Annotated in this window: 46 protein-coding genes, 3 tRNA genes and 1 pseudogene (2 of these 50 cut by a window edge); 32 read left to right on the top strand and 18 right to left on the bottom strand. The window is 67.2% G+C overall.

The genetic code is table 11. From position 1 onward, the window contains the following. A protein-coding gene (locus AB9O74_RS05150) for a sensor histidine kinase (protein ID WP_369348661.1) crosses the window boundary here: on the bottom strand, positions 1–565 show its beginning. Its footprint begins 854 nt before the window's first position; only the first 565 of its 1419 coding nucleotides appear in the window; it begins with the start codon at positions 563–565; the stop codon falls past the left edge of the window. Continuing rightward, entirely contained in the window at positions 562–1290 is a 729-nt protein-coding gene (locus AB9O74_RS05145) for a response regulator (protein ID WP_176989933.1), read from the bottom strand. The genes AB9O74_RS05150 and AB9O74_RS05145 overlap by 4 nt, the downstream gene beginning before the upstream one ends. Before the next feature lie 172 nt (positions 1291–1462). On the opposite strand from AB9O74_RS05145, the gene AB9O74_RS05140 reads away from it, so the two are divergent. From AB9O74_RS05140 to AB9O74_RS05130, 3 genes are read left to right on the top strand one after another with little or no spacing between them, the layout of a single operon-like run. Then, positions 1463–2731, top strand: a complete 1269-nt coding sequence (locus tag AB9O74_RS05140) for an efflux RND transporter periplasmic adaptor subunit (protein ID WP_369348660.1) — start codon at positions 1463–1465, stop codon at positions 2729–2731. Beyond that, complete coding sequence (locus tag AB9O74_RS05135) at positions 2728–4695, top strand: MacB family efflux pump subunit (RefSeq protein WP_346478528.1); 1968 nt, start codon at positions 2728–2730, stop codon at positions 4693–4695. Before AB9O74_RS05140 ends, AB9O74_RS05135 begins: the two co-directional genes overlap by 4 nt. Continuing rightward, the gene (locus AB9O74_RS05130) at positions 4692–6131 is read left to right on the top strand and encodes an efflux transporter outer membrane subunit (RefSeq protein WP_369348659.1); all 1440 of its coding nucleotides are present in this window, start codon (positions 4692–4694) and stop codon (positions 6129–6131) included. Before AB9O74_RS05135 ends, AB9O74_RS05130 begins: the two co-directional genes overlap by 4 nt. 109 nt (positions 6132–6240) lie before the next feature. On the opposite strand, the gene rlmB is transcribed toward AB9O74_RS05130, so the two are convergent. The 3 genes from rlmB to rnr form a co-directional block, all read right to left on the bottom strand. After that, positions 6241–6987, bottom strand: coding sequence for a 23S rRNA (guanosine(2251)-2'-O)-methyltransferase RlmB (gene rlmB, locus AB9O74_RS05125; RefSeq protein WP_176989936.1), 747 nt, complete (start codon positions 6985–6987; stop codon positions 6241–6243). A 111-nt stretch (positions 6988–7098) separates the two neighbouring features. Continuing rightward, the gene (locus tag AB9O74_RS05120; RefSeq protein WP_369348658.1) at positions 7099–7575 is read right to left on the bottom strand and encodes a GFA family protein; all 477 of its coding nucleotides are present in this window, start codon (positions 7573–7575) and stop codon (positions 7099–7101) included. Positions 7576–7724: 149 nt separating this feature from the next. Further along, the gene (rnr, locus tag AB9O74_RS05115; RefSeq protein WP_369348657.1) at positions 7725–10193 is read right to left on the bottom strand and encodes a ribonuclease R; all 2469 of its coding nucleotides are present in this window, start codon (positions 10191–10193) and stop codon (positions 7725–7727) included. A 127-nt stretch (positions 10194–10320) separates the two neighbouring features. Between rnr and AB9O74_RS05110 the strand changes: the two genes are divergently transcribed. The 3 genes from AB9O74_RS05110 to AB9O74_RS05100 all read left to right on the top strand — a co-directional run bounded on the left by AB9O74_RS05110 (position 10321) and on the right by AB9O74_RS05100 (position 10933). Continuing rightward, a tRNA-Leu gene (locus AB9O74_RS05110) sits at positions 10321–10407 on the top strand. Between the two features lie 180 nt (positions 10408–10587). Then, a tRNA-Leu gene (locus tag AB9O74_RS05105) sits at positions 10588–10674 on the top strand. Positions 10675–10846: 172 nt separating this feature from the next. Next, positions 10847–10933, top strand: a tRNA-Leu gene (locus AB9O74_RS05100). A gap of 155 nt (positions 10934–11088) precedes the next feature. Here the strand turns inward: AB9O74_RS05100 and AB9O74_RS05095 are convergent. The 4 genes from AB9O74_RS05095 to AB9O74_RS05080 are packed head-to-tail and all read right to left on the bottom strand — an operon-like array spanning position 11089 to position 15794. Next, complete coding sequence (locus tag AB9O74_RS05095; protein ID WP_176989939.1) at positions 11089–12660, bottom strand: DHA2 family efflux MFS transporter permease subunit; 1572 nt, start codon at positions 12658–12660, stop codon at positions 11089–11091. Between the two features lie 7 nt (positions 12661–12667). Next, a complete protein-coding gene (gene emrA / locus AB9O74_RS05090) occupies positions 12668–13849 on the bottom strand; it encodes a multidrug efflux MFS transporter periplasmic adaptor subunit EmrA (RefSeq protein ID WP_346478525.1) in 1182 nt (393 codons plus the stop codon). A gap of 11 nt (positions 13850–13860) precedes the next feature. Continuing rightward, positions 13861–15345 (bottom strand): efflux transporter outer membrane subunit, encoded by a 1485-nt coding sequence (locus AB9O74_RS05085; RefSeq protein WP_369348656.1) that lies wholly within the window; start codon positions 15343–15345, stop codon positions 13861–13863. 5 nt (positions 15346–15350) lie between these two features. Continuing rightward, positions 15351–15794, bottom strand: coding sequence for a MarR family winged helix-turn-helix transcriptional regulator (locus AB9O74_RS05080; RefSeq protein WP_019184373.1), 444 nt, complete (start codon positions 15792–15794; stop codon positions 15351–15353). Between the two features lie 143 nt (positions 15795–15937). Between AB9O74_RS05080 and AB9O74_RS05075 the strand changes: the two genes are divergently transcribed. Together AB9O74_RS05075 and parC are read left to right on the top strand one after the other, a co-directional pair. Continuing rightward, positions 15938–16816: a helix-turn-helix domain-containing protein gene (locus AB9O74_RS05075; RefSeq protein WP_179459359.1), complete on the top strand. Its 879-nt coding sequence runs from the start codon at positions 15938–15940 to the stop codon at positions 16814–16816. Between the two features lie 58 nt (positions 16817–16874). Further along, positions 16875–19118: a DNA topoisomerase IV subunit A gene (gene parC, locus AB9O74_RS05070; protein WP_346490236.1), complete on the top strand. Its 2244-nt coding sequence runs from the start codon at positions 16875–16877 to the stop codon at positions 19116–19118. 153 nt (positions 19119–19271) lie between these two features. Here parC and bfr read toward each other — a convergent pair whose 3' ends face one another. From bfr to asnB, 3 genes are all read right to left on the bottom strand, one after another. Beyond that, positions 19272–19760 (bottom strand): bacterioferritin, encoded by a 489-nt coding sequence (gene bfr, locus AB9O74_RS05065; RefSeq protein WP_176989944.1) that lies wholly within the window; start codon positions 19758–19760, stop codon positions 19272–19274. Positions 19761–19827: 67 nt separating this feature from the next. Further along, positions 19828–21216 (bottom strand): cation:proton antiporter, encoded by a 1389-nt coding sequence (locus tag AB9O74_RS05060; RefSeq protein WP_369348655.1) that lies wholly within the window; start codon positions 21214–21216, stop codon positions 19828–19830. An 88-nt stretch (positions 21217–21304) separates the two neighbouring features. Further along, the gene (gene asnB / locus AB9O74_RS05055; protein WP_369348654.1) at positions 21305–22996 is read right to left on the bottom strand and encodes an asparagine synthase B; all 1692 of its coding nucleotides are present in this window, start codon (positions 22994–22996) and stop codon (positions 21305–21307) included. Positions 22997–23364: 368 nt separating this feature from the next. Between asnB and AB9O74_RS05050 the strand changes: the two genes are divergently transcribed. Further along, a complete protein-coding gene (locus AB9O74_RS05050) occupies positions 23365–24243 on the top strand; it encodes a tetratricopeptide repeat protein (protein WP_369348653.1) in 879 nt (292 codons plus the stop codon). Between the two features lie 81 nt (positions 24244–24324). Next, positions 24325–25008: a pentapeptide repeat-containing protein gene (locus AB9O74_RS05045; RefSeq protein ID WP_176989948.1), complete on the top strand. Its 684-nt coding sequence runs from the start codon at positions 24325–24327 to the stop codon at positions 25006–25008. A 128-nt stretch (positions 25009–25136) separates the two neighbouring features. On the opposite strand, the gene dapE is transcribed toward AB9O74_RS05045, so the two are convergent. The 5 genes from dapE to map are packed head-to-tail and all read right to left on the bottom strand — an operon-like array spanning position 25137 to position 31123. Then, positions 25137–26264 (bottom strand): succinyl-diaminopimelate desuccinylase, encoded by a 1128-nt coding sequence (dapE, locus tag AB9O74_RS05040; protein ID WP_369348652.1) that lies wholly within the window; start codon positions 26262–26264, stop codon positions 25137–25139. Next, positions 26261–26623, bottom strand: coding sequence for a Spx/MgsR family RNA polymerase-binding regulatory protein (locus AB9O74_RS05035; RefSeq protein WP_346479441.1), 363 nt, complete (start codon positions 26621–26623; stop codon positions 26261–26263). The genes dapE and AB9O74_RS05035 overlap by 4 nt, the downstream gene beginning before the upstream one ends. An 8-nt stretch (positions 26624–26631) precedes the next feature. Further along, positions 26632–27708: a 2,3,4,5-tetrahydropyridine-2,6-dicarboxylate N-succinyltransferase gene (dapD, locus tag AB9O74_RS05030; protein ID WP_070473271.1), complete on the bottom strand. Its 1077-nt coding sequence runs from the start codon at positions 27706–27708 to the stop codon at positions 26632–26634. Next, positions 27708–30347 (bottom strand): [protein-PII] uridylyltransferase, encoded by a 2640-nt coding sequence (locus AB9O74_RS05025; RefSeq protein ID WP_369348651.1) that lies wholly within the window; start codon positions 30345–30347, stop codon positions 27708–27710. The genes dapD and AB9O74_RS05025 overlap by 1 nt, the downstream gene beginning before the upstream one ends. Before the next feature lie 2 nt (positions 30348–30349). Then, positions 30350–31123: a type I methionyl aminopeptidase gene (gene map / locus AB9O74_RS05020; RefSeq protein WP_206677554.1), complete on the bottom strand. Its 774-nt coding sequence runs from the start codon at positions 31121–31123 to the stop codon at positions 30350–30352. 272 nt (positions 31124–31395) lie between these two features. Here map and AB9O74_RS05015 point away from each other — a divergent pair, with 272 nt between their 5' ends. From AB9O74_RS05015 to tsf, 8 genes are all read left to right on the top strand, one after another. Beyond that, positions 31396–31920: a spore coat U domain-containing protein gene (locus AB9O74_RS05015; RefSeq protein WP_354274118.1), complete on the top strand. Its 525-nt coding sequence runs from the start codon at positions 31396–31398 to the stop codon at positions 31918–31920. 8 nt (positions 31921–31928) lie between these two features. Continuing rightward, entirely contained in the window at positions 31929–32675 is a 747-nt protein-coding gene (locus AB9O74_RS05010; RefSeq protein WP_369348650.1) for a molecular chaperone, read from the top strand. A gap of 7 nt (positions 32676–32682) precedes the next feature. Next, positions 32683–35037 (top strand): fimbria/pilus outer membrane usher protein, encoded by a 2355-nt coding sequence (locus AB9O74_RS05005; RefSeq protein WP_369348649.1) that lies wholly within the window; start codon positions 32683–32685, stop codon positions 35035–35037. Further along, complete coding sequence (locus AB9O74_RS05000) at positions 35034–36083, top strand: spore coat protein U domain-containing protein (protein ID WP_369348648.1); 1050 nt, start codon at positions 35034–35036, stop codon at positions 36081–36083. Before AB9O74_RS05005 ends, AB9O74_RS05000 begins: the two co-directional genes overlap by 4 nt. 68 nt (positions 36084–36151) lie before the next feature. Then, a complete protein-coding gene (locus AB9O74_RS04995; protein WP_369348647.1) occupies positions 36152–36427 on the top strand; it encodes a hypothetical protein in 276 nt (91 codons plus the stop codon). Then, complete coding sequence (locus tag AB9O74_RS04990; RefSeq protein WP_369348646.1) at positions 36427–37137, top strand: molecular chaperone; 711 nt, start codon at positions 36427–36429, stop codon at positions 37135–37137. Before AB9O74_RS04995 ends, AB9O74_RS04990 begins: the two co-directional genes overlap by 1 nt. A gap of 214 nt (positions 37138–37351) precedes the next feature. Next, on the top strand, positions 37352–38212 hold the full coding sequence (gene rpsB / locus AB9O74_RS04985) for a 30S ribosomal protein S2 (RefSeq protein WP_346479449.1): 861 nt from the start codon (positions 37352–37354) through the stop codon (positions 38210–38212). Positions 38213–38338: 126 nt separating this feature from the next. After that, entirely contained in the window at positions 38339–39217 is an 879-nt protein-coding gene (gene tsf / locus AB9O74_RS04980; protein WP_176989960.1) for a translation elongation factor Ts, read from the top strand. Between the two features lie 96 nt (positions 39218–39313). On the opposite strand, the gene AB9O74_RS04975 is transcribed toward tsf, so the two are convergent. Beyond that, the gene (locus tag AB9O74_RS04975; RefSeq protein WP_369348645.1) at positions 39314–40009 is read right to left on the bottom strand and encodes an AIM24 family protein; all 696 of its coding nucleotides are present in this window, start codon (positions 40007–40009) and stop codon (positions 39314–39316) included. A gap of 303 nt (positions 40010–40312) precedes the next feature. Between AB9O74_RS04975 and AB9O74_RS04970 the strand changes: the two genes are divergently transcribed. From AB9O74_RS04970 to dnaE, 14 genes and pseudogenes are all read left to right on the top strand, one after another. Beyond that, positions 40313–41812, top strand: coding sequence for a GGDEF domain-containing protein (locus AB9O74_RS04970; protein ID WP_369348644.1), 1500 nt, complete (start codon positions 40313–40315; stop codon positions 41810–41812). Positions 41813–41945: 133 nt separating this feature from the next. Then, positions 41946–42674, top strand: a complete 729-nt coding sequence (gene pyrH, locus AB9O74_RS04965; protein WP_019184398.1) for a UMP kinase — start codon at positions 41946–41948, stop codon at positions 42672–42674. 99 nt (positions 42675–42773) lie between these two features. Beyond that, complete coding sequence (gene frr / locus AB9O74_RS04960) at positions 42774–43331, top strand: ribosome recycling factor (RefSeq protein ID WP_123728764.1); 558 nt, start codon at positions 42774–42776, stop codon at positions 43329–43331. Between the two features lie 41 nt (positions 43332–43372). After that, positions 43373–44107: a polyprenyl diphosphate synthase gene (gene uppS, locus AB9O74_RS04955; protein WP_176990131.1), complete on the top strand. Its 735-nt coding sequence runs from the start codon at positions 43373–43375 to the stop codon at positions 44105–44107. Further along, the gene (locus tag AB9O74_RS04950) at positions 44104–44928 is read left to right on the top strand and encodes a phosphatidate cytidylyltransferase (protein WP_176989963.1); all 825 of its coding nucleotides are present in this window, start codon (positions 44104–44106) and stop codon (positions 44926–44928) included. Before uppS ends, AB9O74_RS04950 begins: the two co-directional genes overlap by 4 nt. A gap of 2 nt (positions 44929–44930) precedes the next feature. Beyond that, positions 44931–46121 carry a 1-deoxy-D-xylulose-5-phosphate reductoisomerase gene (locus tag AB9O74_RS04945; protein WP_369348643.1) on the top strand — a complete coding sequence of 397 codons (1191 nt, stop codon included), beginning with the start codon at positions 44931–44933 and terminating at the stop codon, positions 46119–46121. A 34-nt stretch (positions 46122–46155) separates the two neighbouring features. After that, positions 46156–47514, top strand: a complete 1359-nt coding sequence (rseP, locus tag AB9O74_RS04940) for an RIP metalloprotease RseP (protein ID WP_369348642.1) — start codon at positions 46156–46158, stop codon at positions 47512–47514. Positions 47515–47587: 73 nt separating this feature from the next. Further along, positions 47588–49954, top strand: a complete 2367-nt coding sequence (gene bamA / locus AB9O74_RS04935; RefSeq protein ID WP_176989966.1) for an outer membrane protein assembly factor BamA — start codon at positions 47588–47590, stop codon at positions 49952–49954. 401 nt (positions 49955–50355) lie between these two features. Further along, positions 50356–51378 (top strand): UDP-3-O-(3-hydroxymyristoyl)glucosamine N-acyltransferase, encoded by a 1023-nt coding sequence (lpxD, locus tag AB9O74_RS04930; protein WP_121041474.1) that lies wholly within the window; start codon positions 50356–50358, stop codon positions 51376–51378. Then, positions 51375–51830 (top strand): 3-hydroxyacyl-ACP dehydratase FabZ, encoded by a 456-nt coding sequence (fabZ, locus tag AB9O74_RS04925; RefSeq protein WP_019184406.1) that lies wholly within the window; start codon positions 51375–51377, stop codon positions 51828–51830. Before lpxD ends, fabZ begins: the two co-directional genes overlap by 4 nt. Positions 51831–51849: 19 nt before the next feature. Continuing rightward, a complete protein-coding gene (lpxA, locus tag AB9O74_RS04920; RefSeq protein WP_176989967.1) occupies positions 51850–52641 on the top strand; it encodes an acyl-ACP--UDP-N-acetylglucosamine O-acyltransferase in 792 nt (263 codons plus the stop codon). A gap of 104 nt (positions 52642–52745) precedes the next feature. After that, a pseudogene (gene lpxB, locus AB9O74_RS04915) lies at positions 52746–53918 on the top strand (lipid-A-disaccharide synthase); the annotation flags it as partial. Further along, complete coding sequence (locus tag AB9O74_RS04910; protein WP_176989969.1) at positions 53915–54577, top strand: ribonuclease HII; 663 nt, start codon at positions 53915–53917, stop codon at positions 54575–54577. The pseudogene lpxB and the gene AB9O74_RS04910, both read left to right, overlap by 4 nt. 162 nt (positions 54578–54739) lie before the next feature. Continuing rightward, positions 54740–57671: the 5' portion of a DNA polymerase III subunit alpha gene (dnaE, locus tag AB9O74_RS04905; protein WP_369348641.1), read on the top strand. 650 nt of this gene lie beyond the right edge of the window; the window shows 2932 of its 3582 coding nt (coding positions 1–2932); the start codon lies at positions 54740–54742; its stop codon lies beyond the right edge, outside the window.

Genomic DNA, 57671 nt, shown 5'->3' with positions numbered 1-57671 from the left:
TCAGGAACAGCGGGTCCACGGCGAGCACGCCGTTGTGCGCGACCGCCGGGGAATCCAGCGCCAGCCGCAGGGGCGTGCCGTCGGTCAGCTGCAGGGTCACCACGCGGCACTTGGGCGGAATGAACGCCGGGTCGCGCTCGCGCGGCGGGTGCCGCATCTTGTCCTTGTCGCGCGGGGGGCGCGGCAGCAGTTCCGGCAGCCGCGGCAGGCAGGAGCGGAACGAGGTGAAGGCGACCTGGCTGCTCGCCACCGGACCGGGCCGGTCATCAAGGATCTCCATCAACGCCGCATCGGGCCGGCCGATGCGCGCGCCTTCCGGCAGTTGCCGCACACTCGGCCCGCCACTGGTGAGCAGGCGCTGGCGCAGCTCCGGATTGCCATCGAGCAGGTTCACGAAGCCCTGCAGGCGATCCGCGATGCGGTTGAGGTTCTGCCGTTCGAATTCCTGCTGGCGCTTGGTACTGGCCAGCATGGTCGCGCCGATCGCCGCCACGCTCATGCCCAGCAGCAGGATGACGAACAGGCGCCCCACCATCGAGGAAAAGAAGTGGCGCAGGCGCTTCATTCCAGGGTGACTGCCGCAGCGAGCACGTAGCCTTCGTTGCGCACGGTCTTGATCAGCCCGTCGCTGCCGCCGTCATCGGCGAGCTTGTTGCGCAGGCGGCTGACCTGCAGGTCGATCGCACGGTCCTGCGACTCGTAGTTGCGGCCGCTGCTCAGCGAAACCAGCTGCTCGCGCGAGAGCACCTTGTTGGCATGCCCGACGAACACCCGCAGCAGGCGGAACTCGGCGCCGGACAACACCACCACGCGCCCATCCGGATCGACCAGGTGGCGGTGTTCCAGGTCGAACACCCAGCTGGCGAAGCGCGCGCGGCGGATCGCCAGCGGCTCCAGGTTGGCCGGCAATGCTTCGGTACGGCGCAGCACGTTGCGGATGCGTGCGAGCAGCTCGCGCGGCTCGAACGGCTTGGCCAGGTAATCGTCGGCGCCCATCTCCAGGCCCAGCACGCGGTCGATCGGCTCGCTGCGTGCGGTCAACATGATCACCGGCGTGCTCGAGCGCGCGCGCAGGTCGCGGCACAGGGTCAGGCCGTCTTCGCGGGGCAGGTTGAGGTCGAGCACGATCAGGTCCACATGCTCGCGCTCCAGCAGCTGGCGCATGCCGTGGCCATCGCTGGCGGTGCTCACCAGGTAACCGGCGCGGCCGAGCTGCTCGGCGAGCAGCTGGCGGATATCGTTGTCGTCATCGACGATCAGCAGTCTGTGCATGCTGTTGGCAGTCTCCATGCGGCGATCATCCCCTGTCGGGAGCTGAACCGCATCTCCTGGTTTGCGTACATCTGTTTCAAAGGGCGATGCGGATACACAACGAAACGTGTCGTGCGCCGCAGAGATACATCTTGGTACACGGCGAGCATTGAGCCGGCGGTGAACGGTCTTCACAATGCTGACAACGCCGATGCACCGGCCTGCCGAGTTGACGATCATCGTGAAGCCCCGTTTGCCCAGAACCCGCCGTGCCCGCCTCCTGCTGCTGCTCGTGGTCCTCGTCCTGATCGCCGCGATTGTGGCATGGATGCTGCGCAAGCCGACCGCGCCTACGCTGGCGACCTCACCGGTCAGCCGCGGCGACATCGAACAGACGGTGGAAGCCACCGGTGTGATCGACGCCTACAAGCTGGTCAGCGTCGGTGCACAGGCTTCGGGGCAGATCAAATCGCTCAAGGTCCAGCTCGGCGATACCGTCAAGGAGGGCGACCTGATTGCCGAGATCGACGCCACTACCCAGCAGAACCAGGTCCTCAACGCCCAGGCGTCTCTGGACCAGGTCAAGGCCCAGCGCGCGGTGCAGCAGGCCAGCCTGCGCGAAGCCGAGCTCGAATTCGCCCGCCAGCAGCAGATGCTGGCCGCCGAGGCCACCTCGCGCGCCGAGTTCGATGCGGCCGACGCGAAGCTCAAGACCGCACGCGCACAGATCCAGTCGTTCGACGCGCAGATCACCGGCCGCGAAACCGAACTGGGCACCGCCCGCGCCAACCTGGCCTATACCCGCATCACCGCACCCATGGACGGCACCGTGGTCGCGGTGGTCGCCGAGGAAGGCCGTACCGTGAACGCCAACCAGACCGCGCCGACCATCGTGATGCTGGCCCGGCTGGACCTGGTGACGGTGAATGCCGAAGTGTCCGAGGCGGACGTGGTCAAGATCAAGGCCGGGATGCCGGTGTACTTCACCACGCTGGGTGAGCCGGACCGCAGATTCCACGCCACGCTGCGCCAGATCAATCCGGCACCGTCCTCGATCGCCAACGACAGCTCCAGCAGCTCCAGTTCGTCCAGCTCCAGCTCCAGCACCGCGGTCTACTACAACGCCTTGTTCGATGTGGAAAATCCTGACGGCACGTTGCGCATCGACATGACCGCCCAGGTCTCGGTGATGCTCAAGCAGGCCAAGGACGTGCTGATCATCCCCGCCGTCGCGCTTGGTCCGAAGACCCGTGACGGGCAGTACATGGTGCGCGTGGCCGATGCCGATGGCATGCCCACCCCGCGCAAGGTCAAGATCGGCATCAACAACGGCGCCAATGCCGAAGTGCTGTCCGGCCTGGCAGAAGGCGACAAGGTCATCGTCGGCGAAGGCGGCGGCACGCAGGGTGCCGGCGGCGGCAACCGCGGCGGTGGCGGCGTGCGGATCAGCGGCCCCGGCATGGGTGGGCCGCGCCGATGAGCACCGCCACGGGCACGCCGCTGCTGCGGCTGCGCGACCTGCGCCGGGAGTTCCCGGCGGGCGATGAGACCATCGCGGTGCTGCGCGACGTCAATCTGGACATCGCAGCGGGCGAGATGGTGGCCATCGTCGGCCAGTCCGGCTCCGGCAAGTCCACGCTGATGAACATCCTCGGCTGCCTGGACCGGCCCACGCGCGGCAGCTACCAGGTGGCCGGCCGCGAAACCGGCCGCATGCAGCCGGACGAACTGGCCGAGCTGCGCCGCGAACATTTCGGCTTCATTTTCCAGCGCTACCACCTGCTCGGTGATCTGGACGCGCGCGGCAACGTGGCCGTGCCCGCCGTGTATGCAGGCAGCCCCGGCCCGGTGCGCACCGCGCGTGCCGAAGAACTGCTGCAACGGCTGGGGCTGGGCGACCGCATGAACCACACCCCCGGCCAGCTCTCCGGCGGGCAGCAGCAGCGTGTGTCGATCGCGCGCGCACTGATGAACGGCGGCGAAGTGATCCTGGCCGACGAACCGACCGGCGCACTGGACACGAAATCCGGCGAAGAAGTGATGGGCATCCTCGGCGAGCTGCATGCCGAAGGCCACACCATCATCATCGTGACCCACGACATGAGCGTGGCCGAACACGCCCAGCGCATCATCGAAATCCGCGACGGCGAGATCATCGCCGACCGCATCAATCCGAATGCACCGAGCTACCGGGCGCAGCGCCAGCCGACCGTAGCGGCCGGCAAGGGCCACAGCTGGCGGGCAGCACGCGACCGCTTCACCGAAGCGTTCCGCATGGCCCTGCTGGCGATGAACGCCCACCGCCTGCGCACCTTCCTGACCATGCTCGGCATCATCATCGGCATCGCCTCGGTGGTCTCGGTGGTGGCGATGGGCAATGGCTCCCAGCAGCAGATCCTGCAGAACATCAGCGCCCTGGGCACCAACACCATCGACGTCTATCCCGGCCGTGGTTTCGGCGACATGCGTTCGGCCCGGGTGCAGACGCTGAAGGCCAGCGATGCCGATGCACTGGGCCGGCAGAGCTATATCGACAGTGCCACGCCCAGCGTGTCCTCCTCGGTGACCGCGCGCTACCGCAATCAATCGGCCACCGCGCAGGTCAACGGTGTCGGCGAGCAGTTCTTCCGGGTCAAGGGCGTGACCCTGATCGCCGGCAGCTTCTTCGATACCGATGCGGTACGAAGCCTGGCCCAGGTGGCCATCATCGACGAGAACACCCGCACCCAGTTCTTCCCGAATGGCGAAGATCCGGTCGGCCAGGTGATCCTGCTCGGCAACGTGCCGGTGCGCGTGGTCGGTGTCGCGCAGCGGCAGAGCTTCGGCTTCGGCGGCAGCACCAGCCTGAGCGTGTGGGTGCCCTACACCACGGTGATGTCGCGCATGCTCGGCCAGAGCCATGTTTCCAGCATCACCGTGCGCGTGGATGACACCACGCCGATGGATGCGGCACAGGCCGCCATTTCCAAGCTGCTGATCATGCGTCACGGCACCGAGGACTTCTTCCTCAGCAACAGCGCCGAGATCCGCCAGACCATCGAGCAGACCACCCGCACGATGACGCTGCTGATCAGCGCCATCGCCGCGATCGCGCTGCTGGTCGGTGGCATCGGCGTGATGAACATCATGCTGGTCTCGGTGACCGAGCGGACCCGCGAAATCGGCGTGCGCATGGCCGTCGGCGCGCGGCAGAGCGATATCCGCCAGCAGTTCCTGATCGAGGCGGTGCTGGTGTGCCTGCTCGGCGGCCTGCTCGGCGTCGGCCTGTCGCTGGTGGTCGGCTGGCTGTTCGGCAAGTTCGCACCGGACTTCCAGATGCTGTTCTCGACCGCATCCATCGTGGCCGCCTTTGCCTGCTCCAGCCTGATCGGCGTGGCGTTTGGTTTCCTGCCGGCCCGCAATGCCGCCCAACTTGATCCCGTGGAGGCGCTGGCGCGCGAATGAAGATTTCTCCTGCTCTGCTGCACCCTGCGTCACTGCGCCCGCTGGCCCTGGCCTGCGTGACCGCGCTGGCCCTGTCTGGCTGTGTCAGTACCGGCCGCTACCAGGTCGATGCACCGGCGGTCCCGGCCACCTACGGCCGTGGCGATGCCACCTTGAACGCCCCCACCGAGGCCGTCAGCGAACAACCGCATGCGGCATCGGCGGATGTCCGCACCGATGCCTGGTGGACGCAGTTCGGCGACCCCGGCCTGGACCGCGTGATCGATCGTGCCCTGGCCGCCAACACCGATCTGGTCTCGGCCGGATTGGCCGTGCAGCGTGCGCGGCTGCAGGCCGGGTTGGCCGACAACGCCCTGTGGCCGCAGCCCTCGGGCAGCGTCGGCAGCAGCGGCAACCGCCCGATCGACCAGAGCGCGGACTGGAACCGCGGCAGCTCGGCCGGCGTGTCCCTGCAATGGGAGATCGACCTGTGGGGGCGGCTGCGCGCCCAGCGCGACATCGCCCAGTGGGAAGCCCAGGCCAGCCAAGAGGACCTGCAGAACACCGCGCTGCTGGTGATCAGCGACGTGGCCACGCAGTACTGGACGCTGGCGTTCCTCAACCAGTCGATCGCCGCCGGCCAGGCCGACCTGGCGCGGCTGCAGCGCACCCGCGAGCTGGTCCAGGCGCGCTTCGATGCCGGTGCGGTATCGCGGCTGGAAGTGCGCCAGGCCGCGCAGAGCCTGGAAGCACAGCGTGCCGCGCAGAGTGCACTGGAGCAGCAGCGCGTCGCCGCGCGCAATGCGCTGACCGTGCTGCTGGACGGGCAACCGCTGGCGATGGCCGACGAGCCGCAGCAGTTGCAGCGCGTCGGCAGCCCGGTGATCGCCGAAGGCCTGCCGGCCGATCTGCTCGGCCGACGCCCGGACCTGCGCGCGGCCGAGCTGCGCCTGCGCAACAGCCTGAAGACCATCAAGGTCACCGCGACCCAGTACTACCCGGCGCTGAGCCTGACCGGCAGCGTCGGTACCGGTGCCACCTCGCTCTCGGACGTGCTGAAGAATCCGGTCGCCACCTTGGGCGCGGGGCTGTCGCTGCCGTTCCTCAACGTGCGCCAGGCCCAGTTGAACACCCGCCTGGCCGGCACCGACTACCAGATCGCGGCCAACGGGTTTCGCCGCACGCTGTACACCGCGTTGTCGGAAGTGGACAACGCCTTGTCGGCGCGCACCCAGTTCGCCACGCAGGTGGCGGCCTCGCAGGCGTCCTATGACGAAGCGGTGGAGATCGAACGGATGTACGAGGTGCGCTACCGGGTCGGTGCGACCGACCTGCGGACCTGGCTGGAAGCGCAGCAGACCCGGCGCGATGCCGAGCTGTCGCTGGCATCCGTGCGTCAACGGCAGTTGATCAACGATGTGACGTTGTTCAAGGCGCTGGGGGGAAGCGCGGGCTGATCGCCCGCGCCAGGTGCATCACCGGTAGAGCCACGCCATGCGTGGCTGCTTTTCGATCCGGCGCCGCTCAGCCACGCATGGCGTGGCTCTACCCGGGCCTGTGCGCGGCTTACAGCCCGCGCTGACGCACTGCTTCGAACAGGCTCACGCCGGTGGCGACGGAGACGTTGAGGCTCTCGATATCGCCCGGCATCGGAATCTTGACCAGGCCATCGCAGTTCTCGCGGGTCAGGCGGCGCAGGCCGTCGGCTTCGCCGCCCAGCACCAGCGCCACGTTGCCCTTCAGGTCGATCGCGTACAGCGATTCGGTGGCTTCGCCGGCCAGGCCGTAGATCCACACGCCCTGCTTCTGCAGGTCCTTCAGGCAGCGCGAGAGGTTGGTCACCTGCACCACCGGGATGCGGTCGGCCGCGCCCGCCGAGGTCTTGCGCACGGTCGCGTTGACCGAAGCCGACTTGTCCTTGGGAATGATCACCGCCGTGGCACCGGCCGCCGCCGCGCTGCGCAGGCAGGCGCCGAGATTGTGCGGGTCCTGGACTTCATCCAGGATCAGCAGCAGGGCCTTGCCCTCGGCCGCTTCGACCAGCCCTTCCAGCTCGTTCTCGCCCCAGGTCCGTGCGGCCTGGTAGCGCGCGGCCACGCCCTGGTGACGCACCGAACCGCCCACACCGTCCAGCGCCTGGGTGTTCACCTTGCGCACGTCGATGCCCTTGCGGCGTGCGTTTTCCTCGATCTCGGTCAGACGCGGATTCTTCGCACCGGCCTCGATGAGGACCTCGCGGACGTTCTCGGCATCATTCTCGATCGAAGAGGCGACGGCGTTGACGCCGACGATCCACTGGCTTTGCTTGCTCATTGCGGGGGGCGGGACCGGTAAAGGGGTTGGTAATGGTAGAGCATCGAGGCCCACCCTGCCCTGCCGGGCGTTCACGGGGGGCATTCACGGGGGCGCGTTCACCGCCGGCCTTCAGCCCGGCGGCCAGTCCGTGGTGTCGTGGTCCGGGTGCTGGCGAGAGACGATATGCAGCAGGAAGTCCCCGGCCGCAGTGTCCTCCTCGCTGCGCAGCGCGCTGAGCGAGCCCAGCGTATCCACGAACGGCAGCTTGGCCTCGATGCCGTACTGGATCGTCGGCGGCAGACGGGCCGGCTCGTCGAACGCACCGGCCGCCACCGCCACGCCGTCCGGCGCTTCATAGGTCAACGGGGTGCCGCAGTCGGCGCAGAAGCCGCGCTGGACCAGGTTGGACGACGCGAAACGCCGGGGTTCGCCGCGGGTCCAGCGGAAATCGCTGCCGCGCACCGATACCAGGGGGGCGTAGTACGCGCCGAAGGCCTTCTGGCACATCCGGCAATGGCAGATCGAACTGTGGGTCAGCTCACCGACCACATGGAAGCGGATCGCGCCGCACTGGCAGCCGCCGCTGTATTCGGGGAAGGACTGCATGGGATCGCTCCGACGGGGTCCGTGGGAAACAACATGCCTACCCGCGAGGGGCGGGGGGACGGTGTGCCGACCGACGGTCGGCGGGTAAACGATGTGCCGACCAACGGTCGGCACCTACCGCGTACCGGCCGTGGGCCGGTACGCGACGATCAGTACTTCTGCTTCTGGCGCTTGGCCGGCTGGCCGCGCGGCGGCAGTTCGGGCAGGGCATCGTCCTTCTCTTCGACCAGGCGGAAGTCGATCTTGCGCTCTTCCATGCTGGCCTTGAGCACCAGGATCCGCACCCGGTCACCGAGACGGTAGATCTTGCCGCGACGTTCGCCGTTGAGCGTCTTGCGCACTGCGTCGAACTGGTAATAGTCGTGCGGCAGCTGGGTCACGTGGACCAGGCCGTTGACCTTGGACTCATCCAGCTCCACGAACAGGCCGAAACTGGTCACGCCACTGATCACGCCTTCGAACTGGCCACCCACGTGCTTTTCCATCCACGCGGCGCGGTAGCGCTCGTCGACTTCGCGCTCGGCTTCGTCGGCACGGCGCGCACGCTCGGAGCACTGCAGGGCCAAGGCGGCCATCTCACGCGGCGAGTAGGTGAACTTCTCCGGCGCGGCCCCGCTGAGCGCGTGCTTGATCGCACGGTGCACCAGCAGATCGGGGTAACGACGGATCGGCGAGGTGAAGTGGGCGTACGCATCCAGCGCCAGGCCGAAGTGGCCCAGGTTGTCGGGCGAATACACGGCCAGGCTCTGGCTGCGCAGCAGCACCGATTCCAGCAGTGCCGCGTCCGGGCGATCGCGCACCTTCTTGAGCAGCTTGGTGAAATCGGCCGGCTGCACCTTCGACCACGGCGGCAGGCTCAGCTTGAATTCCTTGAGGAACTCGAGCAGATCGGCGTACTTGGACTCCGGCGGGCGCTCATGGTCGCGGAACGGCGCCGGCACCTGCTTGGCCAGCAGGTAGCGTGCGGCCTGCACGTTGGCCGCGATCATGCATTCTTCGATCAGCTTGTGCGCATCGTTGCGCACCATCATCCCGGCTTGGGTGACTTCGCCGGTGTTGTCCAGCACGAAGCGCACTTCGGAGGTTTCAAATTCGATCGCACCGCGGCGGGTACGCGCCTTGGCCAGCACGTGATACAGCTGGTACAGGCGGTCGACCTGCGGCATCAGCGGGCCGATCGCCTTGCGCGCGGCCGGGTCGTTCTCGCCCACCGCTTCCCAGACCTGGTTGTAGGTCAGGCGCGCGTGCGAGTTCATCACCGCTTCGTAGAAACGCGAATGGATGACTTCGCCTTCGCGGTTCACCTGCATGTCGCAGACGAAACACATGCGGTCGACCTTGGGCATCAGCGAGCAGATGCCGTTCGACAGCGTTTCCGGCAGCATCGGCACCACGAACCCGGGGAAGTAGACCGAGGTCGCGCGCTTCTGCGCTTCATCATCCAGCGGCGTACCGGGACGTACGTAATTGGAGACGTCGGCGATCGCCACGACCAGGCGGAAGCCTTCGGCATTCGGTTCGCAGTAGACCGCGTCGTCGAAGTCCTTGGCATCCTCGCCATCGATGGTGACCAGCGGCGTGTTGCGCAGGTCTTCGCGGTGGCCGATCTGTTCGGGGGTGACCACCATCGGCACGGCGGTGGCTTCCGCCAGCACTTCGGCCGGGAACTCGAACGGCAGTTCGTGGCCGTGGATCGCCGTTTCAACCACCAGCGAGGCGGTCAGCTTGTCGCCGAGCACGGCGATGATGCGGCCGATCGGCGGACGACGGGTGTCCGGTGCCTGGGTCAGCTCGCAGACCACCAGCTGGCCGTCGCGGGCATCGCCGGTCTGGTCGGGCGGGATCTGCACATTGCGCTGCACGCGCTTGTCGTCGGGCACCACGTAATTGATGCCGAACTCGACGCTGAAGCGGCCGATCAGGCGGCTCATGCCACGCTCGAGCACGCGCGAAATGCTGGCCTCGCGGCGACCACGACGATCGATGCCGGTCACGTTGACCAGCACGCGGTCGCCATGCAGCACCTTGCGCATCTCGAACGGCGGCAGGAACAGGTCGTCACCGCCCTCGACCGGGCGCAGGAAGCCGAACCCTTCCGGGTTGGCGATCACCACGCCGGTGATCAGGTTGACAGCCTGCAGCGGCGCGAAACCGCCACGGCGGTTCTGCACCAGCTGGCCATCACGGCACATCGCACCCAGGCGCTTGCCCAGGGCATCGGCACGGTCCGGCTCGGTCAGGCCGAGATGGATCGCGATCTCGTCGGCGGTCTGCGGGCCATCGCAGCGGTCGAGCAGCTGCAGGATCGCCTCACGGCTGGCGATCGGCTGCGCATAGCGCTCGGCCTCGCGGGCGGCGAACGGATCCACCTGCACTTCACCATCCAGCGGAGCCGGATGCGGGCGGCGGCGCGTCGGGATTGGCCCGGCATGCGCGGGCTTGGCGCCCCGCTTGTTGCCGCGCGGCGGCTCAGGCGTGTTCAGGGATTCGGGCATCCAGGGGGGCAGCTTGCCGGCTTTCTTGGCGGCAGCGCGGGGGTTGCCCGACGGACCGGCTGCCTTCTTGGGCGCCGGGGACTTGGGGGCTTTCGCGCCCTGGGTCGGTTTCTTTGGTTTCATTGACCTCAATAGTAACCGCTGCGGGTGTGCAGAGTCAGTCAGCGGCACTCCTGTGCAGGATTGTGAAGAAATTTCACAAAACCGTTGACAAGTTTCCCGGACATGCCCAGAATTCGCCCCCTGAGTCGCCCAGGTGGCGGAATTGGTAGACGCACTAGCTTCAGGTGCTAGCGGGGGCAACTTCGTGGAGGTTCGAGTCCTCTCCTGGGCACCATGACTCGGAAAATGATCAAACCCGCGCAAGCGGGTTTTTTCGTTTCTACCGTCCGGGACGCGCCACGCACGATTCGCGCGTCACCGTTGTCGATGACGCTGCATCGCGCGACGACCAAAATTTCCTGCGACATCCTGTTGACACATTCGCGGTTCTCCCGCAGAATTCTCCTCCTGAGTCGCCCAGATGGCGGAATTGGTAGACGCACTAGCTTCAGGTGCTAGCGGGGGCAACTTCGTGGAGGTTCGAGTCCTCTTCTGGGCACCATGACTCAGTAAATGATCAAACCCGCGCAAGCGGGTTTTTTCGTTTCTGCGTCCCGCGCGATGTGCGGGTCATCCAAAGTGCGATGACGCGACGACGGTCGATCGACGAAAAATTTCCCTCGCGATCCTGTTGACACACTCACGGTTCTCCCGCAGAATTCTCCTCCTGAGTCGCCCAGGTGGCGGAATTGGTAGACGCACTAGCTTCAGGTGCTAGCGGGGGCAACTTCGTGGAGGTTCGAGTCCTCTCCTGGGCACCATGACTCAGAAAATGATCAAACCCGCGCAAGCGGGTTTTTTCGTTTCCGGGCCAGGCATGCATGGATACATGCGTACCGCGCGATGCCCGGCACCGCCCCACAACGAAAAAACCCCGCCTTTCAGCGGGGTTTTTTCGTTTCAACGTATCACGTCTTCAGTGCCCGCCGGCCGAGGCCGCACCCGCCCCTGCGCCGAACGGCGGCTTGGCCAGCCACAGGAAAGCGATGATGGCCAGGAAGATCCAGCCCAGCAGGAAGAAGATGTCGTTGAAGCCCATCTGCGAGGCCTGGTGGTTGATCATGTTGTTGAGCGCAGCCGCACCATGCTGCAGGTCGCCCTGCCCCATCGCGGTCACCTGGTCCTGCATGCCCGGGGTGTAGCCGGAGATGTGTTCGGTCAGGTGCGCGTGGTGTTCCTGGGTACGGCGTGCCCACAGCCACGTGGTCAGCGAGGCGGCGAAGCTGCCGCCCAGCGTACGCAGGAAGGTGGCCAGGCCGGAACCGGCGGCGATCTCGCGACCGTCCAGATCCGACAGCAGGATCTGCAGCACCGGCATGAAGAACAACGCCACGCCGATCCCCATGATCAGCTGGATGCCGGCCACATGGCCGAAGTCCACCTGCAGGTTGAAGCCCGAGCGCAGGAAGCTGGTGAACGACAGGAAGATGAAGGCGATCGTGGCCAGCATGCGCATGTCGAACCGGGAGGCGTACTTGCCCACGAACGGCGTCATGATCACCGGCAGCACGCCGATCGGCGCGGTCGCCAGGCCGGCCCAGATCGCGGTGTAGCCCATGTCACGCTGCAACCACTGCGGGATCAGCAGCGCCACGCTGAAGAACGCCGCGTAGGCCACCACCATCGCCAGCGTGCCGGCGCGGAAGTTGCGATGCCGGAACAGGCGCAGATCGACGATGGGATCCTTGTCGGTCAATTCCCAGATCAGGAACACCGCCAGGGCCACCACCGACACGCAGGCCAGCACGACAATCTTGGTCGAACTGAACCAGTCTTCGTCGTTGCCCAGATCGAGCACCAGCTGCAGGGCGCCCACGCCGATCACCAGGGTGATCAGGCCGACGTAATCCATCTTCGGCTTTTCGACGTGTTCGGGGCGCCCCTTGAGCTGGTTGCCCACCACCAGCGCGGCGAAGATGCCCAGCGGCACGTTGATCAGGAAAATCCATTCCCAACTGTAGTTGTCGGTGATCCAGCCCCCGAGGATCGGGCCGGCGATCGGCGCGACCACGGTGATCATCGCCAGCAACGCCAGCGCCTGCCCGCGTTTTTCACGTGGATACAGCGAGACCAGCAGGCTCTGCGTGATCGGGTACATCGGGCCGGCGACGAAGCCCTGGATCGCACGCGACACCACCAGCATGCCCATGCTCTGGGCCAGGCCGCACAGCAGCGAGGCCAGGGTGAAGGCCAGCGTGGCCCAGACGAACAGCTTGGTTTCGCCGAAGCGCCGGCTGAGGTAGCCGGTCAGCGGCAGCGCGATCGCGGTGCTGACCGCGAACGAGGTGATGACCCAGGTGGCCTGCTGCGAACTGGCGCCGAGATTGCCGGCGATGGTCGGCAACGAGACGTTGGCGATGGTGGTGTCCAGGACCTGCATGAACGAGGCCATCGCCAGCCCTGCGGTACACAGGGCGACGTTGGCCGGCCGGAAGGCCGTGCCGGGCGCCGCGGGGGCGCCCGGCGCGGCGGGAGCTTGTGCGGACATGGTGGCCTCAGCTCGCCTTGGCCTGCTGCGGCAGGTTGCTCTGGATGATCTGGTGGATCACATCGTCGGCGCTGTGCAGCTGCTTGGCGTAGACGTCGGTATCGAACACCTGGCCCTTGGCGGTTTCGGTCGGCAGCACGGTGCCCTTCTGGTCGCGCAGGCTCACTTCGGCCTTGATCGACAGACCGATGCGCAGCGGGTGCTCGGCGAGCTGCTTGGCATCGATGGCGATGCGCACCGGCACGCGCTGCACGATCTTGATCCAGTTGCCGCTGGCGTTCTGCGCCGGCAGCAGCGAGAACGCCGAACCGGTGCCCAGGCCGAGGCTGTCGATGCGGCCCTTGTAGGTGACGTCACCGCCGTACAGGTCCGAACGCAGCTCCACTTCCTGGCCCAGGCGCATGTGGCGCAGCTGGGTTTCCTTGAAGTTGGCTTCGACCCACATCTGCTCGGTCGGCACCACGGCCATCAGGGCATTGCCCGGCTGCACGCGCTGGCCGACCTGCACCGAACGACGGGCGACGTAACCGGTGACCGGCGCAACGATGCCGGCGCGGGCATTGTTGAGATAGGCCTGGCGCAGCTGCGCGGCGGCGGCCTGCACGTCCGGCTGGGTCGCGATCACGGTGTCATCGACCAGCGCGTTGCTGCGCTCGAAGGTCTCGCGCGAGCCGGCCACGGCGGCTTCGGCAGCGGCCAGTTCGGTGCGGGCATGCGCCAGTTCTTCGTTGGAGATCGCGCCGGTGTTGGCCAGATCCTTACGACGGTTGAAGTCCTCGCGCACGCGCTTCAGGGTGACCTGGCGCGCGTTCAATTCGGCCTGGGCGCCTTCCACGCTGCGGTACAGACCGCGCACCTGGCGGACCGTCTTGGCGAGGTTGGCTTCGGCCTGCTGCAGGGCGACTTCGGTATCGGCCGGGTCCAGCTGGACCAGCAGCTGGCCACGCTCGACGCGCATGCCGTCATCGGCGTTGATCCCGACCACGGTGCCGCTGATCAGCGGGGTGATCTGGACCTGGTTGCCCTGCACGTAGGCATCGTCGGTTTCTTCGAACCAGCGGCCGAACATGAAGTACCACAGGGCCAGCGCGGCCAGCAGCAGCACGACGATGACCAGCAGGCCGCGCAGCAGCTTGCCGCGACGGGAGGGAGCTGCCTTCTCGGCAGCGGGGGCGGAGGTCTGACTCATGGGGATGACTCTCAGGAATGCGGGGATTCGGGGGTGGCGGCGACCGTGGCGGCGTCGCTGGTCGGGGTGAAACCACCGCCCAACGCCTGGCTCAGGCGGACCGAAACAAGGATCTGACGCGACTGCAGGCTGGCCAGCCGCTGCTGGGACACCAGCAACTGCTCTTCGACACTGAGCACGTCCAGGTAGCTTCCGATGCCGGCGCGGTAGCGCTGCTCCGCCAGGTCATGGGCGGCGCGCGCGGTGCTGACGGCCTGGGCCTGGGCACTGGCCTGGTCGGCCAGCGAACGCACCGCGTTGACCTGGTCGGCGACGTCACGCAGCGCATTGACCACGGACTGGTTGTAATCGGCCACGGCCAGGTCGTACTGCGCGTCGGTCTTGCCCAGGTTGGCGCGCAGGCGGCCGCCGTCGAAGATCGGCAGGCTCAGCGCCGGGCCGAGGAAGGCGAACGTCGAGCCACTCTTGAGCAGCTGGTCCACTTCACTGGAGACCACGCCGCCCAGGGCGGTCAGGTTGAGACTGGGGTAGAACGCGGCCTTGGCCGCGTGGATCTCGCGGTTGGCCGCCTCCACGCGCCAGCGCGCGGCGACGATGTCCGGGCGACGACCGAGCAGTTCGCTCGGCAGCACGCCGGGCAGCTGCAGCGCCAAGGGGTTCAGCATCTGCGGGCGTTCGATCTGCAGGCCACGGTCCGGGCCCTGCCCGACCAGCGCGGCGAGCGCAGTGCGGGCTTCATCGATCTGCTGCTGCGCGGCCTGCTGTTGCTGCTGCGCGGCCGGGATGCGGGCCTCGGCCTGGCGGGTCTGCAGGTCGCTGTCGATGCCTGCGGCGCGACGCTGGCGGGTCAGGTCCAGGGTCTTCTGCGAGCGCGCCAGTTCTTCGCTGGCCACGTCGTGCAGTGTCCACGCGTAGCCCAGCTGCGCGTACGCCTCGGCGATGGCGGCGGAGAGATTCAGGCGCGCGGCCTGGGCGTCCACTTCCGCGGCGTGACCGCTGTCCACGGCGGCTTCCCAGGCGGCACGCTTGCCGCCCCACAGGTCGATGCCGTAGCTGAAGCTCAGGTAGGTCTGGCCGCTGCCGGCGTAGCTGCCACCGAGTTCGTCACCGACCATCGATTCGGGCAGGCGCACGCCGGTGTAGCCGCCGGAGGCGGACACGCTGGGCAGGCGATCGGCGCGGGCGGTGCCGATCTGGGCACGGGCCTGGCGCAGGCGCGCATCGGCCGCCTCCAGCCCGGGATTGCGCTGCAGGCCTTCGGCGATCAGGGCGTCAAGCTGGGGGTCGCCCAGCGCGCGCCACCAGTCGGTGGCCGGCCAACCGGGCTGGCTCAGGCCGTTGGCGGCCAGGGTGCGCTGGGTCTGCAGGCTGTCTGCGTCGAGCAGACGACCCTGCGGCTCCAGGCCGCGGCTGCTGGCACACGCGGCCAGCGCAAGCGCCAGCGCGGAGACCAGCACCGGCCGCAGCGGGCGCAGTGGATGAGAGCGTTCAAACATGGAAGTCATGGCGTTACCAGTGAGTCGCGTACACGGGTCATGAGGGAAAGCAGCTGCGCGCGTTCGTCCGAAGACAGATCACGCATTGCGTCGTCGATGGTCTGGTCCCCGCGCTGTTTGAGGCGGGCCCACAACTGGCGGCCCGGCTCGGTCAGCACGATCTGCAGTGCCCGCCGGTCCTGGGCATGCGGCTCGCGCCGCACGCAATCCAGGGCTTCCAGCTTGTCCAGCAGGCGGGTCACCGCGCTCGGCACCTGGTCCAGGGCCTGGGCCAACTCGTTGGCGGTGCACGGGGCACGGGCCGCGAGCACCTTCAGGCCGAGATAGTGGGTGAAGCCAATACCGAGGTTTTCCTCGGCCATCGACGTGTCTAGCTGACGGACCAGGCCATCGCGCACTTGGCGCAGCAGGAGTCCGAAGCTGGGGGGATGGGCATCAGGGCAGATCATGGGTGAGCATTCTCTTCCAAAAAATATATTTCTCAATAGAAATATTCAATCTGGAACCAAATGCTGTGTTGCAACAATCAGAACAATGGGCAGGTCGCTACCTTAATGGCGCCCTGGACTGGCCCGGTATTACAATTTGGACAATGGATAACACTTTCAGGCCAGAGCGCGAGACCGACGCCACCCAGATGATCCGCAACCAGGTCTTGGACTGGTTCGAGCGGGACGATGGACTGGGCGTGCTCGGCTTCCGGATCGAGAGCGCCCGCGGGCTGGACCGGGAGATCGACTGGCACCAGCACCGGCGCGCACAGCTGATCTGCGTGGAGGCGGGCCTGCTCACCACCCGCACCCGCCATGGCACCTGGTCGCTGCCGCCCGGCTGCGCCGGCTGGATGCCGCCGGGAGAGCCGCACACCGTGGATATCTGTGGGCCGCTGCGGGGCTGGGGCATCATCGTCAGCGCGGCGATGGCCCACGACCTGCCCGACGAGCCCTGCGTGGTGGCCATTTCCGATCTGCTGCAGGCCTTGTCGCTGCGGGTCACCGCGTGGGTGCCGGCGGCCGAACCCAGCCTGCGCCAGCAGCACATGATCGAGGTCCTGCTGGACGAAATCCGCAATGCCCCGCGCCAGCGCATGCATCTGCCGATGCCGCAGGACCGGCGCCTGCTGCGGATCGCCTCGCAGCTGATCGCCGATCCGGCCGACGGCCGCAGCCTGGAGCAATGGGCCCAGTGGGCGGGCCTGTCGCCGCGTACACTGACCCGGCACTTCCGCGATGAAACCACGCTCAGCTTCGCCCAGTGGCGCCAGCAGGCCCGGTTGGCCGAGGGCCTGCGCCGCCTGTCCGATGGCCAGAGCGTGTCCGACATCGCGCACGAACTGGGGTTCAGCAGCCCCAGCGCCTTCGTCACGGTGTTCCGCCGCCACTTCGGCAGCCCGCCCGGGCGCTATCTGGCGCGCAGCGGGCACCCCCTGAACCCATCACGCGGCTTGGCATCCCCGGCCGCATCCGGATAATCATCCGCCTGCGAGGGCGACAGCCGTCGCCGTCCCTTGCCACAGGTAACAATCCCGCATGACCGATCTTGCCCGCCCCGCGTTCCACGGCTTTGAACAGCTGCCCCTGCGCGAGTACGCCGAACGGGCGTACCTGGACTATTCGATGTACGTGGTGCTCGACCGCGCACTGCCGTTCCTCGGCGACGGCCTCAAGCCGGTGCAGCGCCGCATCATCTACGCGATGAGCGAGCTGGGTCTGAACGCGTCCTCCAAGCCGAAGAAGTCCGCGCGTACCGTCGGTGACGTGATCGGCAAGTACCATCCCCACGGCGACAGCGCCTGCTACGAAGCGCTGGTGCTGATGGCCCAGCCCTTCTCGTACCGCTACCCGCTGATCGAAGGCCAGGGCAACTTCGGCTCGACCGACGATCCCAAGTCGTTCGCGGCGATGCGTTACACCGAGTCCAAGCTGACCCCGATCGCCGAAGTGCTGCTGGGCGAGATCAACCAGGGCACCACCGACTGGACCCCGAACTTCGACGGCACCCTCGAAGAGCCGACCTGGATGCCGGCGCGCCTGCCGCACCTGCTGCTCAACGGCACCACCGGCATCGCCGTCGGCATGGCCACCGACGTGCCGCCGCACAACCTCAACGAGATCGTCAGCGCGCTGCTGCACCTGCTCGACGATCCCGATGCCACGGTCACCGACCTGTGCGAGCACGTGAAGGGCCCGGACTACCCGAGCTTCGCCGAGATCATCACCCCGATCGCCGATCTGCGCACCATGTACGAGACCGGCTACGGCAGCGTGCGGGCGCGCTCCACCTTCCTGAAGGAGAACGGCAACATCGTGATCAACGCGCTGCCGTTCCAGGTATCGCCGTCGAAGGTGATCGAGCAGATCGCCGCGCAGATGCGCGCCAAGAAGCTGCCGTGGCTGGAGGACATCCGCGATGAGTCCGACCATGCCAACCCGGTGCGCGTGGTGCTGGTGCCGCGCTCCAACCGCGTGGACGCCGAGCAGTTGATGGGCCACCTGTTCGCCACCACCGACCTGGAGCGCAGCTACCGGGTCAACCTCAACGTGATCGGGCTGGACGGCCGCCCGCAGGTCAAGAACCTCAAGACCCTGCTCAGCGAATGGCTGCAGTTCCGCAGCACCACCGTGACCCGCCGCCTCAACCACCGCCTGCAGAAGGTCGAGCGCCGCCTGCACATGTTGGACGGCTTGCTGGTCGCCTTCCTCAACCTGGATGAAGTGATCCACATCATCCGCACCGAGGACGAAGCCAAGCCGGCGCTGATCGCGCGCTTCGCGCTGAGCGAGGAACAGGCCGAGTACATCCTGGAAACCAAGCTGAAGCAGCTGGCCCGCCTGGAAGAAATGAAGATCCGCGGCGAGCAGGACGAGCTGGCCAAGGAACGCGACAAGATCGTCGGCATCCTGGAGAGCAAGGCCAAGCTGAAGAAGCTGATCCGCGACGAGCTGGTGGCCGATGCGAAGAAGTTCGGCGATGACCGTCGCTCGCCGCTGGTGCAGCGTGGCGCGGCGCAGGCCATCGACGAGACCGAGCTGGTACCGAGCGAACCGATGACGGTGGTGCTCTCGGAGAAGGGCTGGATCCGTGCGGCCAAGGGCCACGACATGGACCCGTCCACCCTGTCCTACCGCGATGGCGATGCGCTGCTCGGTTCCGTGCGCGCACGCAGCACGCAGCAGGTGGCATTCCTGGACAGCGAGGGCCGTGCGTACTCGACTCTGATCCACACCCTGCCCTCGGCCCGTGGCAACGGCGAGCCGCTGACCGGTCGCTTCTCGCCGGCCCCGGGCAGCGCCTTCATGACGCTGGCCAGTGGCGAGAACAACACGCGCTTCGTGCTGGCGTCCACCCACGGCTATGGCTTCGTGACCCGCTTCGAGAACCTCACCGGCCGCAACAAGGCCGGCAAGGCGATGCTCAACCTGACCTCCGGTTCCAAGGTGCTGACCCCGGCCGTGGTCGCCAATCCGGAGACGGACCGCATCGTGGCCGTGACCAGCTCGGGCAACCTGCTGGCGATCGCCGCCAGCGACCTGCCGGAACTGGACAAGGGCAAGGGCAACAAGATCATCGACATCCCCAAGGCCAAGCTCGCCACCGAGCGCGTGGTCGCGGTGGTGTCGGTGGCGCCGGGCAACACGCTGCTGGTGCGCAGCGGCCAGCGCACGATGAACCTGTCCTTCAAGGACCTGGACACCTACCTGGGGACCCGCGCCACCCGCGGCCATCTGCTGCCGCGTGGCTGGCAGAAGGTGGAAGGCCTGGCGGTGGAATAAGGGTCCAGCGTCGACGTGGATCGGAACGGCCGGGGAAACCCGGCCGTTTTCTTTTGCGCCCACAGAAAAGGCCGGGTTTCCCCGGCCTCTCTGTTCGAATCAACGTCGGCTGGCTGGCGAGGGCTGGCTGGCGCGCAGAACCCGATGCCGCACTCAATGCGCGGCCGTACCCTTCGCATCCATCTTGCTGGTCTGGTACAGCGCCAGGCCGATCCGCTTGATCAGGCCAAGCTGCTGCTCCAGCCACCAGGCGTGGTCTTCTTCGGTGTCCTTCAATTGGACCAGCAGCATGTCGCGGCTGACGTAGTCCTGGTGCTGTTCGCACAGCTTCATGCCGGCAGCCAGGTTGTTGCGGACGCTGTACTCGGTGTCCAGGTCCTTCTGCAGCATCTCTTCCACGGTCACGCCGGGCTCGAACACATGCGGGCGCATGTCCGGGTCGCCGCCGAGGAAGAGGATGCGGCGCAGCAACGCATCGGCGTGCTGGGTCTCTTCTTCCATTTCGTGGTTGAGGCGCTCATAGAGCGCGAACAGGCCCTGGTCTTCGTAGCGGCGCGAATGGATGAAGTACTGGTCGCGCGCGGCCAACTCGCCGCGTAGCAGTTCCTTCAAGCAGGCGATGACGTCCGGGTTGCCTTTCATGGGGGTGCTCCTGATGAATCAATGCGCGCATGGTGCCCTATCTGGAATTCCGGTGATCTAATCGGAATCAGTTGCAGTTGCGCTTCCACCGCTCCATCGCATTCAGCAACGGCCCGGTCATGGCCGTGGTCACCAGCGCCATGATCACCAGCACGGCAAACAGGCGATCCCCCAGGAAGCCCAGCTCGTAGCCCAGGTTGAGCACGATCAGCTCCATCAGGCCGCGGGTGTTCATCAGGGCACCGAGCTTCCACGCGTCATGGCTGCCCATGCCGGCACTGCGCGCGGCGCTCCAGGTGCCGATCAGCTTCCCGAGCGTAGCCACCACGATCACGATCAGGCACAGCACCAGGTCGCTGGCCTGCAGCGCATCGGCGCGCATGCGCAGGCCGGTCATGGCGAAGAACAAGGGCAGCAGCAGGGTGACCGCGAACGGCTCGACACGCTCGGCCACGGTATGCCGCAGGGTGGCGTTGCCGGACACCGCCACGCCGGCCGCGAACGCGCCGAACAGCGCGTGGATGCCCAGCATCTCGGTGACCAGGGCGGAGCCCAACGCCATCAACAGCATGATCAGCAGCCAGCGTCCTTCCTGGCCTGGTGCGATCACCAGGCGCGAGAACCACGGGCGCACTACGCCCAGCATCAGCGCGACGAAAGCGACCACGCAGACCAGGTTGATCGTCGCGGGCACCCAGCCCTGCGATTGCGCAGCCGCCACGATCAGCGCCAGCAGGCACCATGCGGTGGCATCACCGAGCGCGGCGCAGGCGATGGCGGTCTGGCCCAGTGGCGTACCGGTCATGCCACGGTCGGCCAGGATGCGCAGCAGCACCGGGAAGGCGGTGATGCTCAATGAGATGCCGACGAACAACGCAAAGCCGGTGAAGCCCACGCCCGGCGGTGCGTGCGCGCCGTAAAGCCAGATCGCCAGCAGCACGCCCAGCACGAACGGCACCGCGATGCCGGCATGGCTGACCACGAAGGCGAAACGACGCCGCCCCCGCAACCCGCCCAGATCCAGCTCCGCACCGGCCACCAGCAGGAACATCAGCACGCCGAGCTGGCTGAGCAGGCCGAGCGAACCAAGGGACGCCGACGGGAACAGCATGCCGTGCACCTGCGGCAACAGGGCGCCCAGCACCAGCGGCCCCATCATCAGGCCGGCCGCCATCTCACCAATCACACCCGGCTGGCCCAGGCGACGGAACACCCAGCCCGCGGCCTTGGCGACCATCAACAACACCAGCAACTGCAGCAGGAACAGACCGAGCGGCGCATGCAGATGCGCGGCCCAGTCGGCGCCCAGTGAGGACTCCGCACGGGCCACCTGTGCGGTCACGGCCGGGCCGGCAAACCGCGCCAGGCCCAGGCCGATCAACAGCGGCAGTGCCACCCAGCTCAGGTAGCGCCATGCCAGCCCGCTGCGGCGCATGCCGGTGGTGTCAGAGTCCATGACCGATCCCCATCGATTGAAGGGGCGATTCTACGGTCTGCACGCGCTGCCACACCACCGCGGACGACGCGGCGGTGTGGTACATCCGTCAGGCCAGCGCCTGCTCGTGCACGCCGGCGATCGCGCGCCCGGACGGATCGGCCATCGCGGCAAAGCTGGCGTCCCATGCGATGGCGGCCGGCGAGGAACATGCGATGGACTTGCCACCCGGCACGGTTTCCGCCGCGGCCTGGGTCGGGAAGTACTGCTCGAACACGTGGCGGTAGAAGTAGGCTTCCTTGGTCTGCGGCGGGTTGTGCACGAAGCGCTTGTCCGCCGCCGCCATCACGCGGTCGCTGACCTGGGCTTCGGCATGTGCCTTGAGCCCGTCGATCCACCCGTAGCCGACGCCGTCACTGAACTGTTCCTTCTGGCGCCACAGGATCGCGTCCGGCAGGTAGCCTTCGAAGGCCTCGCGCAGCACCGCCTTCTCGATCCGGCGTGCACCGGCGGGGCCCTGCCCGACCATCTTGTGCTTGGCATCGATGCGCATGGCCACATCGAGGAACTCGCGGTCCAGGAACGGCACGCGCGGCTCCACGCCCCAGGCCATCATCGACTTGTTGGCGCGCAGGCAATCGTAGTTGTTGAGCGCGTCCAGCTTGCGCACCAGCTCTTCGTGGAACTCCCGTGCGTTCGGCGCCTTGTGGAAGTACAGATAGCCACCGAAGATCTCGTCGCTGCCTTCGCCGGACAGCACCATTTTCACGCCCATCGCCTTGATCCGGCGCGCCAGCAGGAACATCGGCGTGGACGCGCGGATGGTGGTGACGTCATAGGTCTCCACGTGGCGGATCACTTCCGGCAGTGCATCCAGGCCCTCTTCGAAGGTGTACTCGAAGCCGTGGTGCACGGTGCCCAGTGCTTCGGCGGCGATGGCGGCGGCCGCCAGATCGGGCGAGCCCTTCAGGCCGATCGCGAAGGAGTGCAGGCGCGGCCACCAGGCTTCACTCTGATCGCCATCTTCGACACGGTGGCGGGCATAACGCGCGGCAACCGCAGCGACCAGCGACGAATCCAGACCACCGGAGAGCAGCACGCCGTAGGGCACGTCGGTCATCAACTGGCGGTGCACCGCGCGCTCGAACGCCTCGCGCAGCTCGACGCGGTCGGCCTCGACGCCTTCCACCGCGTCGTAGTCGCGCCAGGGGCGTTCGTAATAGCGGGTCAACGTGTCGGTGGCACTGTCGTACCAGTGGCCCGGCGGGAACTGAGCCGCGTCGGCGCAGATGTCTACCAGCGACTTCAATTCGGAAGCCACGACCAGGCGGCCGTCCTTGTCGTGGCCCCAGTACAGCGGCACCACGCCGATCGGATCACGCGCGATCAGCACGCGCTGCTGGGCGCGGTCCCACAGCGCGAACGCGAAGATGCCGTTGAGGCGGTTCAGGAAGGAGGCCGGGCTGTCCTCGCGGTAGAGGGCGTTGATCACCTCGCAGTCCGAGCCGGTCTGGAAGGCGTACGGCTGGGCCAGTTCGGCCTTCAGTTCGCGGTGGTTGTAGATCTCGCCGTTGACCGCCAGCGCCAGGCCGCCGTCCTCGGACAGCAGCGGCTGCGAGCCACCGGCGGGGTCGACGATGGCGAGCCGCTCGTGGACCAGGATGGCGCCGTCATCGACATACACCCCGCTCCAGTCCGGGCCACGATGGCGCTGGCGCTGCGAGAGGTCCAGCGCATGGCGGCGCAGTGCGGGGAGGTCGTCGCCGGCCTGGAGGCCGAAAATACCGAAGATCGAACACATGGGAACAGCTCCTGATAATGGGGGAATACACGTGTTGCAGGCATTCGACCGGCCACCCGGGCCCGGAAGGGGTAAACCCGGGCCACAAAAAAACCCGCATCGGTCGATGCGGGTTTTCTGGGGTCCGGGCGTGTTGCTTGTACTAGCCCTGGTCGCAGTCCCGCATCGGCCGCGCACGATTATTCGCGCGCAGATTGGTGCGGTTGGTATTGTTGACAGCGGTGGCCGGGAACGAGGACATGGACCGACCGTAACCGGGTTTCGACGGCGGTGCAACTGTTGCGATGGCAACCAAACCGACCGCCGCGGACAACCCAGCGCTCCGGGGCCGGGCGATAATCACCGCCCTTACGCATCACCTGGCTGGCATGACCCCTCGCATCGGACGCATCGCTTCACGCCTGGGCGGCATCGCCCTCACCTTCGCCCTGGTCGCCTGCAGCAGCGCCCCGTCACGGACGCCCGCAAGCATCGTGCAGTCGGTCGAGGCCAAGGCCGCCGACGGCAGCTTCGACAGTGCCTGGGACGCGGCGAAGACCTACGAAACCTTCAACGATCCGCGCGCGGTGACGTGGTATGAGCGTGCCGCCGCCGTCACCCCGTGGAGCTTCCACAACCCCCAGGCCGAAGAGGCGCTGGGCCGGATCTGGACCCACGGTGAGCTGCTGCACGGCACCGGCCCGAACATCGTCCAGGGCACGGCATTGCGTGCCTGGCCGCGGAAGGCCGAGCGCTGGTATCGCACCGCGGCCGAGCACGGCAACCCGATGGCCATGCTGATGCTGGCCAAGTTCCATCGCGAACGCGGCGACGCAGCGAGTGCGCTGCGCTGGGACCTGCGCGCGACCATCTACCACCACATGCAGTCCGAATCCTCGCGGCTGCCGCAGGCGATCGCGCCACAGCCGGATGGCACCCTGCATCCGTTGGTCGTCGACATCCAGCGGCGTGCGCAGCGTGGCGATGCCGACGCCCAGGTGGATCTTGGCGCGATGTACGAACTCGGCATGGGCCTGCCGCGCGATGGCATCGAGGCACTGCGCTGGTATCGGCGTTCGGCCGACCAGGGCAATGTGTACGGCCAGTACTTCAGCGGCCTGCTGCTGGGGCGTGGGCGCGCGGGCGTGACCAAGGATCTCGACGCCGCCGCCGGATGGTTTGCGAAGGCCTATGCGCAGAAGTTCTATCTCGCCGGGGAAACCTACTGGCGCAAGACCATCGAGCCGCCGTTCTGGACGTTCGGGTAGTGCCGGTCGCTCCGTTCTGTACACATTCTGCAGCGACCTTCAAGTCTGCCCCTGGTCCGGGACATCACCCAGAATGGACGCATGAACACTGTCACTTTCCGCGATGAGACCGTCACCCGCGAGCGCATGCAGGCCATCATCGCCGCGCATCCGCGGGCTGCCATTTTCGAGAGCTGCAGCTTCGATCACGGCGACTTCTCGCGGCTGGACATGGATGGCTTCCAGTTCCACCAGTGCTCGGTCACCGGCGCGTCCTGGCTGGCGGCCTCACTGGAAGAAAGCCAGTGGACGAAGTGCCGTGGCAGCCAATGCGATTTCAGCTCGGCGCTGCTCAGCGACGCGCGCTTCTCGCACTGCGATCTCAACAACAGTCACTGGCGCCGCGCGACGTTGTCCTCGGTGCAGTTCCAGGACTGCAAGCTGACCGGCGCGCACCTGCAGGAAGTCACCGGCTGGGCGCTGGAATTCCGCGATTGCCTGCTGGTAAGCGCGGACCTGCGCGGGATGTCGTTCCGCAAGGCGCAGCTGGAGGGCATGGATTTCTCCGAGGCGGAGCTGTCCGGCTGCGACTTCCGCGATGCGGTGTTCAACGGCGGCAGCCTGCGCAACGCACAGACGCGGCTGACCCGGTTTGAAGGTGCGGACCTGCGCGGCACCGACATCAGCGGGCTCAACGTGATGGACGCCAAGCTGTTCAAGAAGGCGGTGATTTCACAGCGCCAGGCGGCAGCTGCGTTGGCGTCGTTCGGGCTGATCGTGGCGTAAGGGCGAACCGACCAACGGTCGGTTCCTACCTGAGGCGGCTATTCCACCTGACGCGGTCGTTCCTCCGTGACGCGGTCGTTCCTACCTGAGGCGGTAGGCGCCGACCGTTGGTCGGCGCAGCGCGTGCATCAGGCCAACAGGCGCTCGATCAAGCGCTGGTACAGCGCCGGCAGCGCTTCCAGATCCGCCACGCGGACGTTCTCGTCGACCTGGTGGATGCTCGCATTCACCGGCCCCACTTCGATGCACTGCGCGCCCAGCGGCGCGATGAAACGCGCATCGGAGGTACCACCGCCGGTGCTCTCCTCCGGCGGCGCACCGGCGAACTCACCCAGGACGTCGCGGGCAACCCTGCGCAGCGTGCCTTCCGGGGTGTAGAAGGGCTCGCCGCTGCGATGCCACGTGAGCGTGTACTCGAGCGCATGCCGCTCCAGCAGCGTGGCGATCTCCTGCTCCAGTGCCGGCGCAGTCCAGTGTGGGTTGTAGCGCAGGTTGAACAGCACCTGCAGCTCGCCGGGGATCACGTTGTTCGCACCGGTGCCGGCATGGATGTTGGAGACCTGCAGGCTGGTCGGCGGGAAGCTCTCGAAGCCATCGTCCCAGTGCCGTGCAGTCAGTTCCGCCAGTGCCGCGGCAGCGAGATGGATCGGATTGCGCGCCTTGTCCGGATACGCGACATGGCCCTGCACGCCTTTCACCGTGAGCGTTCCCGACAAGCTGCCGCGGCGGCCGACGCGCAGCAGATCGCCGAGCACGGCGGTGGAGGACGGCTCACCGGTGATGCACCAATCGATGGCCTGGCCGCGCTCGCGGAAGATGTCGGCCACGCGCCGCACACCGTCGATGGCGTCGCCTTCCTCGTCGCTGGTCAGCAGCACGGCCAGCGTGCCGGGATGGTCTGGATGGGCGGCCACGAACTGCTCGGCAGCTACCACGAAGGCGGCCACGCTGCCTTTCATGTCGGCCGCGCCGCGCCCGTACAGCACGCCCTCGCGGATCTGCGGATCGAACGGATCACTGGTCCAGGCCGAGATCGGGCCGGTCGGCACCACATCGGTATGCCCGAGCAGCACCAGCACCGGTGCGCCCTGCCCGTGTGTGGCCCACAGGTTGTCGACCTCGCCGAGGCGCAGGTGTTCGCAGTGGAAGCCGGCGCGTTCAAGACGGCCGGCCAGCAGCGCCTGGCAACCGGCGTCCTCGGGCGTGACCGAGGCGCGCGCGATCAGGTCGCAGGTCAGCGCGACGACGTCGTTCACGCGCCCACTCCGAACCGCTGCTTGAAGCCGTTGTCCGAGAAGCCCTGGGTCATCACGCCCTCGGCACTCACCACCACCGGGCGCTTGATCAGCTGCGGGTACTCGCGCAGCAGCAGCTTCCATTCGGCCTCCGAATCAGCCGCTTTGCGGTTCTCCGGCAGCTGCCGCCACGTGGTGGAGGATCTGTTGATCAACGCGGGGAAGCCACCGGCCTGGGCCGCCCAGTCGATCAGGGTCTCCGGGGTGGGCTTTTGGTCGCGGTAGTCGACGAAGGTGTACGGCACCTGGAAACGGTCCAGCCACTTGGTAGCTTTCCTGCAGGTGTCGCAGTTCTTCAATCCGTACACGATGGTGGTCATGGCGGTACTCAGTCGGCCAGGCCGCGCAGCAGGTCGTTGACGCTGGTCTTGCTGCGGGTCTTGGCATCGACCTGCTTGACGATCACGGCGCAGTACAGCGAGTGCGAGCCGTCCTTGGACGGCAGCTGGCCGGAGACCACCACGCTGTAGGGCGGCACCGAGCCGTAGCTGATCTCGCCGGTGGCGCGGTTGTAGACGCGGGTGCTCTGGCCGAGGAACACGCCCATGCCGATCACGCTGTGGTGGCCGACCACGAAGCCTTCCACCACTTCCGAACGCGCACCGATGAAGCAATGGTCTTCGATGATGGTCGGGCTGGCCTGCAGCGGCTCGAGCACGCCACCGATGCCGGCGCCGCCGGAGAGGTGGCAGTGCTTGCCGATCTGGGCGCACGAACCGACCGTGGCCCAGGTGTCGACCATGGTGCCCTCGCCCACGTAGGCGCCGATGTTGGTGAAGCTCGGCATCAGCACCACGTCCTTGCCGAAGTAGCTGCCACGACGCGCGATCGCACCGGGCACCACGCGCACGCCGGCGCGACGGAACTTGGCTTCATCGAAGCCGGCGAAACGCGACTCGACCTTGTCCCAGAACGGCGCCGGGCGCGCATCCACCACGGCCATGTCATTGACGCGGAAGTACAGCAGGACCGCCTTCTTCAGCCACTCGTTGACCTTCCAGCCACCGTGGCCATCCGGCTCGGCAACGCGGAACTCGCCGGTTTCCAGGCCATCGATGACGCGGCCGACCAGCGGCTTGGTGGAACCTTCGATCTCATGCAGGGTCAGCGTGGCACGGCGCTCGAACGCGCTCTCGATGCCGAACTTGAGCTCTTCCACGCCCGGCGTGGCCGGCTTGCGCAGCGACTTGCGCGCGATGGTGGCGTCACGGCTGGCACTGCGCTTGGCGGCGCTCTCGGCCGGGGTAGCAGCGACCTTGCGTGCCGGCGCCTTTTTGACCGGCGCTTTCTTCACCGCGGGCGCCGCCTTCTTTGCGGCGGCGGTCTTCTTCACCGCAGGCGCGGCAGCAGGGGTCTTGGCCGCCGCGGTCTTCGCGGCGGTCTTCTTGGCAGGCTTGGTGGCCATCAGTGGGGGTCTCCGGCTTTTCGATCAGGGTCCAGGCAGGCAAGCATCGTGTCTTGCAGCTGCTGTCTGGCGGATTCGGTCAGGGCGTGATCATGCTCATCGCTGATCACGAACATGTCTTCGGCGCGCTCGCCGAAGGTGGCGATGCGCGCATCATGCACGCGCAGTCGCTGGTTGCGCAGCACGAACGCCACGTCGGCCAGCAGGCCGGGGCGGTCGGGCGCGACCAGGCTGAAACGGGTGCTGGTGGTGTCGCCATCGGTGATGTCGCGGAACTCGATGCGCGGCGCGAAGCGGAAGTGGCGCAGCTGGCGCGGGATGACCCGGCGCGACGGGCGCAGGCGGGTCAGGTCGCCGGCCAGCGCTTCACGCAGGCCGGCTTCCAGGCGCAGCGCATCACCGTCGGCGAAGCTGTCGGCCGGGGTCACTTCGAACGTATCGAAGATGGTGTCGACCGGGCCGTCCAGCACGCGGGCGCGATGGATGCCGTAGCCCTTGCGGTCCAGCGTCATCACGATCGCGGCGAACAGGCCGTCGCGATCGGGCGAGTGCACGAACACTTCCAGCGCATGGTCGTCCGGGGTGATCCGTCGCACCTTGACCAGGGTCTGGCCCTGCTTGATCGGCACCAGCGCGGCCGCCTGCCAGGCGAGTTGTTCGGGCCGCAGCCGGATGAAGCTCTCATCGGGCATCACCGTGAACTGGCGCTCGATCGTCGCATCGTCATAGCCGCGCTCGCGCACCAGCTGGCGCACCGATTCGCGCGCTTCGGCGACACGCTCGGCGGCCGGCATCTGGTTTTCCAGGCCATCGCGCAGCGCGCGTCGCGCGGCGAAATACAGGTCGGCCAGCAGACGATCCTTCCACGCATTCCACAGCTTGGGGCTGGTTCCGGCGATGTCGGCGCAGGTCAGCAGATAGAGGTAGTCGAGCCGGTCGCGGCTGGCCACCAGGGTGGCGAAGCGGTGGATCACGTCCGGATCGGAGATGTCCTGCTTCTGCGCGGTGACCGACATGCGCAGGTGCTGCTCGACCAGCCAGGCCACCAGCTCGGTATCGGAACTGCTCAGCGCCAGCGCCTGGCAGAACTCACGCGCATCCACCGCACCGAGTTCGGAGTGATCGCCGCCGCGGCCCTTGGCGATGTCATGGAACAGGCCGGCCAGCAGCAACAGCTCCGGCTTGCGCAGGCGCGGCCACACTTCATGTGCGATCGAGAAGCGCTCGTCGGCACGGCTGCTGGCGAACAGGCCGATGTTCCGCAACACCATCAGCGTGTGCTGGTCGACGGTGTAGACATGGAACAGATCGAACTGCATGCGCCCGGAGACCTGCGCGAACGCAGGGATCCACTGGCCGAGCACGCCCAGGCGCGCCATCCGCGCGAGGGTGTCCACCGCGCGCGGGCTGCGCAGCAGCGCAAGGAACTGTTCGCGGGCGGCGGGGCTGGCGTCGGTATACGCGGCCAGCTCGGGCAGGGCTTCGGCCAGCGCGCGGGCGGTCAGCGAATGCAGGCCGCGCACGTCCGGGTTGTAGGCCCAGCTGGAGAACAGCGCGAACACCTGTTCGATGTCGCCCTGCGGCCACGCGGCATCATTGGCCGCCAGGTAGCCGCGACGCAGCGAGAAACCGACGCTGACCGGCTCGGGCACCGCTTCGCCATCAAACTGTTCTTCAAAGCGCTGCAGCAGGCGATCACTGATCCGCCGGACCACGGTGGCGCTGCGGTAGAAGCCCTGCATCATCTTTTCCACGGCCAGGCTTTCGATGTCATCCTCGAAACCCAGGCGCGCCGCCAGGGTTTTCTGGTAATCGAAGCGCAGGCGTTCTTCCGGCCGGTTGGCGACCAGGTGCAGGCCGAAGCGCAGCCGAGCCAGCGCACAGCGTTCGCGCTTGAGCGCAGCCGCCTCATCCGGGCCGAGATGGCCCAGGCCGACCAGGGCTTCCAGGTCGCGCACGCCGAACGCGCGCAACGCCATCCAGCCCAGCGTATTGAGATCGCGCAGCCCGCCGGGGCCGTCCTTGATATCCGGCTCGAGGTTGTCGGCGGTGTCGCCGAAGCGCTGGTGGCGGGCCAGCAGTTCCTCGCGCTTGGCGAGGAAGAATTCGCGTGGGGGCCACAGGCCTTCCACGTTGACCGCCGCCTTCAGGGCCTGGCGGGCCGCGTCATCGGCGACCACCGGGCGCGACTCGATCAGTGCGGTCAGCACGGTCTGGTCGGCGCTGGCCTGGGTGCACTCGGCCGGCGAACGCACCGCGTGGCTGACCGGCAGGCCGCAATCCCACAGCAGCGCGAAGAAGCGCGCCAGACCGGATTCGTGGCGTCGCTGCTGCTCGGGCATGCCCAGCACCAGCACGTCGATATCCGAGCGCGGGAACAATTCGCCGCGCCCGTAGCCGCCCACCGCGAACAGCGCCAGTCCCGACCCCGCCGGCAGGCAGCGATGCCAGGCCAGCCGGATCAGGTGATCGGCCGCGCGGGCGCGCAGCGCGAGCAGGCGCTCGATGTTGTCGCCCTGGTCGAAGCGGCGATACAGCCGCGCGTCGGTCTGTTGCAGCGACTGGCGCGCCAGTGCCGCCCAGTCCGGGTCGGCGACGGATTCGGCCGGCGCGTCCAGCATCGGGCTCGCCGGCAGCATGCTCAGACCTGCGATTCGCCGGGCGAGAGGGTCAGCACGTCGACGCCGGTCTCGGTGACCGCGACCATGTGCTCCCACTGCGCCGACAGCTTGCGGTCCTTGGTGACCACGGTCCAGCCGTCCGGGAGCACCTTGTTGTAGCGGGTGCCCTCGTTGATCATCGGCTCGATGGTGAAGGTCATGCCGGGCTGCAGCACCAGGCCCTGGCCTGGACGGCCGTAATGCACCACCTGCGGCTCGTCGTGGTAGACCTTGCCGATGCCGTGGCCGCAGTACTCGCGCACCACGCTGAAACGCTCGGCTTCGGCATAGCTCTGGATCGCATGGCCGATGTCGCCCAGCGTCGCGCCCGGCCGCACCGCGCGGATGCCGCGCCACATGGCTTCGTAGGTCGCATCGACCAGGCGCTTGGCCATGACCGACGGGGTGCCGACGCAGTACATGCGGCTGGTATCGCCGTGCCAGCCATCCTTGATCACGGTCACATCGATGTTGACGATGTCGCCGTCCTTGAGGACCTTGGCTTCGCTGGGGATGCCGTGGCAGATCACGTTGTTGACCGACGTGCAGACCGTCTTGGGGAAGCCGCGGTAACCGACATTGGCCGGCGTCGCCTTCTGCACATTGATGATGTGGTCGTGGCAGATGCGGTCCAGCTCTTCGGTCGTCACGCCCGGCTTGACGTGGGGGGTGACGATGTCGAGCACCTCGCTGGCCAGACGGCCGGCGATGCGCATCAGTTCGATTTCCTCGGGGGTTTTCAGATTCACGCTCATGGCGGCCATTATCGCCGATCCGGGGCCAATCTGAACGGGATCGGGTGGAACGCTGACAGCCGCGGTTTGGGCACAGGGTCAGTCAGGTCGATGAATGAATGCGATGAGCGTCGCAGAAATCGGTTTTGTGCCGAAAACGGCCATCGAATCGCCCAAATCTCACGGGGTCCCTACGCCGGCAAACCTATAACCAGATCAACACCGTTCCACCGCCCCACCGTTCGGCAGCATCGTGTTGTTCAGCAAAGGACCCGCGTCCAAGGAGCATGCCCATGCGATTTCTCCGTCCCGCCCTGCTGAGCCTGGCCTTCGCCAGCCTCGCTTCGCCCGCCCTGGCGGCCGATACCACGACCTTCAACGTCAAGATCATCATCACCAAGGCCTGCACGATCACCGCAGCCGCCGCCACGGACGTGGATTTCGGCTCCGCACTGTCCACGGCCACCACCCCTTCCAATGCCCAGGGCACGATCACGGCACAGTGCTCGGCGCTGACCCCGTACACCGTCGCGCTCAATGCCGGCTCCAATGCGGGTACCGCCAACGATGTGACCACGCGGCGCATGAAGAACACCGACGCCAGCGTCACCGCCAACAATTTCGTCGGCTACCAGCTCTACCGCGATGCCGCGCACACCAATGTGTGGGGCGCCACGGCGGGCACCAACACCGCCGCCGGCATCGGCACCGGCCTTGCGCAGACGCTCAATGTCTACGGCCAGATCGCCAACCCCAGCGTCAACAACGCCGCTGCCGGTAACTATCAGGACACGATCACCGCCACGATCACCTACTGAGGTCCGCCATGCCGATTTCCGCAGGGCGTCGCCCTGGGCGGTTCGGGTGCGCGGCCCTGGGCTGGCTGTGGCTGCTGATGGGGAGCGCCGCCGCCGCAAGCCTGCAGGTCGCCCCTACATCACTGCAGCTCACGCCGCGGCAGAACGCCGATGCACTCTGGCTGACCAACAGCGGTACCTCGCCCGTACAGGTGCAGGTGCGGGTGTTCGAGTGGCGCCAGGACGCCGGCCAGGATCACCTTGTGCCCACCACGGACCTCCAGGTGAGTCCGCCGATGCAGTCGCTGGCCGCCGGCCAGCAGCAGCTGATCCGGGTGGTGCGCAGCGTGCCCACCCCGCCTGCTCAGCAACGCGCTTACCGTGTGGTGGTCGATGAACTGCCCACGGTGGATCCCCGCCGCACCGGGATGCAGTTCGTCCTGCGCTATTCGATGCCGGTGTTCGTCCAACCCGACGCGAACGCCCCGCTGCGACACGCCCTGCAGGCACGCCTGACCCGGCTGGATGACGGGCGACCGGCCCTGGAGGTGTCCAACAGCGGCAACAGCTACGCGCAGCTGGCCGATCTCGGCCTGGGCCCGGCCAACCGCCCCCAGATCATCCATCCCGGCCTGCTCGGCTATGTCCTTGGCGGACAGACCATGCGCTGGCCACTGGAGGTTCCGGCGGCCCGCCTGGCGGGCGCCACGTTCTCGGCAAAGATCAATGGCGAGTCGGCCCAGATGCCACTGCCCGCCGCGCCGCCGGCTCGCTGAGGCCTGCATGCGGATGCTGCTGACCGCGACGCTGACCCCGTGCGCCGCGATGGCAGCCGACGCAGACATCGGCGCTTCGGGCGATGCGATGCTGCCCCCGCCCACGCCGTTGACCGCCGCGCAGACGCTGTACCTGGACGTGACGCTCAACCAGACCCCGCGCGGGTTGCTGCCGTTCACCGAGCTGCAGGGCCGGCTGATGGCCGCCGGCGCCACGCTGCGCCAGCTCGGCTTTCCGGCACGCGGCGAGGACCCGGTCGCGCTCGATCAGCTCGGCGGCGTGGTCGTGCGCTACGACGCGGCAATGCAGACGCTGGCCCTGGACGTCCCCCTGGAACAATTGTCGCTGCCCACCACGCGGCTGGAGCGCCCGACCGAGACCGCACCGGCGGCGGCCGCCTCGCCCGGCGTGGTGCTCAACTACGACGTCTATGGGAGCCACAATGAAGGCGGTGGCAACCTGGCCCTGACCACCGCGCTGCGCGTGTTCGGGCTGGGCCAGGGGGTACTGGAGACCAGTGCGCTGCTACGCACGTACCAGGACCCCGCCGATCATCAATGGCAGGGCGAAAGCGTGCGCCTGGACACCGCGTGGCGTCTGGATTTCCCGGATTCGGCGGTCTCCCTGTCCGTAGGCGACTTCTACAGCGGCTTCGTGGACTGGAGTCGACCGGTGCGGATGGGAGGCGTGCAGGTCGGACGCAATTACGGGCTGCAGCCCTACCGCGTGCTGACCCCCACGCCGACCTTCCTCGGCGAGGCGGTCGTCCCCTCCAATGTGGAGCTGTATGTGGACGGCCTGCGCCAGTACAACGGCGAGGTGCCGATCGGCCCCTTCCAGCTGGCCGCGCAGCCCGGCATCAACGGCACCGGCAATGCACAGGTGGTGATCACCGACGCCTTCGGCCGCATGCAGACGCTGGATTTTTCCTTCTACGGTACGCAGCAGCTCCTGGCCAAGGGCCTGTCCGACTGGTCGGCCGGCGTGGGCAGGATGCGCCGGGACTACGGTATCCGCTCATTCGCCTACGAAACGCCGGTGATCGGCAGTGCCACCTGGCGCTACGGCGCGAGCGACCGGTTTACCGCCGAGGCGCATGCGGAAGGCGGTGGCGGCGTCCTCAACGGCGGTGCCGGCGGCTGGTGGCTGCTGGGCGGCGCCGGCGTGGTCAACGCTGCTTACGCGCACAGCCGCTATGCGGGGCTGCAGGGCGGCCAGTATTCCCTGGGGTACAGCTGGAACAACCGCCGATTCAACGTCAATGTGCTGACCCGGCGAACACATGGCGCGTATCGCGACCTTGGCGCGCTGCAGGACACGCTGCCGCCGGACATCAGCGAGCAGGCCACGCTGGGCATCAACCTGCAGGGCGCCGGCTCGCTCAGCGCCAGCTACCTGCGGCTGCGCTATCCCGACGGCGACGACAACCGCTACGCCAGCCTGTTCTGGTCGCGCAGCTTCGGCGATCGCTGGTCGGCGTACCTCTCGTTCAATCAGAACCTGGCCGACAGTGATGACCGCAGCGCGTATCTGTCCGTCTCGGCCGCGCTCGGGCGCAACCGGCAGAGCAGCGTGTCCGCACAGCGCAACGGTGAGCGGCTGACCTATGTCGCCGATCTGTCCCAGCCCGTGCCGGGCGACGGCAGCCAGGGCGGTTATGGCTGGCGGGTGCAGGCGCGCGGGGGCGACGACGGTGCCGGCGGACTGGCCGAACTGGGCTGGCTCAACCGGGTCGGGCGCTATTCGATGGGCTATGCGCGCCAGGGTGATGTCGATTACGGCTACGCCAGTGCCAGCGGCAGCGTCGTCTGGATGGGCGGACACGTCTTTGCCGCCCGCGAAGTACCCGACGCCTTTGCAGTGGTGTCCACCGATGGTTTCGGCGGAATCCCGGTGCGGCTGGAAAACAGGCTGATCGGCAGCACCGACAGGAACGGCCTGCTGCTGGTCACCCCGTTGCTGTCCTGGCAACGCAACCGGCTGTCCATCGACACACTGGACCTGCCGGCGGACATGCGCGCGGACCGCGTGGATACCTGGGTCACGCCACGGCAGAGCGCTGGACTGGGCGTCAACTTCGGCCTGCGCCGCACCCAGGCGATGCATGTGGTCCTGCACGATCCCGCCGGCGCCCCCCTGCCCGTCGGCAGCCAGGTGCGCCTGCCCGGCGGCGGTTCCGCCACGGTGGGCTACGACGGCGAAACCTACCTGGAGGACGTGGCCACGCCGGTCCAGCTCGAGGTCGACCTGCCCGACGGGCACTGCCGCGTGCACCTGGCGCCGCCCGTCGCCGCGACCTCGCCGGGCGTGCCCTCGATCGGCCCCCTGCGCTGCCTGCCGCTGCCGGCGCCGCTGCCATGACGGCCGTGCGACTGCTCGCGATCGTGCTGGCGGTGATGGCGTCGTGCTGGGCAGCGCCGGCACGCGCGGCTACGACATGCACGGCCACGCCACCGACCGCCCTGGCGTTCGGCACGATCACCAATGGTGCGGCGAACCCGACCAACGCCACGACCAGCTTCACCATTACCTGCAACACGGCCGCGCTGAGCCTTCTGGGCAGCGCCAGCGTGCGTGCCTGCCTGAAGATCGGCACCGGCAGCACCGGCAGCACGCTCCTGCCGACCCGCAGCATGACCAATGCCACCGCCGACCCGATGGCCTTCCAGCTCTATACCAACGCTGCACGCACCACGGTGTGGGGCGCGGTGCCGGGCGCTTCACCGCCGGCGGCGGTGGTGACCCTCAGCTACAGCGTGCCCTTGATCACCGGCGGCAGCGGCGCACAGTCGGTCACCGTGTATGGCCAGATTCCCGCCGCCCAGATGCTGTCGGCCGGCGCTTTTACCAGCAGCTTCACCGCCGCCAACGTCAGCCTGGAATACGCCTACAACGAAAGCATCATCGGCACCGCCCAGCCCCCGGCGCTGTGCACCAGCACCAGCGGAGTCAGCGGACACAAAACCGCCGACGGCGCGTTCCCGTTCACGGTCAGCGCCAACGTCCTGCCCCAGTGCAGCACCTATGTCACCACCGACATGGACTTCGGCAGCAACGCCGGCGCGATCAGCGCCAACCTCGATCGCACCTCGACGATCGGGCTGACCTGCATCAATCGCACCGCCTACAGCATCGGCCTGAACAACGGACAGAACGCATCGGGCAACGTGCGCCGCATGCGCTTCACCGCACCGGACAGCAGCGTCTACTACATCCCTTACGAGCTCTACCGCGATGCGGCGCGCTCACAGCGCTGGGGCAACACGATCAACACCGATACCCAGGCCGGCACCGGCACCGGTGCCGCGCAGAGCCTCACCGTCTACGGGCGGGCGCCGCCCACCACCGGGGCGATTCCCGCCCAGGGCAGCTACAACGACGTGATCACGGTGACCATCACCTATTGAGGGGAAGAACGCTCAAGGCGCGCTGATCGCAGCCGTTAACGGTCGCATCCCCCACCGTCCGATGTTCGATGCCCCCGCGACCGCCGTCCCTCGTCCTGGCCTGCCTGCTGGCTGCCTGCGCCACCGCGCCCGTGGGCGCACGTCCGGGCGTGGGCGCGGCCACCACGCTGCGGATCGGGGTACGGATCATCGCCGACTGCCACGGTGCCGGGGCGCGCGACATCAGCTGCCGGCCGGCCCGGCAGCGCAGCGATGACACGCGCCCGGTACCTGCCCAGGTCGCGGCATTGAGTCCCGCCCTCAAGGCCACGGACCGCCCCGTCCCGGTCACCGTGACCTACTGATGCGCTGGCTGCTGGCCCCCTTGCTGGCGGTGGTGGGCATCCTGCCGGTGCGGGCCCTGGAGATCCGCCCGGTCAGCGTCTCGGTCCCGGCGGGCACCTCGCATGCCGAGGTGTGGCTGGAAAACACCGGAAACACGCCCTGGGATGGCCAGGCCCGCCTGTACCGCTGGGAGCAGGCCGGCGACCAGGAGCGCCTGCTGCCCACCGGCGGGGTCGCGGTCAGCCCCGTCCATCTCACCCTCGCTCCAGGCCAGGGCCAGCGGGTGCGCGTGGTCCGGCTTGGCGGCGCCCCCGACGTCGTCCAGCAGGCCTATCGGCTGGTGCTCAGCCCCGGGCCGGATGCGTCGGCGGGAACCGCGCGCTATTCCCTGCCGGTGTTCCTCGAGCCGCAGGCGGTGGCGCCCCGCTCGCGGCTGCGGGTGGCGATCGCCGGCGGCACCGGCGCCCCGCTGCTGCGGCTGTACAATGACGGCGCGGCACACGCCCACCTCGCCGATCTGGCGTTCGTGGATGCCCAAGGCCGGCGACACGGCCTGATCGACGGGCTGGCGGGATATGTCCTGCCGCACAGCGCCCGCAGCTGGACCCTGCCGTTTCGCCCGGATGGCTATGCCGGCGGCCGCTTCCAGGCCCGCCTGGACCACGCCGCAGAGGCCGCCCTGCCCTCCGGACCGCCCGAGATTGCGGCACCGGCACAAGCCGGGCTATAATCGACCGGATCTCCTGCCTCATCGAAGCAGGAAACACGTCAACACCGGACGTCACCGGTGAATCCACACCTGCCGCCCATATCCGTGCCGGGGTGCTCCGCAAGGAGTTCGGTCACGGAAGCGACAGGGAAGCCAAACCCCGGAACCACCCGCCTTGCGGCGGACCGCCCAACTATTACCCGTGGCGGCCGGTTCCCTATCAGGAGTTACTGCAATGCCCCAGGTCACCATGCGTCAGATGCTGGAAGCCGGCGTCCATTTCGGCCACCAGACCCGTTACTGGAACCCCAAGATGGGCCAGTACATCTTCGGCGCCCGCGGCAAGATCCACATCATCAACCTGGAAAAGACCGTTCCGCTCTTCAATGACGCGATGAACTTCATTTCCAGCGTTGCGCAGAAGCGCGGCACCATCCTGTTCCTGGGCACCAAGCGCAGCGCCCGCGAGTCGATCCGTGAAGAAGCCGAGCGTTGCGGCATGCCCTTCATGAACCAGCGTTGGCTGGGCGGCACCCTGACCAACTTCCGTACCGTGAAGCAGTCGGTTGCCCGCCTGAAGGAACTGGAAGCCGGTGAGACCGACGGCAGCTTCGAGAAGCTGGTCAAGCACGAAGTGCTGGGCCTGCGTCGCGAGCGCGACAAGCTGGAAGCCTCGCTGGGCGGCATCAAGGACATGAACCGTCTGCCCGACGCGATCTTCGTCATCGATATCGGCCACGAAGACATCGCCATCAAGGAAGCCAAGAAGCTCGGCATCCCGGTGATCGCTGTCGTCGATACCAACTACAACCCGGAACTGGTCGATTACGCGATCCCGGGCAACGATGACGCCATCCGCGCCGTGCAGCTGTACGCCCGCGCCGCTGCCGACGCCGTGCTGGAAGGCAAGGCTGCTGCTCCGCACGCCGCCACCGTCCGTGAAGAAGAGTTCGCCGACGCTGCCGCCACCGAAGAAGCCAAGCCGGCCCGCCGCGCTCCGGCCAAGAAGGCTGCTGCCGCTCCGGCCGCCGCTGAAGCCCCGGCTGCTGAAGCTCCGGCTGCCGACGCTCCGGCCGCTGGCGAAGCCCAGGCCTGATCCAGGCCCACGGTGGGCGCAGCGCGCCCACCGTTCCTGTCCGCAGCCGATGGCGCGACGACAGGACACTGTCATACGGGCCGGCCACCATGCCGGCCCAACCCCTTTCTTTCGTGAGGAAATCCCGTGGAAATCACTGCTTCCCTGGTCAAGGAACTGCGCGAGCGCACTGGCGCCGGCATGATGGAGTGCAAGAAAGCACTCGTCGAAAACGGCGGCAACATCGACGCCTCGGCCGAATGGCTGCGCAAGTCCGGCCTGGCCAAGGCCGACAAGAAGGCTGACCGCGTGGCTGCCGAAGGCATCATCGTGGCAGCCCAGGACGGCGGCAAGGCCGTGCTGGTCGAAGTCAACTCCGAAACCGACTTCGTCGCCAAGGACAGCAACTTCCTGGACTTCACCAAGGCTGTCGCCGGCACCGCGCTGAGCTCGGGCGCTGCCGACATCGACACCCTGAAGGCCGCCAAGCTGCCGTCCGGCGAGTCGATCGAAGAAGCCCGCGCCGCCGTCATCGCCAAGGTCGGCGAGAAGGTCGACGTGCGTCGCATCGTGCGCCTGGAATCGACCAACAACGTCGCTGCCTACGTGCACGGCGGCCGCATCGGCGTGCTGGTTGAACTGGCCGGTGGCAGCGAAGAGCTGGCCCGTGGCCTGGCCATGCACGTGGCTGCCATGAACCCGCCGCACAACAAGGCGGCCGATGTGCCGGCCGAGTTCGTCGCCAAGGAAAAGGAAATCGAACTGGCCAAGATGTCCGACAAGGACAAGTCCAAGCCGGCCGATATTCTGGAAAAGATCATCAGCGGCAAGATCGCCAAGATCGTCAACGAAGTGACCCTGTACGGCCAGCCGTACGTGCTGGACACCAACCAGTCGGTCGAGCAGGTCCTGAAGGCCGCCGGTGCCGAAGTGGTCGGCTTCCAGCGCCTGGCGGTCGGCGAAGGCATCGAGAAGGTGGTGGAAGACTACGCCGCCGAAGTGATGAAGCAGGCCGGCCTGGCCTGATCCATCGCAGGACTGCCGCAACGCAGTCACTGTACGACGAAAAAGCCCGGCTTGCGCCGGGCTTTTTTCATGCCTAGGGGGCTTGCAGGGCTGGACTCAACCCTTGGCCTGGAAGGTGACTTCCTCGTAGGGCTGCACCACCACCCAGCCTTCACCGGCGAACCGCATCTGCAGGCTCTCGCCCGAGCCGCGGCCGAGCAGCGTCCCCAGCGAAATGTCGGTGACCAGCTCCGGGGTCAGGGTGCCGGCCCAGGCCACGGTGGCATTCGGATCGGTGAAGATCGGCCCCGTCCGGGCATTGACCGGCAGGGTCAGCGGTTCGTAGTGCGAGGTGATCGCCACGATACCGTGGCCACTCAGACGGATGTTGAACAGTCCCCCGGAGAGCATGCCTGCGACCTTGCGCATCATCGTGATCTTCGACTGCACGCCGGACTCGAACGCCAGCACATCATTGCCATTGACGAAGATCGATTCCCCGGCCAGGCGCAGCAGGGTGATCTGCTTGCCGGCATCGGCCAGGTAGACGCGGCCCTGACCTTCAGCCTTCATCAGCTTCAGCCCTTCGCCGCTGGCCATCTTTTTCAACAGCGTGCCCAACCCCTGCTCCAGGATGCCTTCGCGGGTGAACTTGACCGCGCCCTTGCGCGCGACCATGGCGCCGGACTTGGCCCAGACCATGCCGTCCAGACGGACTTCCAGCAGATGCGGATTCTCCAGCTCGAAGGCGTCGGCACTGACATCCTTTTCCTGGGTGGTGGCGAGGAACTGCTCGAGGGTACGTACGGTCATTGCGCTGGACTGCCATGGGGACGGGAGCGCGATGGTAGCCTCCCGGCGTTGCAAAGGGTGACGGAGCCGGACGTGCATGTGCGCCATCCACCCGCCGAGACCCCTTCCGCATCCCTTCCTGCGATGGATGTGATACCAAGGCAGGCACCTGCCGTACTGCACGCGACGCCACCACTGGCTTTGCTTTGTGTGCCGGATCGGGGCAATACTCCCAAACCGATCTGCCGCGTCAACGCAAGAAATCAAGGACGAAACTGTGATGTACCTCAGGTATTCTTGCCCCAACATACTGAAAGCCCCGCCATGCCTCCCGAGCTGACAGCCGCCCTGGCGCTCTGCCGCAACCTGCCCTCCCCGCCCGGTATTGCCCTGCGCATCATCGAACTGGCGCAGGATCCGGAAGCGGACATCACCACCGCCGCCGACATCATCGCCATCGACATGGCGCTGAGCGCCCGCATGCTGCGCATCGCCAATTCGCCGCTGTATGCCAGCCGGCGCCGGATCGAGAACCTCGGCCAGGCGCTGACCATGCTCGGCCTCAACGCCACGGTCAGCCTCGCGCTGGGCTTCACCGTGACCCAGAACCTGACCGCGGCCGGCGACGGCCAGGACCTGCGTGAGCGCGCCTGGCGCCGCAGCATCCTCAGCGCACTGGCGGCCAGCCTGCTCGGCCAGGCCCGTGGCCTGCGCAAGGCCGAGGAGCTGATGCTGGCCGGCCTGCTGCAGGACATCGGCGTGCTGGCGCTCGCCCAGGCGCAACCGGACACCTACCTGCCGCTGCTGCGCCAGGCGACCGACAACGACGCCCTGGTCGCGCTGGAGCGCGAGCACCTGCAGTGCACCCATGCCGATGTCGGCGCGTGGGTCGCCGAAGAGTGGGGCCTGCCGCGCTACCTGGTGGACAGCATCGCGCACAGCGAATCGCCCGCCACCAGCGAAGACAATTTCCAGAACTGCGTGGCCCTGTCCGGCGCCGTGGCCGACATCTGGCTCGGCCCCGATGCGGATGCCGCGCGCGAACACGCCCTGCAGCAGGTGCACGACACGCTCGGACTGGACAGCGCCCAGTTCGACCAGGTGCTGGCCCGCATCGGCGAATCGCTGCCGGACATCAGCACGCTGTTCGAGACCCCGCTGTTCTCGCCGTCCCGCGTGCAGCAGCTGATCGACCACGCCCAGGAGCTGGCCACCCTGCGCAACCTGCGCGAGATGCAGGATGCCGCCCTGGCCCGCCAGCGTGCGGACGAATTCGAAGCCCGCGCCAACCGGCTGGCCGAACAGGCCCACCGCGATGCCCTGACCGGCGTACTCAACCGCCGCCAGCTCGAAGCCGTGCTCGAGCAGGAGTTCCTGCGCGCGACCCGGCATGGCTGGCCGCTGTCGGTCGCCTTCATCGATCTGGACGATTTCAAGAAGATCAACGACGCCCACGGCCACCTCATGGGCGACCAGGTGCTGCGCATGTTCGCCACGAAGCTGCAGGAGCAACTGCGCAACAGCGATACCGTGGCGCGCTTCGGGGGCGAGGAATTCATCGCGCTGCTGCCCAACACCACCGAGCCGGTCGCCCTTGAAGTCGTGCGGCGGGTGCTGGCCACCATCGTCAACACGCCGATGGCCGAGGCCGCCAGCGGCCCGCTGTTCGTCACCTTCTCGGCCGGCGTCGCTACCCAGGGTGGGTATGAACGTTTCGCCGATGTTCAGGACCTGCTCAAGGCCGCCGACGACGTGCTGTACCGCTCCAAGAACCTGGGCCGGAACCGCGTCATCGCCCGCTCGCCGAGCACCGCACCGGCCTGAGCCGGATGCGCGTGCGGGGCCGTGTCCGCGGCGCCCGCGGCGCCTCCATACGCCGCAGTGCAGCAAATTTATGCTGCCCGATGGCCCGGCTTCCAGTAGAATCCGGGCGTTTTCCACGCACCCAGAGATCGCCATGTCAAAGCTCGCCTATCGCCGCATCCTGTTGAAAGTTTCCGGGGAGGCGCTGATGGGAGACGAGGACTACGGCATCGACCCCAAGGTGATCCACCGCCTCGCCCGCGAGGTGATGGAAGCGCAGGCAGCCGGTGCCGAAGTGGCGCTGGTGATCGGCGGCGGCAACATTTTCCGCGGCGCCGGCCTGGCAGCTGGCGGCATGGACCGGGTCACCGGTGACCAGATGGGCATGCTCGCCACCGTGATCAACGCGCTGGCCATGCAGGACGCCCTGGAGAAGCTGGGCGCCAAGGCCCGCGTGATGAGTGCGATCAAGATCAACGACGTCTGCGAGGATTACATCCGTCGCCGCGCCATCCGCCACCTCGAAAAGGGCCGCCTGGTGATCTTCGCCGCCGGCGTCGGCAGCCCGTTCTTCACCACCGATTCCGGCGCCGCCCTGCGCGCGATCGAGATCGGCGCGGACCTGCTGCTGAAGGCCACCAAGGTCGACGGCGTGTACGACAAGGACCCGAACAAGTACAGCGATGCGGTCCGTTTCGACAGCCTGACCTACGACGAAGTGATCCGCCGCGGCCTGGAAGTGATGGATACGGCCGCCTTCGCGCTGGCCCGCGACAGCGATCTGCCGCTGCGCGTGTTCGACATGGGCCAGCCGGGCGAGCTGCTCAAGATCCTGCACGGCGACAACATCGGCACCCTGGTCCAGGGCCGCGACAACGCCTGAGCCTGAGCGGCGCCCCACGCCGGGCGCCCTGAACGGCCCGGAAAGGGTCGGTATTCGCCTATAATCGCCCGATTCCCAGTGACATCCAGGATTCGGGCGATGCTCAACGAAATCAAGCAGGACGCGCAGACGCGCATGGCAAAGAGCATCGATGCTCTGAAGCACACCCTTACCTCCATCCGCACCGGCCGTGCTTCCCCGGCCCTGCTGGATCGCATCACCGTCAAGGCCTACGGCACCGACACCCCCCTGAACCAGGTCGCCTCGATCAGCGTTTCCGAAGGCCACTCGCTGGTCATCACGCTGTTCGACAAGGGCATGATCAAGGACGTCGAGAAGGCGATCTATGCCTCCGACCTCGGCCTGACCCCGAACGTGGCCGGCACCGTCATCCGCCTGAACCTGCCGCCGCCGACCGAAGAGCGCCGCAAGGAGCTGGGCAAGCAGGTGCAGAAGGAAGGCGAAGGCGCCAAGATCGCCATCCGCAACATCCGGCAGGACGCCAACAAGGCGATCGCCAGCCTGATCAAGGACAAGGCGATCAGCGAAGACGACAAGAAGCGCGGCGAAGACGACATCCAGAAGCTGACCGACAAGTCCATCAAGGACGTCGATAGTGTTGTCGCCGAGAAAGAAAAGGAACTGATGGCGGTCTGAGCCCCATGTCCCAGGCCCCGACCAGCGGCTCTGCCGCGCCCATGCCGCGCCACGTCGCCATCATCATGGATGGCAACGGGCGCTGGGCACAGAAGCGTCGTCGCCCGCGCGTGATCGGCCATCGTGCCGGCGCGCGCGCGGTCAACCGCACCATCGATTTCTGCCTCGACAACGGCATCGCCGCGCTGACCCTGTTCGCCTTCTCCAGTGAGAACTGGGGCCGGCCGACCGACGAAGTCGATGCGTTGATGAAGCTGTTCCTCAATGCCCTCGACCGCGAAGTGGACGAGCTGCATCGCCGTGGCGTGCGCGTGCGTTTCATCGGCGAGCGCGAGCGTTTCGGCGCCGGCCTGGTCAGCCGCATGCAGCTGGCCGAGCAGCGCACGGCCGACAACCGCGCGCTCACCCTGAGCATCGCCGCCAGCTACGGCGGCCGCCAGGACATCGCCCGCGCCGCGCGCGAACTGGCTGCCGAGGTCGCGGCCGGCCGGCTGCTGCCCGAGCAGATCGACGAGGCCATGCTCAGCAGCCGCGTCGCCCTGGCCGACCTGCCGCCGCCGGACCTGTTCATCCGCACCGGTGGCGACACCCGCATCAGCAATTTCCTGCTCTGGCAGTTGGCCTACACCGAACTGTGGTTCACCGACGTACTGTGGCCCGAGTTCGATGCCGCCGTCCTGCAGCAGGCGATCGACGCCTATGCCTCGCGTGAACGCCGTTTCGGCCTGACCAGCGCCCAGATCGCCGCCTTGGCCACCGAGACCTCTTCCCCATGACCAAGACCCGAGTCATCGCCGCGCTGATCATGGCGCCGGTCGCCATCCTCGCCATCCTGATGCTGCCGACCCAGTGGCTGGCCGCCGCCGCGGCCGCCGTGTTCCTGATCGGCCTGTGGGAATGGCTGAAGCTGGCCGACGTCGAGGACACCCTCGCCCGCACCATCCTGCTGGTGCTGAACCTGGTGCTGATGGTGCTGATCGTGTGGGCCGATGCCGGCTCGCTGGTGCTGTACCAGATCGCCGCACTGGTCGGCATCGGGTGGTGGTTGCTGGCCCTGCTGTGGCTGCGCTTTTTCAACTTCGGCGCCAGCCCGAGCAGCCCGGCGCGTGCGCTCAAGCTGCTGGCCGGCACCCTGGCGATCGTCCCGGCCTGGGCTTCGCTGGTGCTCATCCATGCCAGCGGTGACAACGGCCACCTGTGGCTGCTGACGGCGCTGGCCGTGGTCTGGGCCGCCGATTCGGGCGCCTACTTCGCCGGCCGTACCTTCGGCCGCACCAAGCTGGCCCCGCGCATCAGCCCCAACAAGACCTGGGAAGGCCTGGGTGGCGGCATGGTCGCCGGCCTGATCGTGGCGCTGGGCTTCGGCTGGCTGGCCGGCATCGACAGCGGCCACCTGGTCGGCCTGGTGATCACCGCCGTGGTCACCGTGTTCGCTTCGGTCCTGGGCGATCTCTACGAGAGCCTGATCAAGCGGCACGCCGGTGCCAAGGACTCGGGGCACATCATCCCCGGCCATGGCGGCGTGCTCGATCGTATCGATGGCGTGCTCGCCGCCCTGCCGGTGTTCGCACTCGGCAAGGAAATCTTCGGGTTCTAACCATGGCCAGCGCTTCCGCCCCCCGCCAGGTCGCCGTGTTCGGCGCCACCGGTTCCATCGGCGCATCCGCGCTGGATGTGATCGCACGCCATCCGGACCGCTACCAGGTCACCGTGCTGGCCGCCGGCCGCCAGGTCGATGCGCTGGTCACGCTGTGCGCCACGCACCGTCCGGCCCACGCGGTGATCGCCGACGCGTCGCTGTATGCCGCCCTGCGCGACGGCCTGCGTGACGCCGGCCTGGCCACCCAGGCCCATGCGGGCGCTGCGGCACTGGACCAGCTGGCCGCCAGCGATGTCTGCGACACCCTGGTCGCGGCAATCGTCGGCGCCGCCGGGCTGTCCTCGACCCTGGCCGCGGCCGCGGCCGGCAAGCGCATCCTGCTGGCCAACAAGGAATCGCTGGTGCTGGCCGGCGAACTGCTGATGCGCCAGGCCGCCGCCGCAGGGGCCGAGATCATCCCGATCGACAGCGAGCACAGCGCGATCTTCCAGTGCCTGCGGTCGCGCGACGCGAGCCTGGACGGGGCCGGCGTCCGCCGGATCATCCTGACCGCGTCCGGGGGGCCGTTCCGTGGCCGTACCCGCGAACAGCTCGCCCAGGTGACCCCGGCCCAGGCCGTGGCCCACCCGAAGTGGTCCATGGGCCCGAAGATCTCGGTCGATTCGGCGACGTTGATGAACAAAGGGCTGGAAGTCATCGAGGCGCACCACCTGTTCGGCGTCCCCGGCGAGCGCATCGACGTGCTGGTCCACCCGCAGAGCCTGGTCCATTCACTGGTCGAATTCGTCGACGGCTCGACCCTGGCCCAGATGGGCCTGCCGGACATGCGCACCACGCTGGCCGTGGGCCTGGGCTGGCCGCAGCGGATCGAATCCGGGGTCGGCGGGCTGGATCTGCTGACCCAGGGCCGGCTGGATTTCGAAGCGCCGGACACCGAGGCCTTCCCGTGCCTGAGGCTCGCCTGGCAGGCCATGGCGGCCGGCGGCACCGCCCCGGCGATCCTCAATGCGGCCAATGAAGTCGCTGTTTCAGCGTTTCTTCAGGGGCGGGCAGCTTTCCTTGCCATTCCCGCGCTGGTCGCTAACGCTCTGTCAACACTGTCGACCGAGTCCGCCGATACACTGGAGGGCCTGCTGACCGCCGATCAGCGCGCCCGCCAGATCACCCAAGCCGCCATCGACCACGCCTGAATGCCCCACACGCCCTCTTACAGTGCTGATCACCATGGGTGATTTCATCGGATCCGTCTGGTGGATGATCGTCAGCCTTGGCCTGCTGGTGACCTTCCACGAGTTCGGTCATTACTGGGTCGCCCGCCGTTGCGGGATCAAGGTGCTGCGCTTCTCTGTCGGTTTCGGCAAGCCGCTGTGGTCGCGCCGCAACCGCGCCGGCACCGAATTCGCGATCGCCGCCATCCCGCTGGGCGGCTACGTGAAGATGCTCGATGAACGCGAGGTCGAGGTACACCCGGCCGAGCGCGGCCAGGCCTTCAACCACAAGACCGTGTGGCAGCGGATCGCGGTGGTCGCCGCGGGTCCGGCCGCCAACCTGATCCTGTGCATCGCCCTGCTCTGGGCGATGTTCGTGATCGGCAAGCAGGATTATTCGGCCACCATCGGCCGTACCACGGGCATGGCCCAGATCGCCGGGCTGCAGTCGGGCGACCGCGTGGTCAAGGTGGATGGCCGCAGCGTGGCCACCGCCGGTGAAGCCAGCATGGCGCTGACCACCGCGGCGATGGATCGTCACGATGCCAAGGTCGAGGTCCTGGACGGCCTGGACCAGGTGCAGACCCGCACCCTGCCCCTCTCGCAGCTGCCGGCCGGCTTCGATGAACGCCGTGTTCCCCAGCTGACCGGGCTGAGCTGGCAGTTCTGGCTGCAGCCGGCGCTGGTCGACAAGGTCCTGCCCGAGGCGGCCGCCCAAGGCGTGCTGCTGCCGGGCGACCTGATCGTGGCCGTGGACGGCCAGCGCATCGAAGGCGCCGACCAGGTCCCGGCGCAGATCGCCGCGCTGGGCCAGCGCGGCGGCCCCGGCATGATCGACGTCCTGCGCGGCGGCGAGCGGCTGGCGCTGGAGATAACCCCCCGCCAGGGCGTGGACGGCCGCGGCCAGCCCACCTGGCAGATCGGCATCGGCTTCCCCGAGAGCCATGCCCCGGCGTATGACGCCGAACTCAAGTTCGGGCCGTTTGCGGCGGTCCCGGTGGCCCTGCGTGAAACCGCCCGGATGGCGGGCGATTCGCTGGGCATGATGCGCCGCATCGTCACCGGCAACGCCTCGCTGCAGAACATCTCCGGGCCGGTCACCATTGCCCGGGTCGCCAATGTCTCGGCCAAACGCGGCCTGGACTGGTTCCTGTATTTCCTGGCCCTGCTGTCGCTGAGCCTGTGCATCATCAACCTGTTGCCCATCCCCATCTTGGACGGCGGGCACCTGCTGTATTACCTTATCGAGTTGGTCAAGGGCAGCCCGCTGAGCGAGCGCGCCATGGCTGCCGGGCAGTATGTGGGCCTGGCGCTGCTGGCCGGGCTGATGGGATTGGCGTTCTACAACGACATCCTCGGCCTGGTCCCGCGATGAACTTTTTTCCTTTTGTCGTCGTCTTATGCGCCGGCATCCCGCAATGTTGAAATCGACTCCAACCGGACGTGACATGACGCGACTCCCCAATCGCCGCCTGCTGGCCCTCGCACTCGTTGCCGGTTTCGGCGCGCCCGCCCTGGCGCAGGCAGCCGAGCCCTTCACCGTCAGCGACATCCGCGTGGATGGTCTGCAGCGCATCACCTCCGGTACCGTGTTCACCTACCTGCCGGTGGAACGTGGCGACACCATCACCGACAACAAGGTCGGTGAAACCATCCGTGCGCTGTACAAGACCGGCTTCTTCGAAGACGTCCAGCTCAACCGCCAGGGCGACATCCTCGTGGTCACGGTCAAGGAACGCCCGGCGATCAACAAGTTGACCGTCACCGGCAACAAGGACATCAAGAGCGACCAGCTGCTCAAGGGCCTGAGCGACATCGGCCTGACCGAGGGCGGCACCTTCGATCGCCTGAGCCTGGACCGCGTGACCCAGGAACTGCGCCGCCAGTACAACGACCGTGGCAAGTACAACGTGGACATCACCCCGACGGTGAGCCCGCTGGACCGCAACCGCGTCGACATCGCCATCGCGATCAAGGAAGGCAAGGCCGCCAAGATCCAGCACGTCAACCTGGTCGGCACCGAGAAGTTCCCGGCCAAGGACATCCTGGAAACCTGGGAATCCAAGGAGCACAACTGGGCTTCGTGGTACCGCCGCGATGACCAGTACTCCAAGGAAAAGCTGTCCGGCGACCTGGAAAAGCTCAACGGCTGGTACCTGGACCGCGGCTACGTGGACTTCAGCATCGACTCCACCCAGGTCTCGATCAGTCCCGACAAGCGCGACATGTTCATCACCGCCGGCGTGACCGAGGGTGAGCAGTACAAGATCTCAGAGATCAAGGTCACCGGCGACACCATCCTCCCGCAGGAAGATGTCGAGCGCATGGTGATCCAGAAGTCCGGCGACACGTTCTCGCGTGCGCTGCTGGAATTCAGCTCGGACCAGATCACCAATTCGCTGTCCAACATCGGCTACGCGTTCGCCAAGGTGAACCCGATCCCGACCAGCAACCGTGCCGACCGCACGGTGGCCATCAACATGCAGGTCGTTCCCGGCCCGCGCGTGTCGGTGCGCCGCATCACCTTCAAGGGCAACACCCGCACCTCGGACGAAGTGCTGCGTCGTGAAATGCGCCAGTTCGAGAACAGCTGGTACTCGCAGGCCGCGATCGACCGTTCCAAGATCCGTCTGCAGCGCCTGGGCTACTTCGAATCGGTGGACGTGGAAACGCCGCCGGTCACCGGCAGCAACGACCAGGTCGACGTGGTCTACAACGTCAAGGAAACCACCTCGGGCAGCTTCGTGTTCGGCCTGGGCTACTCGCAGTCCTACGGCATGACCACTTCGGTGCAGCTGTCGCAGAACAACTTCCTCGGCGGCGGCAACCGCGTGTCGGTCGAAGCGTCGCGCAGCAGCTACCTGCAGCGTTACGGCTTCTCCTACACCAACCCGTACTTCACCGATGACGGCGTCTCGCTAGGCTACAACCTGTCCTGGCGCGAACTGGATTACTCCGACTTCAACACCGCGCAGTACAACAGCACCAACGGTGCCGCGCAGGTGGTGTTCGGCGTGCCGATCACCGAGAACGACACCGTCTCGCTGATGGTGGGCATCGACAGCAACCAGATCACCACCTACCAGGGCTCGACCCCGCAGGCGATCATCGATTACATCGACGCCATCGGCCAGCGCACGTTCCATTCGTGGCGCACCGAGCTGGGCTGGGCGCGCGACACCCGCAACGACTACTTCATGCCGACCCGCGGTACCTACCAGCGCGTCGGCCTGGAAACCACGCTGCCGGGTTCGACCGTCGAGTACTACAAGCTGAACTACCAGTTCTCCAAGTACTGGCCGATCATCCCGCAGCTGGTCATCAACACCCGCGCCGAAGTCGGCTACGGCGACAGCTACGGCAATGACACCACCCGCGTGATCACCAACCCGGATGGCAGCACCCGCGTGGTCACCGCGACGGGCCTGCCGTTCTACGAGAACTTCTACGCCGGTGGTACCAACTCGGTACGTGGTTTCGAGGACAACACCCTCGGCCCGCGTTCGGAACCGACCCTGAGCTACAACCGCGGCCAGCCGCTGGGTGGCTCGCTGAAGACCGTCGGTTCGGTCGAAGCCTACTTCCCGCGCCTGTTCGACAGCCCGTCGGCCCGCATCTCGGCCTTCGTGGACTTCGGCAACGTCTACACCGGCGTGGACAACTTCAAGGCCAACGAGCTGCGCGTGTCCACCGGTGTGGCCCTGCTGTGGCGCGCCCCGGTCGGCCCGATCTCGATCAGCTACGCCTTCCCGCTCAAGAAGGAAGATGGCGACGAAGTCGAGCGCCTGCAATTTACGTTTGGCGGCCAATTCTGAGAATTGACCACCAAACGTACCCAAGGTTTGCGTCGCAAACCTCGGGGCCTGTCCTGCCTCCTTAACCCCGCGCCTGTCGGCGCGCCCCCTTCAACAAGAAGGGGGCTCTCCACCAGACGCGGTACGCATTCGCCGGGCTTTGCCCGGCGTTTTCGTTTTGGGGTTGGGACCGATCGGGGGAAAGGTTTTAGCTTCGGGTAGGTGCCGACCGTTGGTCGGCACGAACGTCCGGGATCAATGCGAGCCGGCCAGCGGCCGGCACTACCCTGCCGCGCGCGCGTTGAACCGTCGGGGGTCGTGGCGGGTAGCCCCGGATGCGCCACGCCGCAGCAAACCGACCAAGACACCCCAAAGCCCCCGCCCCGCATGACCGTTTCGGCAGCACACGGTAAACTCCCCCGGTGAACACTCCTACCTATACCGCCCAGCAACTCGCCGAGCAGTTTGGCCTGCAGGTCCATGGTGATGGCAGCACTGCCATCCATGGCGTGGCTACGCTCGCCCATGCCGGCCCCGGCCAGCTCACCTTCCTGGCCAACCCGCGCTACCGCGCGCAGCTGGCCGACAGCCAGGCCGCGATCGTCGTGCTGCGCGCCGAGGATGCCGAGGCCGCGCCGGGCGCCGCCCTGGTCGCCAAGGACCCGTACACCACGTTCGCCAAGATCGCCGCCCTGTTCGACATCGCACCGCCGCGCGCCCCGGGCATCCACCCCAGCGCCTGCATCGATCCGGACGCACAGGTCGCCGCCAGCGCCCACATCGGCCCGTTCGTGACCATCGGCGCCCGCAGCGTCGTCGGCGAGAACTGCATCGTCGGCCCCGGCAGCATCATCGGTGAAGACTGCACCCTGGAAAACGGCTGCGAACTGATCGCCCGCGTGACCCTGGTCACCCGCGTCAAGCTCGGCAAGCGCGTGCGCATCCATCCCGGCGCCGTGCTCGGCGCCGACGGGTTCGGCCTGGCCATGGATGCCGGCCACTGGATCAAAGTGCCCCAGCTCGGCGGCGTGCGCATCGGCGACGACTGCGAGATCGGCGCCAACACCTGCGTCGACCGTGGCGCGCTGGAAGATACCGTCCTCGAGAACGACGTGCGCCTGGACAACCTCGTGCAGGTCGCCCACAACGTACAGATCGGCGCCCACTCGGCCATCGCCGGCTGCACCGGCATCGCCGGCAGCGCCAAGATCGGCCGCTACTGCCTGCTCGGCGGTGCCGTCGGCGTCGTCGGCCACCTGGAAATCTGCGACAAGGTCGTCATCACCGGCAAGTCGGTGGTGCGCAACTCCATTCACGAGCCGGGCGAGTACTCCTCCGGTACCCCACTGACCGACAACCGCACGTGGCGTAAAAACGCCGCGCGCTTCAAGCAGCTCGATGCGCTCGCCCGGCGCATCCTGTCTGTGAGCAAGGAGAAGGAATGAGCAACAACCAGAATCTGCCGGACATCAACCAGATCCAGCAGTTGATCCCGCACCGCTATCCGTTCCTGCTGGTGGACAAGGTGATCTCGCTCGATTTCGAGAACCGGAAGATCGTCGCCACCAAGAACGTCAGCATCAACGAGCCGTTCTTCCAGGGCCACTTCCCGGGCCAGCCGATCATGCCCGGCGTGCTGATCATCGAAGCCATGGCGCAGGCCGGCGGCGTGCTGACCCAGCTCACCCTGGGCCGCGATGCGCAGTCCAAGCTGTTCTACATGGTCAAGGTCGACAAGGCCCGCTTCAGCAAGCAGGTCGTGCCCGGCGACGTGCTGGAGATGCACGTGGAGATCAAGCGCGTGATCCGCAACATGGCGGTGTACGACTGCGTGGCCAAGGTCGATGGCGAGATCGTCGCCTGCGCCGAAGTGCTGTGCGCCGGCACCCGCGAATGATCCAGGCAGGAGGACTGCAATGAGCGACAACGCCCCTCTCATCCACCCCACCGCGGTCATCGACCCGTCGGCGACGCTGGCTGCGGATGTGCGCGTGGGTGCGTTCTGCCTGATCGGCGCGGACGTGGAGATCGGTGCCGGCACCGAGATCGGTCCGCACTGCTCGATCCATGGCCCGACCCGGATCGGCCGCAACAATCGTTTCATCGGCCATGCCGCGATCGGCGGCGAGCCGCAGGACAAGAAGTACAAAGGCGAGCGCACCGAACTGGTGATCGGCGATGACAACGTCATCCGCGAATTCGTCACCATCAACCGCGGCACCGTCGGTGGCGGCGGCGTCACCACGGTCGGCAACGACAACTGGATGCTGGCCTACACCCACGTCGCGCACGACTGCCACGTCGGCGACCACTGCGTGTTCTCCAACAACACCACGCTGGCCGGCCACGTCACCGTCGGCGACTACGTGATCATCAGCGGCTTCGCCGGTGCCCACCAGTTCTGCCGCATCGGTGCCCACGCCTTCCTCGGCATGGGTGCTCTGACCAACGGCGACGTCCCGCCGTTCACCATGGTCGGCAGCGACACCCTGGGCCGCCCGCGCGGGATCAACAGCGAAGGCCTCAAGCGCCGCGGCTTCGATGCCGAGCGCATCGCCAGCATCAAGCGCGCCTACCGCACCCTGTACGTGGCCGGCCTGCCGCTGGCCGAGGCCAAGGTGCAGCTGGCCGAACAGGCCACCCACAGCGCCGACGTGAAGGACCTGCTGGACTTCATCGAAAGCGCCGAGAGGCCCCTGCTGCGATGACGGGTCCAGGCGGGCACACCCCGGGCATCACGACCGCCGAGATCATTCCGCTCGCCGCGATGGCGACCAGCGTCGAACAGACGCTGGCCGTGCGCACCTCCGACCGGCCGGTGCGGATCGCCCTGGTCGCCGGTGAAGCCTCCGGCGACCTGCTCGGTGCCGGCCTGGTCCGCGAACTTCGCCTGCGCTTCCCCCATGCCGAATTCGCCGGCATCGGCGGCGATGCCATGCGCAGCGCCGGCTGCCAGACCTGGTTCGACGCCAGCGAACTGGCGGTGATGGGGCTGACCGAAATCCTCCGCCACCTGCCGCGCCTGCTCAAACTGCGTCGCGAGTTCCGCGCGCGCGCACTGGAGTGGCAGCCGGACGTGTTCATCGGCATCGACGCACCCGACTTCAACCTCGGCGTGGAGCGCTGGCTGAAGGACCGCAGCATCCGCACCGTCCACTACGTCAGCCCCTCGGTCTGGGCCTGGCGCGAGAAGCGTGCCGAGAAGATCGGTGCCAGCGCCGACCTGGTGTTGTGCCTGTTCCCGATGGAACCGCCGATCTACGCCAGGCACGGCGTCGATGCCCGCTTCGTCGGCCACCCGATGGCCGATGACATTCCCCTGCACAACGACCGCGAAGAAGCGCGTGCCGAGCTCGGCCTGCCCTCCAACGCGAAGGTGCTGGCGGTACTGCCCGGCAGCCGCCTGGGTGAAATCAGCAAGCTCGGCGAACCGTTCTTCGAAGCCGCCTGGCAGGTTTCCGAACGCATCCCCGGCCTGCACGTGGTGGTCCCGGCCGCCAACGCCGCCTGCCGCCAGCTGATCAGCGAACAGCTCTCCGCCTCGGCCCTGCCGGTCGCGCACTCGCACCTGCTCGACGGCAACGCGCGTACCGCGATGATCGCCGCCGACGTGGTCGTGCTCGCCTCGGGCACCGCCACGCTGGAGACCATGCTGGTCAAACGCCCGATGGTGGTCGGCTACCGCGTCGCCGAACTGACCTACCGCATCGTCAAGGCGCTGGGCCTGCTCAAGGTCGACCGCTTCGCCCTGCCCAACATCCTGGCCGGCAAGGACCTTGCCCCGGAACTGATGCAGCACGACTGCACCCCGGACAAACTGGCCGCCGCCATCCTGCAGTGGTTCGATCACCCGCAGCGCGTGATCGATCTGCAGGGCACCTACGAGCGCCTGCACCTGCAGCTGCGCCGCGATGCCTCCGCACGCGCCGCCGATGCCGTCACCGACCTGCTCGAACGCGGCCCCCACCGCAACCGCGCCGCATGAGCCGCCGTCACGCCGCAGCCGCCTCGCTGGCCCTGTTCGACGGCGCTGCCCTGGCCACCGTCGCCCCGCGCTACGTCGCCGGCGTCGATGAAGCCGGCCGCGGCCCGCTGGCCGGCCCGGTCGCGGTCGCCGCCGTGGTGTTCTGCCCCGACCGCCCGCGCCTCAACGGCCTGGACGACTCCAAGCAGCTCACCGCCGCCCGCCGCGACCAGCTCTACGACAGGATTCTCGACCGTGCCCTGGCCTGGCACGTGGTGATGGTGGACGTCGGCGAAATCGACGCGCTCAACATCTACCAGGCCACGATGCTCGGCATGCGCCGCGCCGTCGAAGGCGTCGCCCACGTCGCCCAGTTCGCCCGCATCGACGGCAACGTCGTCCCCAAGGGCCTGCCCTGCCCGGCCCAGGCGCTGATCGGCGGCGACGCCCTCGACCGCGCCATCATGGCCGCTTCGATCCTGGCCAAGGTCAGCCGCGACCGCTTCATGCAGTCGCTGCACGATACGCACCCCGAGTACGGCTTCGACCAGCACAAGGGCTACGGCACCCCCGCCCACCTCGCGGCCCTGCGCAGCCACGGCCCCTGCCCCCAGCACCGCCGCAGCTTCGCCCCCGTGCGCGCGTGCCTGGACGCCGACCGCAGCAGCGTTCCCGCCTGAGTGATGCTGTTGCCGGGCACAGCCCGGCACGGCCCCAGCGCATGACGGCTGCGACGGGAAACCTGAACCCCACCGCCAACCCGCGCCCCCGCAACACCCCTGTCAAGCCTTGTTCGCGTGCACCGCCACGGCTACCCTGACCGGGCATCACATTGGTTCGGCATGTCCACTTCCCGTTTCGTACATCTCCACGTCCACACCGAATTTTCGCTGGCGGATTCGACCATCCGTGTCCCGGCGAAGCCGGATCAGGCTGACCCGAAGAAAGCCAAGCAGGCCAACCTGCTCAGCCGCGCGGTCGAACTGAAACTGCCTGCCCTGGCCGTGACGGACCTCAACAACCTGTTCGCGCTGGTCAAGTTCTACAAAGCCGCCGAAACCGTGGGCATCAAGCCCATCGCGGGCGCCGACATCATGATCGCCGAAGAAGGCATGACGCCCTGGCGCATGACCCTGCTCTGCCGCGACCGCGAAGGCTACCTCAGCCTCTCCAGGCTGCTGACCCGCGCCTGGATGGAAGGCCATCGCCCCGAAGGCGGCGTCGCCGTCCACCCGGACTGGCTCAAAGCCGGTTGCCACAACCTGTTCGCACTGGCCGGGCGTGACAGCCTCGCCGGCCGCCTAGCCGGTGACGGCCGCCACGACCTGGCCGAGCAACAGCTCGCCGACTGGCAGCGCGTGTTCGGCGATGGCCTGCACCTGGAACTGACCCGCACCGGCCGTGACGGCGAAGAAGCCTTCAACCAGTTCGCCCTGCAGGCCGCCGGCCAGCGCGGCCTGCCGGTGATCGCCAGCAACGACGTGCGCTTCCTGCAGCCGGAAGACTTCAACGCGCACGAAGCGCGCGTCTGCATTTCCTCCGGCCGCGTGCTGGACGATCCCAAGCGTCCGCGCGACTACAGCGACCAGCAGTACCTCAAGTCCGCCGAGGACATGTGCGCGCTGTTCGCCGACATCCCCGACGCGATCGACAACACGCTCGCGCTGGCCGAACGCTGCAACATCGAAATGCGCCTGGGCACCTACTTCCTGCCCAACTATCCGGTCCCCGAGGACGAAACCCTCGACAGCTGGATCTGCAGCGAATCGCGCAAGGGCCTGGAAGCACGCCTCGAAAAGAATCCGCTGGCACCGGGCAAGACCCGCGCCGATTATTTCGAGCGCCTCGAATTCGAACTGGCCACCATCATCAAGATGGGGTTCCCCGGCTACTTCCTGATCGTGGCCGACTTCATCCAGTGGGGGAAGAACCAGGGCATTCCGATTGGTCCCGGCCGTGGTTCCGGTGCCGGCTCGCTGGTCGCCTGGGCGCTGCAGATCACCGATCTGGATCCGATCCCGTACAACCTGCTGTTCGAGCGGTTCCTCAACCCCGAACGCGTGTCGATGCCCGACTTCGACATCGACTTCTGCATGGACCGCCGCGACGAAGTCATCGACTACGTCGCGCGTAAATACGGACGCGACCGCGTCAGCCAGATCATCACCTACGGCACCATGGCGGCCAAGGCCGTGGTGCGCGATTCCGGCCGCGTGCTGGGCTTCCCGTACGGCCTGGTCGACGGCGTTTCCAAGCTGATCCCCAACATCCTGGGCATTTCGCTCAAGGATGCGATGGGCGAAGGCAAGGATTCGGAGATGGCCTCGCCGGAGCTGATCCAGCGCTACCAGAACGAAGACGACGTCCGCGACCTGATCGACCTGGCACGCCAGCTCGAAGACCTCACCCGCAACGCCGGCAAGCACGCCGGTGGCGTGGTGATCGCACCGGAACCGCTGGCCGAATTCTGCCCGCTGTTCGCCGAACACGACGAAGGCGGCCGCGGCCGCAACCCGGTCACCCAGTTCGACAAGAACGACGTCGAAGAAGTCGGCCTGGTGAAGTTCGACTTCCTCGGCCTGCGCACGCTGACCATCATCGACTGGGCGGTCAAGGCGATCAACAAGCGCCACGAGCGCGCCGGCATCCCGCCGGTGGACATCACCGCGCTGCCGCTGGATGACGTGCCCACCTACAAGGACATCTTCGCCAACGGCAACACCGGCGCGGTGTTCCAGTTCGAATCCTCGGGCATGCGCCGCCTGCTGAAAGACGCGCGCCCCGACCGCTTCGAAGACCTCATCGCGCTGGTGTCGCTGTACCGCCCCGGCCCGATGGACCTGATTCCCTCCTTCAACGCGCGTAAGCACGGGCAGGAAGAAATCATCTACCCCGATCCGCGCACCGAAGCGATCCTGAAAGACACCTACGGCATCATGGTGTACCAGGAGCAGGTGATGCAGATGGCGCAGATCGTCGGCGGCTACTCGCTGGGCGGCGCCGATCTGCTGCGTCGTGCGATGGGCAAGAAGGTGCCGGCCGAAATGGCCAAGCACCGCGAAATCTTCCGCGAAGGCGCGGCCAAGGACGGTGTCGTCGAAGCCAAGGCCGACGCGATCTTCGACCTGATGGAGAAGTTCGCCGGCTACGGCTTCAACAAGTCGCACGCTGCCGCCTACGCGCTGGTCAGCTACCAGACCGCGTGGCTCAAGCGTCATTACCCGGCCGAGTTCATGGCCGCGACGCTGTCTTCGGACATGGACAACACCGACAAGGTGGTCGGCTTCCTCGCCGAAGTGCGCAACCTCGGCCTGACCGTGCTGCCGCCGCGCGTGAACGAATCGGCGTACATGTTCGAAGCCTCCAGCGCCGACACCATCGTGTACGGCCTGGGCGCGATCAAGGGCGTCGGCCAGGGCGCCTGCGAAGCGATCGTGGAAGAACGCCAGCGTGGCGGACGTTATGCGTCGTTGCTGGATTTCTGCATGCGCGCCGAATCCGGCAAGCTCAACCGCCGTACGCTGGAAGCGATGATCAACTGCGGCGCGATGGACGGCCTCGGCAAGAACCGCGCCTCGCTGATGCTGCAGCTGCCCGAGGTCCTCAAGGCCACGGACCAGATGGCGCGCGAGAAGGCCTCCGGCCAGAACTCGCTGTTCGGCGCGCCCGATCCGGTCAGCACGGCGATGCAGCTGGAGCTGCCCGAAGCCAAGGAGTGGGCGCTGGGCCAGCTGCTGGAAGGCGAGCGCGAAACGCTGGGCTTCTACCTCAGTG

The organism is Stenotrophomonas sp. JAG2, assembly GCF_041080745.1.
In the GTDB taxonomy this organism is placed as follows: Bacteria; Pseudomonadota; Gammaproteobacteria; order Xanthomonadales; family Xanthomonadaceae; genus Stenotrophomonas; species Stenotrophomonas maltophilia_AA.
The sequence above is the reverse complement of the archived record's forward strand: the minus strand, read 5'-3'. Positions and strand labels throughout refer to the sequence as shown.

Excerpts from the sequence above, each read along its gene's own strand:
- AB9O74_RS05145 (WP_176989933.1), bottom strand. The coding sequence starts at position 1,290 with ATGGAGACTGCCAACAGCATGCACAGACTGCTGATCGTCGATGACGAC.
- AB9O74_RS05140 (WP_369348660.1), top strand. The coding sequence starts at position 1,463 with ATGCACCGGCCTGCCGAGTTGACGATCATCGTGAAGCCCCGTTTGCCC.
- AB9O74_RS05135 (WP_346478528.1), top strand. The coding sequence starts at position 2,728 with ATGAGCACCGCCACGGGCACGCCGCTGCTGCGGCTGCGCGACCTGCGC.
- AB9O74_RS05130 (WP_369348659.1), top strand. The coding sequence starts at position 4,692 with ATGAAGATTTCTCCTGCTCTGCTGCACCCTGCGTCACTGCGCCCGCTG.
- rlmB (WP_176989936.1), bottom strand. The coding sequence starts at position 6,987 with ATGAGCAAGCAAAGCCAGTGGATCGTCGGCGTCAACGCCGTCGCCTCT.
- AB9O74_RS05120 (WP_369348658.1), bottom strand. The coding sequence starts at position 7,575 with ATGCAGTCCTTCCCCGAATACAGCGGCGGCTGCCAGTGCGGCGCGATC.
- rnr (WP_369348657.1), bottom strand. The coding sequence starts at position 10,193 with ATGAAACCAAAGAAACCGACCCAGGGCGCGAAAGCCCCCAAGTCCCCG.
- AB9O74_RS05095 (WP_176989939.1), bottom strand. The coding sequence starts at position 12,660 with ATGTCCGCACAAGCTCCCGCCGCGCCGGGCGCCCCCGCGGCGCCCGGC.
- emrA (WP_346478525.1), bottom strand. The coding sequence starts at position 13,849 with ATGAGTCAGACCTCCGCCCCCGCTGCCGAGAAGGCAGCTCCCTCCCGT.
- AB9O74_RS05085 (WP_369348656.1), bottom strand. The coding sequence starts at position 15,345 with ATGTTTGAACGCTCTCATCCACTGCGCCCGCTGCGGCCGGTGCTGGTC.
- AB9O74_RS05080 (WP_019184373.1), bottom strand. The coding sequence starts at position 15,794 with ATGATCTGCCCTGATGCCCATCCCCCCAGCTTCGGACTCCTGCTGCGC.
- AB9O74_RS05075 (WP_179459359.1), top strand. The coding sequence starts at position 15,938 with ATGGATAACACTTTCAGGCCAGAGCGCGAGACCGACGCCACCCAGATG.
- parC (WP_346490236.1), top strand. The coding sequence starts at position 16,875 with ATGACCGATCTTGCCCGCCCCGCGTTCCACGGCTTTGAACAGCTGCCC.
- bfr (WP_176989944.1), bottom strand. The coding sequence starts at position 19,760 with ATGAAAGGCAACCCGGACGTCATCGCCTGCTTGAAGGAACTGCTACGC.
- AB9O74_RS05060 (WP_369348655.1), bottom strand. The coding sequence starts at position 21,216 with ATGGACTCTGACACCACCGGCATGCGCCGCAGCGGGCTGGCATGGCGC.
- asnB (WP_369348654.1), bottom strand. The coding sequence starts at position 22,996 with ATGTGTTCGATCTTCGGTATTTTCGGCCTCCAGGCCGGCGACGACCTC.
- AB9O74_RS05050 (WP_369348653.1), top strand. The coding sequence starts at position 23,365 with ATGACCCCTCGCATCGGACGCATCGCTTCACGCCTGGGCGGCATCGCC.
- AB9O74_RS05045 (WP_176989948.1), top strand. The coding sequence starts at position 24,325 with ATGAACACTGTCACTTTCCGCGATGAGACCGTCACCCGCGAGCGCATG.
- AB9O74_RS05035 (WP_346479441.1), bottom strand. The coding sequence starts at position 26,623 with ATGACCACCATCGTGTACGGATTGAAGAACTGCGACACCTGCAGGAAA.
- dapD (WP_070473271.1), bottom strand. The coding sequence starts at position 27,708 with ATGGCCACCAAGCCTGCCAAGAAGACCGCCGCGAAGACCGCGGCGGCC.
- AB9O74_RS05025 (WP_369348651.1), bottom strand. The coding sequence starts at position 30,347 with ATGCTGCCGGCGAGCCCGATGCTGGACGCGCCGGCCGAATCCGTCGCC.
- map (WP_206677554.1), bottom strand. The coding sequence starts at position 31,123 with ATGAGCGTGAATCTGAAAACCCCCGAGGAAATCGAACTGATGCGCATC.
- AB9O74_RS05015 (WP_354274118.1), top strand. The coding sequence starts at position 31,396 with ATGCGATTTCTCCGTCCCGCCCTGCTGAGCCTGGCCTTCGCCAGCCTC.
- AB9O74_RS05010 (WP_369348650.1), top strand. The coding sequence starts at position 31,929 with ATGCCGATTTCCGCAGGGCGTCGCCCTGGGCGGTTCGGGTGCGCGGCC.
- AB9O74_RS05005 (WP_369348649.1), top strand. The coding sequence starts at position 32,683 with ATGCGGATGCTGCTGACCGCGACGCTGACCCCGTGCGCCGCGATGGCA.
- AB9O74_RS05000 (WP_369348648.1), top strand. The coding sequence starts at position 35,034 with ATGACGGCCGTGCGACTGCTCGCGATCGTGCTGGCGGTGATGGCGTCG.
- AB9O74_RS04995 (WP_369348647.1), top strand. The coding sequence starts at position 36,152 with ATGCCCCCGCGACCGCCGTCCCTCGTCCTGGCCTGCCTGCTGGCTGCC.
- AB9O74_RS04990 (WP_369348646.1), top strand. The coding sequence starts at position 36,427 with ATGCGCTGGCTGCTGGCCCCCTTGCTGGCGGTGGTGGGCATCCTGCCG.
- rpsB (WP_346479449.1), top strand. The coding sequence starts at position 37,352 with ATGCCCCAGGTCACCATGCGTCAGATGCTGGAAGCCGGCGTCCATTTC.
- AB9O74_RS04975 (WP_369348645.1), bottom strand. The coding sequence starts at position 40,009 with ATGACCGTACGTACCCTCGAGCAGTTCCTCGCCACCACCCAGGAAAAG.
- AB9O74_RS04970 (WP_369348644.1), top strand. The coding sequence starts at position 40,313 with ATGCCTCCCGAGCTGACAGCCGCCCTGGCGCTCTGCCGCAACCTGCCC.
- pyrH (WP_019184398.1), top strand. The coding sequence starts at position 41,946 with ATGTCAAAGCTCGCCTATCGCCGCATCCTGTTGAAAGTTTCCGGGGAG.
- frr (WP_123728764.1), top strand. The coding sequence starts at position 42,774 with ATGCTCAACGAAATCAAGCAGGACGCGCAGACGCGCATGGCAAAGAGC.
- uppS (WP_176990131.1), top strand. The coding sequence starts at position 43,373 with ATGCCGCGCCACGTCGCCATCATCATGGATGGCAACGGGCGCTGGGCA.
- AB9O74_RS04950 (WP_176989963.1), top strand. The coding sequence starts at position 44,104 with ATGACCAAGACCCGAGTCATCGCCGCGCTGATCATGGCGCCGGTCGCC.
- AB9O74_RS04945 (WP_369348643.1), top strand. The coding sequence starts at position 44,931 with ATGGCCAGCGCTTCCGCCCCCCGCCAGGTCGCCGTGTTCGGCGCCACC.
- rseP (WP_369348642.1), top strand. The coding sequence starts at position 46,156 with ATGGGTGATTTCATCGGATCCGTCTGGTGGATGATCGTCAGCCTTGGC.
- bamA (WP_176989966.1), top strand. The coding sequence starts at position 47,588 with ATGACGCGACTCCCCAATCGCCGCCTGCTGGCCCTCGCACTCGTTGCC.
- fabZ (WP_019184406.1), top strand. The coding sequence starts at position 51,375 with ATGAGCAACAACCAGAATCTGCCGGACATCAACCAGATCCAGCAGTTG.
- lpxA (WP_176989967.1), top strand. The coding sequence starts at position 51,850 with ATGAGCGACAACGCCCCTCTCATCCACCCCACCGCGGTCATCGACCCG.
- AB9O74_RS04910 (WP_176989969.1), top strand. The coding sequence starts at position 53,915 with ATGAGCCGCCGTCACGCCGCAGCCGCCTCGCTGGCCCTGTTCGACGGC.